We start from the raw sequence: 57,671 nt of genomic DNA, 5'->3' as shown, positions 1-57,671 counted from the left end.
TTATCCTCAAAAAACACAAGCCGAAGGTTGGGCACAAGTAATTGCTGATTTTAAACAAGCTGCAGATTTACTACCTGTAACATATAATAATGTTACTGGCCTAGATGCAGGTGAAAAAGGACGTGCTACCAAAGGTGCTGCACTTGGTTATTTAGGAAAAGCATATCTATTTACTAAAGATTTTAACAATGCTAAAACCGCTTTCAAACAAGTAATCGATTTGGGAGTTTATGCATTAGTTAGCAACTATCGTGATAACTTTACAACTACCAATGAAAACAATTCTGAGTCGCTTTTTGAAGTACAATTTAGCAGAGAAGCTGGTGGTGTAGATTTAGGTTGGGGTGGTGCTCCTGCATCTGGATGGGGAAAAACATCGGCCAGAGCTATTACTTATGGACCAAGAGCTTTCGGATGGACAGACGTACAACCTACTTGGGCTTTGTATAATGATTATCAAATAGAGAAAACAACATCTGGAGCTGTAGATCCACGTTTAGACGCAACGATGTTTTACAACAAACCAGGAGGTATGCAATTATACGGTCAAGATTTTGCTACTTTTTACAGCAAAAGTTCAGCTGATTTGAACGACTTATTTTGCAGAAAATACCAAAATTCTGATGGACAATTTGCCAACGAATATGACTGGAGATCTGGAATCAACGAGCGTCTTTTGCGCTATGCCGATGTATTGTTGATGTACGCCGAGTGTTTGAACGAAACAGGCGATACACCTGGGGCTTACACTTACATTCAAATGGTTAGATCACGCGTTGGACTTCCTAATTTAGCAACTACAAAACCAGGCATGACCCAAGCACAAATGAGAGATCAAATTGCTCATGAACGCTTCTTAGAATTCCCTCTTGAAGGTCACCGATTTGATGACATTCGTAGATGGGGTTGGTTACAAGACCCAGCAAAACTTGCTTGGTTAAAATCTAGAGATGCTGAGTTTAACACTTATACTTCTGGTAGAGAATACTTCCCAATTCCACAATTAGAAATGGACAACAATCCTGGAACCCTACAAAATGATGGTTACTAGTATATACGTATAATTTTGAGTTAGTTGAGTTTTGAAAATCATATGGTAACAATGACCGTTACCATATGATTTTATACCTTTAAATAAATTCCAAACAAACTGTTACAAACAAAATAAGGAGCTATATGAAAAAAGTAAACAAAATTGCATTCATTATCCTATTTGGATTTTTAGTAACCAATTGCCAAAACGAAGAAATAAATTCACCAACATCCCAAAGTGAAGCCATTGTACCAAATCCAAAAGCACCAACTCAAAACCTAACAGCCAAAACAGTTAGCGGAACGGTGCCCTCACACGACCCAAGTACCATCGTAAAAAGCGGGGTAAATTATTATGTGTTTACTACAGGAGACAACATTCCTATGACCTACTCTACCAATTTAACCAATTGGACATGGGGAACTTCTGTTTTTACGAGTACTCCAAGTTGGATTACAAGCTATGTTCCAGGATTTACCAAAACTTTTTGGGCTCCCGATGTCGCTTGGTTTAATAATCGTTGGAACATGTACTATTCCTGCTCTACATTTGGTTCAGCCACTTCAGCAATCGGATTGGTAACAGCGCCTTCTATTTCACAAAGTGCTGGAACAAAATGGACCGACAGAGGTATGGTGGTTGCTTCTTCCTCATCATCGGATGTCAATGCAATAGATCCATCGATTTTAGTAGATGGTTCAAATGTGTATATGGCTTATGGTTCATGGCATGCGGGTATTGGAGTGATTCAAATTAATCCTTCTACAGGTAAAACAACTGGTAGCAGAACAATTGTTGCAGGAGGAAACGGTGCCAGCTGGGAAGCTCCTTGCTTAATCAAAGAAGGAAGTTATTATTATTTATTTGTAAATAGAGGTTCATGCTGTAACGGAGTAAACAGTACTTACTATATTGTTGTAGGCCGTTCTACGAGTCCGTTTGGCCCATTTGTTGACAAAAATGGAGTCTCTTTAAAAAGCGGAGGCGGCACTACTGTTTTAGCCACTCAAGGCAATTATATTGGCCCAGGTCATTTGTCTAGAATTGTTGGAACTCAAAAAGGCTCAGTTCATTATTACGATGGTGCAGACAGCGGAAATCCAAAACTTGAAATTGTTTATTTTACTTGGTCAGGAGGTTGGCCAACACTTTCTTATTAAATTCAGAAGAAACCCAAAGCCTCCATTCTTCATAAAGCCTATTACCATGAAAAAATCATTAGTACTACTTTTTGCCCTTACCCTATCTAGTTCCTTTGTTTTGGCACAAAATAAAGTGACTGTAGTTACATTACAAAACACCAAAGAATCACCTACAATTAGCAAACACATTTATGGTCATTTTGCAGAGCACCTAGGACGATCCATTTATGGTGGTTTTTTTGTTGGCGACACGTCCAAAATACCAAATACTAACGGAGTTAGAAATGATATTATAAAAGCCTTAAAAGAACTTCAAATTCCAAATTTAAGATGGCCTGGCGGTTGTTTTGCTGATACCTACCACTGGAAAGATGGTATTGGTCCAAAAGAACAAAGACCTACCATTGTCAATAAATGGTGGGGAGGTACTACCGAAGACAATAGCTTTGGAACTCACGATTTCCTCAACCTATGTGAAGCACTTGGAGCAGAACCCTATCTTTCTGGCAATGTAGGAAGTGGTACTGTCCAAGAATTAGCAGATTGGGTACAATACACCAACTTTAGCGGAAAAAGTCCGATGAGTGATTTGCGTCAAAAAAATGGTAGAACAGCCCCTTGGAAAGTTAAATTTTGGGGAATAGGTAATGAAGCGTGGGGATGTGGTGGTAACATGACTGCTGAATATTATGCAGGTGAATATAGAAAGTATGCCACCTTTATGTCTGATTGGGAAAATACTGGAGGCATTACACGTATTGCCTCTGGCTCCAATAGCGCCGATTATAATTGGACAGAAGTTTTAATGAAAAACATCCCATTGAATATGCTTGGCGGAGTGGGTGTTCATCACTATGCGGTAATCGATTGGAATAAAAAAGGAGACGGTGTTGATTTTACAGAAAATCAATATTTCCAAACCATGAAATCGGCACTAAAAATGGAAGAATTAGTGACCAAACATGGCGCTATCATGGACAAATACGATCCTGAGAAAAAAGTAGCCATTATGGTTGATGAGTGGGGAGCTTGGTATGAAGTAGAAAAAGGAACCAATCCTGGATTCTTGTACCAACAAAACACTATGCGTGATGCTGTTTTAGCTGGAGCTACCCTTAATATTTTTAACAATCACGCAGATAGAGTACGCATGGCCAATTTAGCCCAATGTGTCAATGTATTACAAGCAGTGATTCTGACAGATAAGGCCAAAATGATTTTGACCCCTACCTATCACGTAATGAAAATGTATAGCGTACACCAAGAAGCTAAATTGATACCCGTAACATTTCAATCGCCAAACTATACTTTCAATGGAGAATCCCTTCCTGCAGTATCCGTATCGGCTTCAAAAAACAACAACGGTACTATTCATATTTCGCTAGTAAATCTAGACACTAAGAATAAAAATACCATTGAAATTGCAGTAAATGAACTGGGTGTAAAAAACTTCACAGGAACGATACTAAGCTCCGCTAAATTACAAGACCATAACAGTTTTGATACTCCAAATAAAATTACTACCAATACATTCAAAGGTTTCGAAAACAAAAATGGAAAACTTCAAATCACCATTCCTCCATTCGCTGTAGTGGTTTTAGAAGGAAAATAAAAGCTGAAAGTCATGAAGAAAGCAACTGCATTTGTAAAAAACACTATTCAACTAGGCCTGTTTATGCTAATCATAACTATGCTTAGTTGTTCTAAAGATGATCCCACAACTACGGATCCATCGACAACTCCTACACCTACACCAACTCCTACGCCATCTACATTTGCTGGGCCTACTTACCCAGATAATTATACGGCAAACGCTTCATGGGGCAACCGTATGCAGTGGAACTTGGCCAATTTACATGATCCATCAGTAGAGAAAAGTGGAGAATACTACTATATGTACCAAACCGATGCTTCCTATGGAAATGCACACGAAGGCAATGGTCACTTTTTTTACAGACGTTCCAAAGATTTGATCAATTGGGAATTTATGGGCGCAGCAATGACACAAGCTCCTGCTTGGGTAAAGGATTCCTTAAACAACAAAAGAGCTAGAATGAATCCCGCTTTACCAGCAATTACCAATCCAAGTTATGGCTTTTGGGCACCATGTGTAAGAAAGGTAGGCAATGTGTACAGAATGTATTATAGTATAGTCGTAACCAATCCAATTGTTGGTACTGACACCAATACCTCTTGGACAGAGCGTGCTTTTATTGGTCTTGCAGAAACGAGTGATTTGGCCTCTAATAATTGGACCGATAAAGGTATGGTCGTTTGTTCAGAACCCGATGGTGTAAAAAGTTATGTTAGAAATGGAGGAAATGATTGGGATGCCTATTTCAAATTTAATGCTATCGATCCAAGTTTTATTCAAACTCCCGAAGGCGAACAATACCTTGTTTATGGTTCTTGGCACTCAGGAATTGCTGCTGTAAAACTAAATCCAGCTACTGGAAAACCATATCAACTCAAAACAATTGATGATTATGGTGTTCGAATTGCAGGTCGTGGCAACGTAAACACCAATCGTTGGCAAGCACTAGAAGGTCCAGAAATTATCTATAATCCAGACACACAGTATTACTATTTATTTCTAGCCTACGATGAACTTTCGGTGGCCTACAATACTCGTGTAGCTCGTTCCAAAAATATTCTAGGCCCTTATGTTACCATTAGCGGACAAAGCGTTACTACTGGTGCCGAAACTTGGCCAATTGTGACTCATCCTTACTCATTCAACAATCATACGGGTTGGGTAGGATTTGGTCATTGTGCGGTATTCCAAGACCCAACATCAAAACAATGGTACTACGCCTCTCAGGCAAGACTACCAGAGGGTGTAGCAGGAATAGCGGTTTCGAATGCTGTAATGATGGGACACGTACGTGAAATAGAATGGACTCCAGATGGATGGCCTGTAGTAGCTCCCGAACGCTATGCTGGTGTTCCAAAAACAAGCATAACGGAAGCTAATATCATTGGAACATGGGAATTTATCACTATGAATTATCAATACAAAACCATGCAAAAGGCAGTAACTGTTTATATGACTGCTGACAAAAAAGTTAGCGGTGGAGTAACCGGTACTTGGGCATATGATAGTAGTACCAAAATATTAACTTTTAACGGAAACAAATGCATTGTAAAAGATGCATGGGATTGGGAGGCCTCCACCCGAAAAGTGACATTAACGTTTACTGGATTAAATTCTGGTGGGCAATCACTTTGGGGCAAAAAATCAAATTAATATAAGAACCAAACAAGAACATCAATGAAGAAAGTTCTTCTAATTGTAGCTTTTCTTATTGGCACTATTGCCATAATCTCGGCACAAAACAAGGTTACAAAAGCCACTGAGACCAAGAAAGTGAACAACCCAATAATCACCGAAAAATATACTGGGGATCCCGCCGCATTGGTATACAAAGACAAGGTATATCTTTATGCAGGTCATGATGAAGCACCAAACGATTTCAATTTTTATAAAATGAATGAATGGTTGGTTTATTCTTCTTCAGATATGAAACAATGGCAGGAACATCCTGTACCTCTCAAAGTAACCGATTTTGAATGGGCCTCTGGAGATGCTTGGGCCTCGCAAGTCATAGAGAGAAATGGGAAATTCTACTGGTATGTCACCGTTTCTCATAAAACCATTAACGGTAAAGCCATAGGCATTGCTGTTGCTGACACTCCTACGGGTCCGTTCAAAGATGCCTTAGGAAAAGCACTTATAACCAATGATATGACCACCCAAACTAAAATTGATTGGGACGATATCGACCCAACCGTATTTATTGACACAGATGGTCAAGCTTATTTGTTTTGGGGGAATTCCGTTTGCCATTACGTAAAACTGAAAGAGAACATGCTCGAAATGGACGGGCCTATTCAAACCATTTCCTTGCCTCATTTCACCGAAGCTCCTTGGATTCACAAACATAAACAATGGTATTATTTATCCTACGCTTATCAATTTCCTGAAAAAATAGCCTATGCCATGAGCAAATCTATCAACGGACCATGGGAATTCAAAGGCATTCTAAATGAACTTGCTGGTAACTCAAACACAAATCATCAAGCGATTATTTCATTTAAAGGGAAAGATTATTTCATTTATCACAATGGAGCGATTCAACCCAACGGAGGTAGTTTTAGAAGATCAGTTTGTGTAGATCAATTGTTCTACAACAAAGATGGAACTATGAAACGGGTAATGATGACCACCGAAGGCATTCAATAGAAACCCAATTTTAGTTTAGAAAATATAAAGCAATGAAATTTTACAAAAAAATAGCGACTCTACTTATACTACTCATGACTACTGTATCATTGGCACAAAATAATATGGTTCATGATCCTGTGGTAATCAAACAAAAAGACACCTACTATCTGTACTGTACGGGTAAAGGCATAAGTGTTTTAAGTTCCAAAGATTTAAAAAACTGGCAACCAGAGCCTTCTATCTTTAAAGAAAAACCGCAATGGGTAGATGCCGTGGTTCCCAATTTTGACAACCATATTTGGGCACCTGATATCTCTTTTCATAACAATACATATTACTTGTATTACTCTGTCTCGGCTTTCGCCAAAAACACATCTGCTATTGGTATAGCGACTAATACAACCTTGAACCCCAAAGACCCAGCCTATAAATGGATTGATCACGGTATTGTAATTCAGTCACAACCCAATCGCGACATGTGGAATGCCATTGATCCCAATTTGGTATTTGACGATAGTAACACTCCTTGGTTAACTTTTGGCTCTTTTTGGGAAGGACTAAAAATGGTAAAACTTACTACAGATTTAAAATCTATTGCTAACCCGCAAGAATGGCACACCATTGCTAAACGCAAACGCTCTTTTGATTTACCCGACACCGATCCCGGAGATGCTGCACTCGAAGCGCCATTTATCTTTAAGAAAAAAGGATATTACTATCTATTTCTTTCATGGGATTTGTGCTGTAGAGGCGACAAAAGCACGTACAAAGTCGTAGTAGGAAGATCCAAAAACCCAACTGGTCCTTATGTAGACAAAACTGGAAAATCGCTCAATGAAGGAGGTGGTAGTTTAGTGGTAGAAGGAGACGAAAACTATTTTGGCGTAGGCCACAACAGCGTCTATACTTTTGACAACAAAGACTATATTTTTTACCATGGCTATGAAAAAAAATCCAACGGCGCTCCAAAACTAATTATAAAAGAACTACTCTGGGACACTGAAAATTGGCCTTCTTTAAAATAAAAAGAAATGAAAAAATTGATATCATCTGTGAGTTTTCTATTGGTATTGCCAATAGTTTTCGCTTCATGGAAAGCAATTCCACCAAAAAAAAACAAAGCACTTCCTACTAAAGGATATGCAATAACTCCTGTCAACATTCAGCAGGTACAACTAACAGATGCTTTTTGGTTACCCATCATTAAAAGAGTGCAAGAAGTAACCATTGAATATGCCATTCAAAAGTGCAAAGAAGAAGGACGCTTGGACAACTTTTTGATTGCTGGCGGACAAATGAAAGGCGAAGTAAAAGGACAAATGCCTTTTGATGATACGGATGTGTACAAAATTATTGAAGGCGCCTCAAACACATTGATTAGCGAACCCAATCCAAAATTAGAAAAACAACTAGATGCTTTGATTGCTATCATCAAAGTAGGTCAAGAAAAAGATGGCTATCTCACAACTTGGAGAACCATAAACCCAGCCAAACCCCCTTGTACATGGGTACCTGTTATAGAAGGTAAACGTTGGGAATCATTACAAATTAGTCATGAATTATACAATTCTGGACATATGATTGAGGCTGCAGTTGTCCATTATAAAGCCACGGGCAAAAGAAACTTTTTGGATATTGCGATTAAAAACGCAAACCTATTAGTACAAACTTTTGGAGACCAACCCAATCAAGTCCATGGTGTACCTGGTCATCAAATTGTAGAAACTGGATTAGTGAATCTATATCAAATTACCAAAAACAAAGCCTATCTGAAACTAGCGAAATACTATCTTGACAATAGAGGGAATCCAAAAAACCACAAACTATATGGGGCTTATTCTCAAGATGACATTCCAGTAATTCAACAAAAAGAAGCTGTAGGCCATGCCGTAAGAGCCGTTTATATGTATGCAGGAATGACTGATATTGCGGCAATATACAACGACAAAAACTACTTGAGTGCGGTAAATAATCTATGGACAAACATGGTTAACAAAAAAATGTACCTCACTGGCGGTATAGGAGCCAAACATGATGGAGAAGCTTTTGGTGAAAACTACGAATTGCCCAATCTTAGTGCTTACAACGAAACTTGTGCCGCTATTGGTGATGTATATTGGAATCACAGATTGCACAACTTGACTGGAAAATCGGATTACTTCGATGTAATTGAACGCTCTTTATACAATGGATTAATCTCTGGAATATCCCTAGATGGAAAACAATTTTTCTATCCCAATGCTTTAGAGTCTGATGGAATACACAAAAATAACAGAGGGTCCTGCACTCGTCAATCATGGTTTGATTGTTCATGCTGTCCTACGAACTTGATTCGTTTTATTCCCTCGATTCCTGGATTGATTTATTCCCAAAACAAAAATACCCTTTATGTAAATTTATACGCTTCGAATACCGCCAAAGTAACACTAGAAAATACTGAATTAGCGATTACACAACAAACCAATTACCCTTGGAATGGAAAAATTGCACTGACTGTTGCTCCAAAAAACAAAGCGACATTTACCCTAAAATTACGAATTCCGGGATGGGCAAGGAATCAAGTACTGCCCGGATATTTGTACCATTATAGCTCCGCTTCTACTGCAAAAACTAAGGTAACTATAAATGGAATTCCTTTTGAAGGCAAAGAAAATAATGGATACATAAGCATCCATCGAAAATGGAAAAAAGGCGATGCTATTGCAATAGATTTTCCAATGGAAGTTCAAAAAGTTATCACCAATGACAAAGTAGTGACCAACAAAGATAAAGTAGCACTAGAATATGGTCCAATTGTATACGCATTGGAAGAAATGGACAACAAAGACAACTTCGATGCTATAAAAATCAATCCATCAGAAACTTTTAAAGTAGAATACAACCCTAGTTTGCTCAACGGAATTAATGTAATTGAAAACTCCAACCTGAAAGCCATTCCTTACTACTCATGGTCCAATAGAGGCGTTGGAAAAATGAAAGTTTGGATAGATAATAAATAAAAAGAGTACCTGAGAATCCTAGATTATTTATAAAAAATAGAAATAAAGTAACAAAATATGAAATCAAAGCTAATCACAAAAATAACCCTATGCGGTCTTTTACTAAGTGGTGTATATGGCATGGCACAAACCAATACATTTGAGGTAGAAGTAGGAAAATCGGTAACCAAAATTCAGCCCACCATGTACGGCGTATTTTTTGAAGACATCAACTTCGCCGCCGATGGTGGTTTGTATGCCGAAATGATTAAAAACCGCTCCTTCGAATTCGAACTGCCTTTTATGGGCTGGCAAGAACCTAACAGCGACCGACACAAGTTAAACACAAACTCGGGAATTGCGAAAATCGTAAAATACGCTACCGAAGGCACCAATCATAGCTATTGTCGTGTGACCATCAACGAGCCCAAAGGATACGAACTCATCAATGAGGGATTTAGAGGAATGGGAATTAAAAAAGACGCCCGATACAATATATCGCTCAATGCAGCCAAAGAATCAGGGAATATTTCCAAAATAAAAATCCAATTCATTGACAAAAACAATACTGTTCTCGGAGAAACCTCTATCACTCCTACTGCATCCAATTGGACCAATTATACCACCCAACTAATTGCTACAAAAACAGAAGCCAAAGCCCGACTCAAAATCACTTTTGAAGGAACTGGCGTATTAGATTTAGACATGATTTCTCTTTTCCCTGAAGATACTTGGAAGGGAAGAAAAAACGGAATGCGTAAAGATTTAGTACAACTTTTATACGATCTAAAACCTGGTTTTCTTCGTTTTCCTGGCGGTTGTATTGTAGAGGGAAGAACACTAGCGCAACGCTATCAATGGAAAAAAACCGTAGGCGAAGTTGCAAAAAGAGAAACTTTAATCAACAGATGGAATACCGAGTTTGCTCACAAACCAACACCAGACTATTTTCAAAGTTTTGGTCTTGGATTTTATGAATACTTTCTCCTTTCAGAAGATATTGGAGCCGCACCACTACCTATCTTAAGTTGTGGTATGGCCTGTCAGTTCAATACTGGTGAATTAGTTCCAATGGAAAAATTAGACCCTTATGTACAAGACGCCTTAGACCTCATCGAGTTTGCCAACGGCGATGTGACTACTCCTTGGGGAAAAATCCGTTCAGAAATGGGGCACCCCAAACCCTTTAATCTAAAACATATTGGAGTTGGTAACGAGCAATGGGGTCCTGATTATATCGAACGTTTTAAAGTTTTCGAAAAGGCTATCAAAGCTAAATACCCTAATATCATTATTGTTTCTGGCTCTGGTCCTTTTCCAGAAGGAGATTATTTTGATTACGCTCATTCTGAACTCAAAAAACTTAATGCCGAAATTGTCGATGAGCACTATTACAAAAGTCCAGAATGGTTCCGAAAAAATGCTACTCGTTATGACAGCTATGACCGCAAAGGACCCAAAATATTCGCTGGAGAATATGCTGCCCAAAGTGTAGAAATTGCTAGTCCTGACAATAAAAACAATTGGGAATGTGCTTTCTCTGAAGCTGCTTTTATCACCGGAATGGAGCGCAATGCCGAAGTAGTTCACCTTACCTCCTATGCACCGCTATTGGCTCACGAAGAAGGATGGCAATGGACACCCGATATGATTTGGTTCAACAACTTAGAATCTTTTGGAACACCAAATTATTATGTACAACAATTGTTCTCGAATAATAAAGGAACAGACTTAATTACCATTACCGAAAAAGGAAAAGCCATTACAGGGCAAAACGACCTCTTTGCATCAGCAGTGAAAGATGTCAATACCAAAGAGGTAATCGTAAAAATTGTCAATACCAAAGGAGCCCCTCAAAAAGTGAACTTGAACTTTAAAAACACCAAATTGGAATCAAAAGGAGAACTAATCACCTTAAAAGGAGATCAATTAAATGATGAAAACTCATTTGCAGCACCTAAGAAAATTAGCCCCATTACAAGCACACTTAGCCTTAAAGGAACTAATGCCAATTTAAATCTAGCGGCTTACTCGGTAACCGTAGTAAAAATAAAGATGAAATAATCTTAGTAAATCAAAGAGTAGGTTATAAAAAGCATACGCTTTACCTCCAAAAACGTTGATTTACTTAGCATTTAATAAAAAGATAATCGTCACAAATTATTAAGTGTTTATTGTACACTTATAAAATAAAAAAGAGTATATTTGTTATCAGATTTAAAGAATATGACAATGAAAAACTATGTAATAGGTCTTGATTATGGAACAGATTCTGTTCGTGCAGTATTGATTGATACTGATAACGGGCAAGAAATAGCGTCTAATGTTCATTATTATCAAAGATGGAAAAACAAACAATATTGTAACGCTGCAATCAACCAATTTCGCCAACATCCTTTGGATCATATCGAAGGATTAGAAAACACTATAAAACAAGTAGTTGCTTCAGGAAATGTATCGCCTTCACAAATCAAAAGTATTTGCATTGACACCACAGGTTCTTCACCAATTCCAGTAGCTCAAGACGGGACTCCTCTTGCGCTTACCAAAGGTTTTGAGGAAAATCCTAATGCGATGATGATTCTCTGGAAAGACCACACTGCCATAAACGAAGCCAACGAAATCAATGAACTAGCAGCCAACTGGGGAGGAGAAAATTTCACCAAATACGAAGGGGGAATTTATTCTTCGGAATGGTTTTGGGCCAAAATTTTACACATTGCTCGTCAAGATGAAGCCGTAAAAAATGCCACCTATACTTGGATGGAACATTGTGATTTGATGACTTATTTACTAATTGATTCCAAAGATTTAAAAACATTCAAACGCTCTCGTTGTGCCGCCGGACATAAAGCCATGTGGCACGAAGACTGGAACGGCCTTCCTCCAGAAGACTTCTTGGCAAAATTAGATCCCTATTTGGCGTCATTGAGAGGGAAACTCTACGACGAAACCTATACTTCGGATATAGTAGCTGGAAATCTAAGTCAAGAATGGGCAACTCGATTGGGACTTACCACTGATACGCTCATTGCGGTAGGAACTTTTGATGCGCATTCGGGAGCAGTAGGTGCAAAAATCGAAGAACATACTTTGGTACGCGTTATGGGAACCTCAACTTGTGATATCATTGTAGATACCAAGGCATCAATAGGAACCAAAACAGTTCGTGGCATTTGCGGACAAGTAGATGGCTCTGTAATCCCAGGATTTATTGGGCTAGAAGCAGGACAATCTGCCTTTGGTGACTTATTGGCTTGGTACAAAGAATTACTAATGTGGCCTACAGAAAAAGTGTTGGCCTCTTCTACCCTTTTGACAGCAGCTCAAAAAGATGCACTAAGAACAGAAATCAGTGACAAACTTATTATAGAACTAACTACCGAAGCAGAAAAAATTCCATTATCAGAAAGTGTGCCCATTGCTTTAGATTGGATTAACGGAAGAAGAACTCCCGATGCCAATCAAGAATTGAAAAGTGCGCTATCCAATTTATCATTGGGTACCAAAGCCCCACATTTATTTAAATCATTAGTGAATGCCATCTGTTTTGGTTCTAAAAAAATTGTAGATCGCTTTGAAGAAGAAGGTGTGAAAATCAATAGCGTTATCGGTATTGGTGGTGTAGCAAGAAAATCGCCTTTTATCATGCAAACTTTGGCAAATGTGCTGAACAAACCCATCAAAGTGGCTGCTTCAGATCAAACTCCAGCTTTGGGTGCCGCCATTTATGCCGCTGTTGCCGCAGGTATTTACCCCAACGTAATCGAAGCCAGTCAAAAAATGGGAAGCGATTTCGAAAGCGAATATTTACCACAGCTAGACAAAGTGGCCGCTTACAATAAACTGCTATTAGCCTACGAACAATTAAGTCAATTTGCCGATCCATCTCTAAAAAATCAACACTATGAGCACGCTATATAAAGACCTAAAACAAGAATGCTATGAAGCAAATATGCAGCTGAATGCTTTGAACTTGGTCGTTTACACTTTTGGCAATGTAAGTGCGGTAGATCGAGAAAAAGGGGTTTTTGCCATCAAACCAAGCGGTGTGCCTTACGAAGACTTAAAACCCGAAGATATGGTGATACTTGACTTTGACAACAATATCATCGAAGGAACTATGCGTCCGTCATCGGACACCAAAACGCATGCTTATTTATATAAAAACTGGCCTAACATTGGCGGAGTAGCGCATACCCACGCAACTTACTCTGTAGCCTGGGCTCAATCGCAACTCGATATTCCGATTTTTGGAACCACTCACGCGGATCATTTAACGGCTGACATTCCTTGTGCGCCACCAATGGCCGATTCACTTATTGAAGGAAATTACGAACACAATACAGGAATCCAAATTTTGGATTGTTTCAAAGAAAAAAACCTTTCTTATGAAGAAGTGGAAATGGTATTGATAGGCAACCACGGACCTTTTGCTTGGGGAAAAAACGCTGCCAAAGCGGTTTACAACAGCAAAGTACTTGAAGTAGTTGCCGAAATGGCGTATCTGACTTTACAAATCAACCCAAACGCCCCTAGATTGAAGGATTCTTTAATCAAAAAACATTACGAGCGCAAGCACGGAAAAGATTCGTATTACGGTCAGTAATTTTAGTGTAAGGTTTCTTTGGTTTACAGTTGTTTAAACTAAAACAAACCTTTAAACAATTTTAAACTTTAAACAATTTTAAAAAAATATTATAATGATAGATATCTCTCAAAAAGAAATTTGGTTTGTAGTAGGAAGCCAAGAATTATATGGTGAAGAAACCCTGAGAAAAGTAGCCGAACATTCACAAATTATTGCAAAAGGACTAGATGCTTCTGCAAAATTACCTGTTAAATTAATTTATAAAGATGTTGTAAAATCTCCTGCACAAATTACGAATGTGTGCTTAGAAGCGAATACCAACAAAAACTGTATTGGAATCATCGCTTGGATGCATACCTTCTCTCCAGCCAAAATGTGGATTGGTGGTTTGAGTATTTTGAACAAACCTTTATGCCATTTACACACTCAATTCAATGCTGAAATCCCTTGGGCTAGTATTGATATGGATTTCATGAACTTGAACCAATCCGCTCATGGAGACCGAGAGTTTGGATTTATCATGTCTAGAATGCGTAAAAAACGTAAAGTTGTGGTAGGTCATTGGGAAGACGAAAGAGTACAAACCAAATTAGGCAATTGGACAAGAGTAGCCTTAGGCTGGAATGAATTACAAAACCTAAAAGTGGCTCGTATTGGCGACAATATGCGAGAAGTTGCCGTTACGGAAGGAGATAAAGTAGAAGCTCAAATACGTTTTGGCGTATCTGTAAATGGTTTTGATTCATCGGATGTAACCAAACATATCGAGAAAGTAACCGACAAACAACTGAACGATTTATTGGCGGTTTATGAAGCTTCTTATATTTTGACTCCTTCTTTGAAAGAAGGTGGAGCACAAAGACAATCACTAGTAGATGCTGCAAAAATAGAATTAGGACTAAGAGCTTTCTTGGAAGAAGGTGGTTTTGGAGCCTTTACGGATACGTTTGAAAATTTAGGCGTTTGGAAACAATTACCTGGAATTGCAACCCAACGTTTGATGGCCGATGGTTACGGCTTTGGTGGCGAGGGTGATTGGAAAACAGCGGCAATGGTAAGAGCGTTGAAAGTTATGAATGTAGGCCTTGAAGGAGGAACCTCGTTTATGGAAGATTATACCTACCACTTTACTCCACAAAAATCGTATGTTTTAGGATCACATATGTTAGAAATTTGTCCGTCTATTGCAGATGGAAAACCTTCTTGTGAAGTACATCCGTTAGGAATTGGCGGGAAAGAAGATCCAGCGCGTTTGGTGTTCAATTCTCCAGCTGGCGATGCCATCAATGTATCTTTGGTAGATATGGGCACTCGTTTTAGATTGATTGTAAACGAAGTAACGGCTGTAAAACCAATGGCTGATTTACCAAAACTTCCTGTGGCGCGTGTCGTGTGGGATTGTAAACCAAACCTTGATATTGCAGCTACGGCTTGGATTCTTGCTGGTGGGGCGCATCATACGGTTTATAGCCAAGCGGTAACTACCGAGTTTATGGAAGATTTTGCAGATATTGCTGGCATCGAATTATTGGTAATTGATGAAAAAACAACAATAAGAGACTTTAAAGACAAGCTTAATGCTAATGAAGCATACTTTCATTTGTTTCAACATGGCTTGTAAAAAGAAAAAAGTGTAGGTTAGCACTGTATGCGTGAGTGATGGCAGTGGAGCTCTTTTTTTGATTCCGTTTTTTCGGAATCAAAAAAAAGCGGGAACGTACAGCACGACCCTCTGTCTCGTCTTTTCCGACGAGACTGAGGGGCACGCCCAACAAAAATTTTTGTTTATAGTTATTTCTAAAAACCAAAAAAACAAATATATGAATCTAGTAAAACGTTGTATTTATGGAATTTCCATTTTAAGTTTAGCGAGTATGAATGTGCAATGCAAAGGAGAAAAAAAAACAGATGCAGCGGAAACTGCACTTGAAACAAAAGCTACAGATGCTGTGTCTATAGCCAAAACAGTATATGGTACAACAGATAAAGGGGTACAAATAGACCGCTATACACTGAAAAACCAAAAAGGAATGGAAGTTGACATCATCACTTATGGTGGAATTATTTCTTCCCTAAAAGTGCCTAACAAAGCGGGGAAATCCGAGGAAGTGGTGCTTGGTTTTAATTCATTGGAACAATACATGAAGCCCAATCCGTATTTTGGAGCCCTTATCGGAAGATATGGCAACCGTATTGCAAAAGGTAAATTTACTTTGGATGGAAAACAATATTCCTTGGCAATCAACAACACCCCAAATGCCTTACACGGAGGTCCTGAAGGTTTTCACCGAGTGGTTTGGACTGCCGAAGAAGCCAAAGGTGGCGATACTGCTTCGCTAAAATTGAAGTATTTAGCCAAAGATATGGAAGAAGGTTATCCTGGCAACTTGACGGTTTTTGTAACCTATACTTTAAATAAAGACAATGCTTTGGATGTTTTGTATGAAGCCACTACCGATAAAAAAACGATTGTAAACCTAACACAACATTCGTATTTCAATCTGTCTGCTGATTTTTCTAAGCCTATTTTAGACCATGAAATCATGATTGATGCAGACAAATTGGTACCTGTAGCAGCAACTTTGATTCCAACTGGACAGTTGATGGATGTTACCAATACTCCATTTGACTTTAGAAAACCAAAATTGGTTGGTGCAGCAATAGAAGCCAAAAACGAACAATTGAAAAACGGATTGGGTTATGACCATTGCTGGGTCTTGAACAACCAAAACAAAGGAGAACGATTAGTAGCCTCAGCTTATCATGCTACAAGCGGAAGAGTAGTAGAAGTGTACACAGACCAACCTGGAATTCAATTCTACTCTGGTAACTTTTTGGATGGAACTTTGCCAATGAGAAACGGCGGTACCTATGCACATAGAACTGGTTTTTGCTTGGAAACACAACATTATCCAGATTCGCCGAATCAAAAAGATTTTCCAACAACAGTCTTAAATCCTGGGGAAAACTATAAAACAAAAACCACTTTTAAGTTTTCGGTTAAATAATAAAATAAATAATCTGGGTTCGATAAGTAAAGTTGATTTTTTGAATACATCTATTTAGTAAATACAATCATCGAAATCAGAACAACCTATCAAAAAAAACCCTAACTAATTATAGATTGAATTTTTCTACACATAAATAAGTCAACTGGTTATTGCTTGTAATTATGGTATTAGTTAGTACCCCGAGAGTTATACTTTCGGGGTTTTTTATTGAGTTAAAATCTATTTTCTATCAAAGAAGTTCGTTACTATTTTAAGCAAAAATTGGTTGGTTCCCATTCAAAACCAAAACATATTCATAGGAACATTTGCTAAGATAGTGAAGAAAACCAACCAAACTTATTCGTTATCACAAACTACAAAATCCTGATAGCCATTATATTTTTACCACAAATCCGCCGTTGGGCTGTATGGTTACCGAAAGTGGCTTTGCCTTAGCAACAGGAAGCTTTTCAAAACCATTCACACCATCAGTAATCAAAAAGCCGTTTGTTTGGGTTACAAATGACAAATCGATTGTTATTGTTTTGGCTACGTTTTCGGCATTGATGCCTACAATATGCCAGATGTTATTTTTCTTTCTTGCCATTACGATATACTTGCCAGGATAGCCCTCAATAAATTTGGAGTCCTCCCAATTCGTTGGTATATCTTTTAAATAATCCACAACATAACTAGGCATTTTGGCCATTCCTTCAGGAATTTCGGCTATGTGTTGAATTCCAGACAAGAACAAAACTGGAAGTGCGAGTTCAAAGGCAGGAGTTGTTTTACGCGTAATTCCGGGTATAGCATCGAGAACCATAGGAGTAAAATCCATAGGGTCAAAAACATTACGTGTAAAAGGAATGGTAGCACAATGTGTAGGCTGTTTGTCGGCATCGGGTTGTCCAAAAGTAATAAACTCCTCCCCTTTGATGGCCTCTGTAGTCAACAAGTGAGGATAGGTACGCTGCCAACCTCTAGGAAGTGTCGCACCGTGAAAATTAACCAACAATTGGTATTTGGCTGTAGCATTCAGTAGTTCGTGATAATAAGCAATCATCGATTGGCCGTCGCCTCCAAAGAAATCTATTTTGACTCCCGCAATGCCTATTTCTTTCAACCTTCCAAATTCTGCAGCCCTACTTTCTGGCGTCAAGAGTTTACTTTTAGGATGGTATTCTGTTCCGTTCCAACTCCCAGAAGAATTGTACCAAACCAGTAATTTTACTTTCTTGGTTTTTCCATATTCAACCAATTCTTTGAGTTTATCAACTCCAATTCGGGTATCCCAATCAGCATCTATCAAACAGTAAGGCCAATTCATACTCGCCGCATAATCTATAAACTGACGCGTAATAGCATAATTAACCGATTCGTCTTTCAACAGCACCCAACTCCATGAAGCTAGTCCTCCTTTTATGAAAGAAGTATCCATTTTGATAGCTGGTTCGGCCAAATCGGTTCCCAAAGTACTTTCAGTAATTGTGCTTAAAGTACCAATAGTTATGATACGCCAAGGAGTGCGCCAAGGCAAAACAGATTCAGGTTGTAGCGCACCATTAGGAAAAACTTCTTGTTTTTGAGGAAAAGTAACCTGCAATGCATGTGCATTGTCGTTATAAACCAATCTTGAACCACAGTATTTATCGTGTAGTCCAGTTTCTGAAAGCAATACCCATGCTGCATTGGTTTCAAAAAGTGCTGGATACACCCATCCTTCGCCTATCTCTGGTTGAGTAAGTATAGGAACTCCCATGGCATAATGTTCCTCGTAAGAGGGGTTGGTTTCTTTCCATCCCGTCTTGGCCTTGGCCATGGGTTGCAACCAAGCTTTGGTAGTAGAATCGAAATTGTAGGTCGTTTTTTCTTCAATTATTTTTTTAATATCCTTAGAATGGGAAGGAAAATAATAACGAAAAGCCACTCCATCTTTCGAAAGTTGAAAAATGATGTCCATCGGTTCGCCTTTAGAATTTACAAGACTTACAATGTATTGATTGGCAGAATAAGAAATATCTTTTCGCTTGCCCTGAAGCATGGTATAATGATCATTTACTTTTTTAGCCCTAGAAATTGCAACAACTTTTAAATCCGAGTAAAAATTGGCATCTTCACGGATAATGCCTAGTTGCGAGGTATTGATCACCAATTTATTTTTGTAGAAAACCCGATAAACAGCTGTTTTTTCAGGAGACAACTCAAACGCAACTTCGATAGTTTTATCAGCGTTGACCAAAATATGAGGACTGGATTTCACCGTAAACGAAGTGAAAAACAACAGTACTATTCCTAAAGTGAGAACTTGTTTCATTTTTTAAGTGTTTTTATTACACTTACAAGTTTACAACAAAAAAAGGAGTTAAAATAGCGATTGGCTCTAAAATTTAGAAGGTTGATTGTGTTTTATTTAGAAAAAAGTCTTAAAAACAAAAAAACCGCTTCTTTCGAAGCGGTTTTGTACCCGGAGCCGGAGTACAATACTTTTAAAATCAAATTAAATCAATTTTAACATACTATACAGTAAATAAAGTCATTATTTTATCAATTTAAAAAAGGTTAAATATATTTTATTCTATTTTTTGTCCCCTAAATAGTCCCCTATTTAATAAACTTTATTAGATTTGTATACTATGCAATCAAAATTTTATTTAAGAACGGACAAGATGACTAAAGAAGGTTTGTATCCAATTCGGATGGATATAACCTTTAATTCAATTAGATTAAGAAAACAAATACCAGATATCAAGGTAAGTGAGAAGCATTGGAAAGTAAAAGAACAAAGGATTAAACCAAATCTTAAAAATGAAGACTATAATAACCACATAGAATTCAACAAAAAGCTTGATGATCTTGACAACAAGGTAAAAGAGATCTTTAGATATATCTATACTAACGATCTCAAACCAACCAAAGAGCTAATTGAATCAAAAATGAATGGAGAGGTAATAAATCACACCTATTCCTTTTTTGACTCATTTGAAGAATATCTTGAAATTAGTAAAAGCTCAAAGGCTGCCAATACAATCAAGAACTACACTACTTGCAAAAACTTCTTGAAAAATTACGAAGAGTTCTCTGGAACAAAATTGCATTTCGAAATGATCAATTATCACTTCTATGAGGAATTTAGGGATTATTGTTTCGGCGAAAAAGACACATTGAATAACTATTTCGGGAAGCTTATATCTACTTTAAAAACATTTATGGATTGGGCATTCAATAGAAATTACACCACAAATATTCAGTATAAAAAATTTGAAGCAGTTCAAGATGATATTGATATTATATGCTTAACAGTTGAAGAACTTCTACACCTATACAATTATGATTTTGAATCAAACAGATTAAATCACGTCAGAGATGTCTTCTGTTTTGGGTGTTTTACTGGATACCGTTTTTCAGATATTTTTGATCTTAAACCTTCAAATATTTTCGAAAACCATATTAAAAAAACCTTAGTAAAAACCCAAACCATTGATCATATTACTCCCTTGACACCTTATTCAAAAAATATTTTATTTAAATATAAGGGTACTATACATGAACCATTACCTGTAATTTCCTCTCAAAAATTCAATGAGTATCTCAAAGAGTGTTGTGAAGTGGCAAAAATAAACACTCCAACCACAATCACTCGTTTTATAGGAAAAAGAAAAATTGAAAAAACAGTTCCAAAACATAAATTGATCACATCTCATACAGCTCGTAAAACATTTATTACTAGTTCTTTGGTATTAGGAATGTCTGAAGTCGCAGTCAAAAAAATCTCGAACCATAAAAAAGACGAACATTTCAGAAAATATGTAAACGTAGCTCAGTCCTATTTAAATGATGAAATGGATAAAGGGTGGGGAAAATTTGAATCAAAAAATAAAAATGTATGAATATAGTTCAGCATACTGACGAAGAATTTAATGTGTTTTATTACAGTTTAAAAAATAAATTTAAAACCACTTCAAAAGTAAAATCAATTAAAAGTGACCAATTTGAATACTATTCCAAATCTGTCAACTTAAAAATTGATTCTTGTTTTGAAACCATCTTTAGACAAAGATTTAATTCATCATTGTTTCATTATTACAAACAAGTTTTTTATGAAGTTAAAGATGAAAATGAAAGGAACTTCAAAATCATATCCCAAGTAATAGACAACTTTTATGATACTTTAAATTACTATTACACAGAAATTACCGAATCAAGATATTTCTATTTTCTAAAACCATTAACTATTGAGAAAAAATTAGGCTTTCAAAAGGGAGATAATAAATTTAAAAACTTCGTAATTAAACTTATACTACATGAAATGAGATTTGAAGATGGAAATTTCATTCTCTTAGACGAAACTTATGGAACAATAATTAATGTCTTAATAGCAGAATGTGTAAAAAATATTAGACACGAAATGATTCAAAATACGCTTGATTTAGATTGTAATGATTTAATAAACGACATCAATAAACTTGAAATAGAAAAAAATATAGGGCAATTTGATTTTCTTGACACGTCTTTAAATCTATTGAGAATACTTAAAGCTGATATTAAAGACAAATATGAAGAGTTAAAAAGAATTAATCAGCCACAACTTTACATTAAAAGTGAAAACAACGATTTCACAGACATCAACAACAACACCTTTCAACGTACAACCAACAATAACAACTATACCGATCCACAAAATAAAAATAGAAATCTTCCAAAAAATGCATTTGAAAAAAAAGAAACTAATCGCAAATTAAAAATTGAATTCAGCCCAATTAAATTTAGTAAATTGATGACTATTTTTTTCGAAAATGCGGGAATTCAGATCGATCCTGAAAAGAAAAATAGAATTAACCGTTTTATACTTAACACAATAGAATTTGATAAAAAAAAGTATACTAGATTCAATGGATCGCCGTCAATAGAAACAATCAACTTTTTCAACAAAGACAAAGCTACAATTTTAAAATTTTGTGCTTTACTAAAAGTCCTTATTGAAGAGGGGAAAATGAAAAAAATATCAGACTTAGCATTAGAAAAATTATTAATAATTGAACTTAAAGATCTTAATGAAGACGATATCGGTATAAGTACAAATTTACGAAATAAAATCAGAGATGTCCTTAAATTCTTAAAGAAGGAAGACCTTGCAAAGTATGCAGGTTTCAAAAACTGCATAGAAATAAAAACGATTATAATGTCCTGAAAACCATATTAATAAGAATGTTTTTGTTTGCAAAAATAAATGCATTGTAGCCTAGAATCTAAGTTTAACCAAACTTTGTCAAATCAAATTTAAACTGATTTAACTTAATTTAAACTTAGATTATTATGGCTAAAGTATTGTACGCTTACGACGAAAAAGACGTCGAACAAATTATTTTTTCAGCAATTAATAAAAGTCTGAAAAGAAACGGGAATGCATTACTATCTACATTTGAAGATAACGATGCAAAACTTACTCAATCCCAAGCAGCAAAATTTATAGGGGTATCGGTTCCTACCCTAATCGGCTATCGAGAAGAAAGAGGGCTCCCTTATGAAAGAATCGGCAAGCCGGTCTATTATTACAAAAAAGATTTGCTTGCATTTAGTCGTCGCCAGAACGAAATCAAGAAAAAATAAAGTCAACTATAGAACGGTACTTCTATAGTTGACTTTTTTTGTTTAACACAATTCTATATTTAGAACTGACCCCTTTTGATAGTTCAAATATACAGAAAAACCTAATTTGTATATGAAAGAAAAATATTTACGGATAGGCACCGCCTATTATAAAACATCACTATATCCTTTATCCTCGAATGACTCAGTCGAAATTTTAGTAAACTGGTCAGCAGAGTTTATTAGGCAAGACCACGGTAAAGATGCACTTTCTGAAATTGAAAAATTTGATGGCTTTATTTGCATTCCAGAGCATCGAAGAGAGCTTTATAATAGAAAAGTACTGAACTATTATAACACCTATCACCCAATCAGTAAATCCCCTTCTGAAGGTGACTTTACAAGTACATTAAGTTTTCTAAAACATATTTTTGGAGAACAACTTGAACTTGGATTTGATTATTTACAATTAATTTATTTAAAACCAACCCAAATTTTACCAATTCTATGCTTGGTTTCTAGAGAGCGTTCAACAGGTAAGTCCAGTTTTCTAAAGTGGCTAAAGGAAATTTTTGAATACAATTTAACTTTTTTAACCAACAGTGATTTTACTTCAAATTTTAATAGTGATTGGACATCAAAACTACTAATCTGCATTGATGAAGTACTGTTTAAAACCGATGAACTAACTGAACGTATTAAATACCTTTCAACGACAAATACCCACAAGACTGAAGCCAAGGGAAAAGACAAAAAAGAATCCGCCTTTTTTGGCAAATTCATCCTCTGTTCGAATAATGAAACTTCATTTGTAAAAATTGATGCTGATGAAATTAGATTTTGGGTGATTAAAGTGAATCGTTACCAGAAAGAGGATGTCCATCTGCTGGCAAAACTAATTGCTGAGATACCCGCATTTTTACAATTTCTAACAAATAGAAAACTTTCAACTGAGAACCAATCCAGAATGTGGTTTACACCAGAGCAAATCAAAACTAGTGCATTATTAAAATTAGTAAGGCATAATTCGAATCAAATAGAAAGAGAGGTAGCTAATGTTTTAATGAACACAATGGAAAGTTTAGACATTGAAACATTAGACTTTTGTTTTTCTGATTTATTAAACATTTTAAACAAGTTTAAAATTAAATATGATGCTGCGGAAGTAAAAAACGTAATCCGGAAAAATTGGAAATTAGAGCAAGCCAAAAACTCAAATCAATATCAAAAAGTGAGTATTAGCAGCGACCTCGATTTTTACCAAAATTTAACTAAGGGACGCTACTACACAATATCCCGTAAATTTTTATCTGATTTTAATGATGACTTGATGACAACATACGATTAAGTCAAACATCAATGGGCCTATCATTTTCATCACTTTGTCATCAAAAAATAAAGTGATGATATGATGAAAAAAGGATGACATACGAACCTTTACCATTACTAAGACATCTATACTTTTTCATCAATTCATCACTTTTTTTCTTTTTTAAACCTTTTAAATAAAAACATAATGAATAAAAACCAAGCACGGGAAATACCAATTGAAAAAATGCTTCTAAATTTTAACTACGAACCCATTTCATCTAATCAAAATGAATAAACCATATGTATTAAACTATACCAAAACTTGTTTTTTTTCCTTTAAGCTTAAAGGAAAGAAAAGTATATCTGGTAAATTCTACTTTGTTTATTCCTCATTTCTATAACTTTTACAATTAGATAATATTGAAATATAAAAATGTTGAAATGTTGAAATGTTGAAATATTGGAATGTTGAAATATTAAAATGTCGAAATATTGAAATATGGAAATGTGAAAATATATAAATGTGAAAATATATAAATGTGAAAATATATAAATGTGAGAATATTGAACCTACCTAATTAGTTTATTAATAATAAAATAGCTAATTATAAAATATATAAATCAATCTCTTAGTTGAAATCCTACCATTTCGGAATTTCAATTTAAACTAATCAATTGATAAATAAAAATAGATAGCAAGGTATGTTTTTTCGCACAAAAAAACCTTGTCAAAAACGAAACAAAAAAAAACTCTCGTAAACTCGAGTTTTATAACAAATTTAAATTATATGAAAAATAAAGGTGGAGCTCCAAAGAAAAGCGATAATAACAAATTAAAATATCGCAAAATTATTTCGTTTAATAAATCTGAATTAGATATGTTGACGGAGAAAGGAATAACAGATGCCAAGACATTAAAGACTATTGTCCTTAATTCATTATCCGGACGAAAAATTGAATTAAAGACCAACAAGGATCCCGAATTCATCTATATCCTCAATAAAACAGCCGTCAACATAAATCAGATCGCAAGAAAAATTAATAGCACTAATCAACTGTCTGGTAGCGATATGAAAAAATATTTTTCGTTGATTGATGAATTACAAACTCTGCTCACTTTATGATCGCCAATATTACACAATCGTCAACGCTTGCACCGTTGTTAAGATACAACAACAATAAAGTGCATGCGCAAGAAGCCATCGTACTTGATATCGCTAATATTTTTAAGTTTGATTTAAAATTAGCCCAGTGTATTATAGATGCTTATGGAAATAACCCAAAGAGTAACCGAAAAGATAAGTTCCTTCATGTATCATTAAACTTTCTGCCAATAGATAATGCGGTTTTGACAGATGCTATTTTGAAAAAGCTTGCTAGCGAGTATCTTATCGGGATCGGATTTGATGAAGATCATCCCTATGTGGTGTATAAACACGATGATACTCAGCATCCCCATATTCATATCGTTACTTCGAAACTAAACATGAATGGGAAATGTATAGCTAAGGCAAATGATTACAGACAATCCCAAAGAGTAACACGTTCATTAGAGGAAAAATACAATCTAACTCGAGTAAGCTCCGTGAAATCAGAAAAGCAAACTATTAAAGATCGAGAAATTTTATTTAAAGGTAATGTTTCTTTAAAAGAAAGAATTGATATCCATATAAAACATGCACTTGAAACACTTTATGTACAAAGTTTTAGTGAGTTAGTTTCGTATTTAAACAGCTATCATTTAGATGTTCAGACAATTACAATATCAGATAAGCTAGATGGCAAACCTATTGTTCATGAAGGATTAGTCTACAATTATTTAACACCTGATTTTAAACAAAATCAAAAGGGAATAAAAGCAAGCAAACTGAATCTAAATCCGACTATGAAAAACCTGGAACAGATATTTATAAAAAATGCTGAAATTCATTCAAATCAAAAAAAGCACACTAAAAAAGTACTTGATAGTATATTTTCAAAATATGATCAGGTTACTCTGAGCGATCTACAAGCAATCTTGTTGGCGAATAATATCAAGCTTAACTTTAAAAAGGACTACGTTGGAAAGCTAGTAGGTGTTTCATTTACTGACACAAAGATTGGTTTAAAAATTACAGGAGAGAGCATTAGTAAAAAATATACCGCAAGGAAAATAACATTACTGATTGGTGAAAAAACGATGTTCAAATCTGTTGATAGAAAATATGCCTCAAGCCCGGAAAAAGCGAATAAAGTATATGTTATCCCTACTAATGGTTCACCTAAGCAAACAACTAATGAGTTAAAATCCGAAATTAATCTCGATAAAAGCTTAGACGATTGTTCTTTTGAAGTATTCGAGACACAACAAAGCGAAGCCATACAAAATGATGATGCAATTTCTGATGTAGACAGAAAGAAAAAATTCAATCCTTTTATGAGGCGAAAACGCAGATTGTAAAAATAAACGGAGTTGGTATTAATCAACTCCGTTTTTTGCTATTCTTTCAATGTATAAATAAAATCTAGTAGGCCATTCTCATCATAAACCCATTCAACTTTTATTGTGATTTCTTTTTTTCCTGCTCTTACTCCTTCACAATAGGCAGCTATAAATGGAGTAACGCCGTCAATTACTGTAATAGAGTTGTTTGCTTTTTTTGAAGCTTTCGATTTTCTTTTTAATTCTAAGACGGCAGGATTGATTTTTTGCTCTCCATCTTCATGAATAAATAAATTAATTTGAGGTTCGTCTGGTGTAAAATGATTTTTAGTTTTAGTAGATTCAAAATTTTCCATAATAAATAAAATTAATAGTCCGTCCCAAAGATAAACAATATTAACCAATTTTAACTTACAAAAAAATTAGTGGCTTTTCTAAAAATTCACAATGACAATATTCAATCTAAATCCAAATCTAGCTTAATAATTTCAAATAAACAGCGTAAATTCAATACTAAGTAAATCACAAGGTCTAAATCGAATAACATTCAACTTTACAAATCGTTTTGTTAAGAAAAATAGAATAACATTTCATAAATTTACCCTAAATTACATTTTAGTAAATTGTAAATAAAATAAATCAAACTTTCTAGAGATTCCCGTTAGCTTCAGAAAAGTTGACCAATTCAAATAGTTGCTGAGAGGTCTTAACTATTTAAAAGAAAACTTGTCTCAAGTTTAAAATCTAAGAAGATCGTAAAATAAACTACAAAAAATGAACATCGCCCAAATAGAAGAAAACCTTCAAAAGCTGCTACAAAATTACACCCAAGATACTTTCATTTATGAATGGCTGTTAGCCTACGGTTTACCAAAATCTTCTATTGCGAGATTAAAAACGGGAAATTTAAACCTTTCTAAAATTGAGGGCGAAATCTCCTGGAAGAAAAAAGTGTTTTTTAAACCGGTGTTCCATCAGGATTTGCATCAGGCCATTAACGACATAAAAACAACACTCAAACAAGACCAACGTTTTGTTATCGTGACCGATTTCAAAACACTATTGGCTATTGATACCAAAACAGCAGACAGTCTGGATATTGAGTTTACTGCCTTACCCAAACATTTCGATTTCTTTTTACCGTGGGCAGGAATGGAAAAAGCGCAACATAAAAATGAAAACCCAGCCGATGTAAGAGCTGCCGATAAAATGGCAAAGCTTTTTGACGAAATCAAGAAAGACAATCCCGACAATTCCCCCGAATTCATTCACGGGCTAAATGTATTTCTTTCGCGCCTATTATTTTGCTATTTCGCTGAAGACACTGGAATTTTCGATAAAAATTTATTTACCCATTCCATACAAAACCACACCCAAACAGACGGAAGCGATTTAAGCAGCTATCTCGACAAGTTGTTTACCGTGATGAATACCCCAAGCACGGACAAGTCGCGACTTGTCCTCCCGGATTATCTTCAAAAATTTCCCTACGTAAACGGTGGCTTGTTTAAAGACAATCACAACGCCCCAATTTTTACCAGACGTTCACGTCAAGCAATAATCGATGCCGGCGAATTGTTTTGGCGCGATATCAACCCCGATATTTTTGGCTCCATGTTTCAAGCCGTTATTTCGGTAGACCAGCGCGGGAGTTTAGGACAACATTATACCTCTGTACCCAATATTATGAAGGTCATAGAACCTTTGTTCTTGAACGATTTATACCAAGAATTTGAAAACGCCAAAGGCAATCTCAAAAAATTAAACGCTTTGTTGCAGCGCCTATGGAAAATAAAAGTCTTTGATCCCGCTTGTGGGAGCGGCAACTTCCTGATTATTGCCTACAAAGAACTACGAAGACTAGAAATGTTTATTTTTAAGGAAATTGATACCGTAAACCAAACCTATACGACTCAATATTCTGGCATTTCCTTAAACAATTTTTACGGTATAGAGTTAGACGATTTTGCTCACGAAATCGCCATACTCTCGCTTTGGTTGGCAGAACACCAAATGAACCAAGAGTTTTTTGCAGCATTTGGTCGCACCAAACCCGCTTTACCCTTACAGCAAACAGGCTCAATTGTACACGGTAATGCCACTAGAGTAGATTGGGAAACCGTATGCCCTAAAAATGAAAATGACGAAATCTATATTTTAGGAAATCCTCCGTATTTAGGAAGCAGTATGCAAAATGCCGAACAAAAAGAAGATATGGCTCTTGTTTTTAAAGGATTTAAGAATTATAAAAATTTAGATTATATAGCGGCATGGTTTATAAAAGGAGCCAATTATATACAAAATCACAATGCACAATTTGCTTTTGTTTCGACCAATTCAATTTGCCAGGGTGAGCAAGTAGCCTTATTATGGCCTACTTTTTTTGACAAAAATTTAGAAATAGGTTTTGCCCATACTTCATTTAAATGGAATAATAATGCTAAAGCAAATGCTGGAGTGATTGTTATTATTGTTGGTTTAAGAAATGAAACAAAAAAAGAAAAACTGATTTTTTATGATGGTATTTCGAAAACGGTTACAAATATAAACCCATATCTCTCAATTGGTAAAAATATTGTTCTTCCACGACGAGCAAATCCTATCAGTCAAATTTCTCCCATGATATATGGAAATAAATCAACTGACGATGGGAATTTGTTTTTAAGCAAAGATCAAATGGCAGAATTGATTCAATTTTTTCCAGAATCACAAAAATTTATAAAAAAGTTGATTGGGTCTATTGAATTAATTAGGAGTTTAGAAAGATATTGTTTGTGGATAGAAGATAAGGATGTTGAGGATGCTAGGAAAATACCACCTATAAATGATAGGTTGAATAACATTACTTTATTTAGAAAGTCGAGTATTGCAGAATCTACTAGAGAATATGCAATTTTTCCGAACAGATTCAGACAAATAACACATTGCGATTCAAATTGTATTATAATACCACGGGTTTCGTCGGAAAGAAGAGAATATATTCCAATTGGATTTTATGATCATAATACAGTAGTACTTGATTCTGCACAAGTAATTTATAATCCTGAAAACTTTGTTTTTGGAATTATATCATCTAAAATGCATACTATATGGATAAAGGCTGTTTGTGGAAAACTAAAAAATGATTATCGTTATTCCTCATCACTAGGTTACAATAATTTTCCCTTCCCTTCAATTTCAGAATCCCAAAAAGAAGAACTTACGCAATGTGTTTTTAGGATATTAGAAGAACGGGAAAACCATTCCGAGAAAACCTTGGCGCAACTCTACGACCCAGATAAAATGCCCGAGGGTTTGCGTGAAGCCCACCGCCTCAACGATTTGGCAGTAGAACGTTGTTACCGCTCCAAACCTTTTGAAAGCGATGAAGAACGATTAGAATACCTTTTCAAACTCTATGAAAAAATGATTGCGGAGGAGAAAGAAAAAGATACATTGTTTGCAAAGGAGAAGAAAACAAAGAAAAGTAAAGCCTAATGGAAGTAGCCACTCAAAATATTAAAATAGAAACAAACGAACTTTTAAATAAGTTTAAGCATCATTTAGGCATTGAAAACAATAAAAGAATTCTTTTTTCGGGACCATTTGGCACCGGAAAATCTACTTTTTTAAATGAGTTTTCTGAAATCGAAAAGGAAAATTTTTTCTATCTTAAAATATTTCCGGTTAATTATTCCGTATCCAAAAATGAAGATGTTTTCGAGTTGATAAAATTCGATTTATTAATGCAGTTGATGGGAAATTATTATGAAGAAATTAAATTAGAAAAGGAAGATTTTACATTATTGCTAAAAAGTCAGTTGTTTATAATGGAGCGTATGAAATTTATGCCACTCTTATATGCGATACTTGGATTTAGTGAAAAAATAGGTGCACCAATTGTTAATTTTATTAAAGCACTAGGACAAACGGTTGGAGATTTCAATAAATTCAGTAGTGACTTAAAAATTGACGAGGAAAATGGCATTACAGCTTTTCTGGAATCTATCCAACAAAAGTCAGGAAGCCACCATGAAATGGATGCGGTTTCGGAATTGATTTTTGATTTAATAGGACGAATCAAAACGAAGTATCCTAAAAAAAAATCCGTATTAATCATTGATGATTTAGACAGACTGGATCCAGAGCATATTTTTAGACTCTTTAATATTTTTAGTGCACATTCTCATGAAAAAGATGGAGAAAACAAATTTGGTTTTGACATGGTTATTTTTGTTTGTGATATCGAAAATATTCGAAAAATATTTCATCATAAATACGGTCAAGGCGTTGACTTTTCAGGGTATATAGACAAGTTTTATTCTATAGTCCCTTTTGATTTTAACAATAGAATGTACATCAAAGCCAAAACAGGAGAATTACTAAGAGAGATTCGATTTTCTAGTGATTATTTACAACAAACTTATAATTTTTACAGAAATACTCGTTTTTTTACAACGTTTAAAGCGCTGACTCTATCCCTTATTGAAGCGCGATTGTTAAATTTAAGGATGCTGATTCAGTACCCAGTTCTTAATGTCCCTGAATTTTACATTGGCAATGGTAAAAACTCAGTTGATAGCCCATTAATCGTATTATTTTATTTACTCAAAAACTTTTATTGCTCTTTTGATATTTTACAAATGAAAATAATTGAAATGAAAGAAAAATTTGACACAGAAACATTCCTATCAAATCACGAAAATCAATATATGGTCAATAATGAAGGTGAAATAAAAAACTTAATTTCTTATTGTCTTTCATATCTATTACCTGATGAAAAAGCAAATGAGGATAATACAAAAGAACCTAAAACTTTTTTTTTAGAAAAATACAATTGTACATTTCATTACAATGGATTTGGAAACAATTATGACCTATTTTATAATTACATTAAATCAACTAGAGGGAACAGCCCCAATACTGAACCCATCAAATTAAATCCTTATCAAATTTTATCGGACACCTTTGAAATTTGCAATAAACGGGGATTGTTAAGGTAGGATTCAATTGAAAACTATTAGTTAGTTAATATTTAGTAATTTAAAAATAGGAAAAGACTATGATAAAAAGAAATTATTATTCTGTTCGTACTGGAAAGCTTACTCCTGATAGCACAATTAATTTTGACGTTTTAAAGCAACTTTTTTTAATGTCATATAAAATCCTTGAAAAAGCTGGGTATTTTCAAAAATATTTCGGCGTTGATTGTTCTGATGGATTTATTGAAGGGCAAATAGGTGAAAACATAGACGCCTATGTATTTATAAATCTTAGAAAAGAAAATTTATTTCCAATAGAGACGAAACTTAAAGATTATAATGAAGATGATTTTTTTGACGTTTTAGAATTCTTGTATGATCATTGTTCAAAAGGCTTGAACGGATATTATCACAATTGGAACAATTGTGGTTACCATTATGATGAATTTAATGATTTGGAGGGGCAAAAATATTTTAGAGAAACTATGAATCCTATTTTGAGAGATTATAAAAATGGATTTGAAATTTCAGAAAAAGGAGAAATTTTAATTTTATCAGATAATGGGCTCTCTAATTTATTTGAAGCAGATATTCCAACAAATGATGCTGATAATATTTCTAATAAGATAAATGCTGCAATAGTAAAATTTAGGCGCCATAAATCAACATTAGATGATAGAAAAGATGCGATTAGAGAATTAGCGGATGTACTAGAATTCTTGCGACCAGAAATAAAAAAGCATTTGGATAAAAAAGATGAAAACGACATTTTCAATATTGCCAATGGTTTTGGAATAAGACATCATAATCTTAGTCAAAAAACTAATTATGATAAAGCAATATGGTATAGCTGGATATTCTATTATTATTTGGCAACATTACACGCGGTATTGAGGATTAGCAAGATAAAACCATAAAGGCCACAAAAAAATAAATCCATTAAATATGACCAATCTAGATTTAATCATATTAATTGACGAGTTAAGAGCTTTACCTAAAGAAAACGAATGGGTAGAGTTTAAAACCGGCAATGTAACTACGAACGATAAACTGGGTCAATATATCTCGGGTTTGTCCAATGCAGCTTGTATTGCCAATCAAGCGTTTGCTTATTTAGTGTTTGGCGTAAATGATGAAACACATCAGGTAGTAGGAACCAATTACAAATTCAAAAACCGTAAAGAAGGAAACGAGGAATTAGAATTGTGGGTAAGACGGTTTTTAAACCCTTCAATTAAGTTTGATCATTTCTCTTGCGATTACGATACTAATTATTTGGAAATATTCAGAATTCCTGCTGCTATTGGTGAGCCCACCACTTTCAAAAATCAACCTTATATCCGTTTTGACAGTAGCTTAACCGATTTAAAAAAATATCCACATTATTTAAGAGCCATTTACAACTCCCAAACGGATTGGTCCGCACAAATTGTCGAAAAGGCAACCATCGATGATTTGGATCCAAAAGCCATCCAGTTGGCCAAAGAAAAATATAAGGAAAAAAACACCAATGCGGCTTTCTATAATGAAATAGACAATTGGACCGATAAAACGTTTCTGGATAAACTAAAAATTACCATTGATGGTAAAATTACCAATACGGCAATTATTCTGTTAGGAAAACCGGAAACGGCTCATTTTATTTCACCTGCGGTAGCACAAATCACCTGGAAACTCGATACTGAAGAGAAAGCGTATGAACACTTTAGTATGCCTTTGTTTTCGGAAATAAATGCAATTCTATCCAAGATAAGGAACGTAAAATACAAATTCTTTCCCGACAATCAATTAGTGGCTACCGAGGTTATGAAATATGATTCCGAAGTAATATTAGAAGCCTTAAACAATTGTATTGCTCACCAAGATTACAGCAGACATTCCCGAATTTTGTTAACCGAACAAATCAATAAATTAATTTTCAGCAACGAAGGAAGTTTCTTTGAAGGCACTGCGGAAGAATATTCTGCTGGAGAGAAAACACCAAAAAAATACCGTAACAAATGGTTAGCCGAAGCAATGGTAAACCTTAATATGATTGATAGTTTGGGATACGGTATTCATAAAATGTACAAAAGCCAACGCAAAAGATATTTCCCATTACCCGATTATACTAAATCAACCAGAGACAATGTGGTATTAGAGATTTACGGACATACAATTGACGAAAACTATTCTAAATTATTAATAGAGAAGAAAGATGATTTAAATTTAACAGAAGTTATTCTTTTGGACAAAGTGCAGAAAAAACAAGAGATTACAGACGATGGAGCTAAATTATTAAAGAAAAAAGAATTTATAGAAGGCCGAAAACCTAATTATTATATATCTGCCGAATTAGCCGAGATTACAGGAGAAAAAGCAGGCTATATACGCAATCGTGGATTTAAAGACGAACATTATAAAAAAATGGTTTTGGACTATTTAGATAAATATGGATATGCGTCTAAAGAAGATATTGATAAACTTATTTTAGACATACTCCCCAATATTTTAGACAAACATCAGAAAGAAAATAAGGTCAAGAATCTACTTTATACCATGCATAAAAAAGACAAAACCATTGTAAACAAAGGAACTCCAAGGAAATCTCGTTGGGAAAAGTTTGTCTAAAAAGGGTGTAAATTAGATGAACTTTAGATGAACTTTAGACGAACTTTAGATGAACTTTAGATGAACTTTAGATGAACTTTAGACGAACTTTAGACAGTAACCTCTTCAAAATAATTCAATAAACCATGCCAGATATAGTAAAGGTTAACTACCAAAAAACAGGAAATAGCACGAAAATCAACACCATGGGAATGCGAGAAATGCAAACCCGTGCCTTTGAATCGCGTGATGCACAGTATCTTTTATTAAAAGCGCCTCCAGCATCAGGAAAATCCCGTGCCTTGATGTTTTTGGCATTGGATAAAATAATCAATCAAGGAATTAAAAAAGTCATTGTGGCTGTTCCGGAGCGTTCCATAGGGAGCTCGTTTTCAAAAACAGATTTAAGAAAAGATGGTTTTTTTGCCAACTGGGAACCCAACGACAATTACAATTTATGTACCCCTGGTGATGATGGAAGCAGCAGTAAAGTAAAAGCTTTCCATAAATTCATGGATAGCGAGGAGAAAATATTGATTTGTACACACGCTACATTACGCTTCGCTTGCGAAGAGTTAGACGAAACCAAATTCAACAATACGCTGTTAGCCATAGATGAATTTCATCACGTTTCTGCTGATGCCAACAATAGGTTAGGCGAATTGTTAAAATCGATTATGGACAAATCCTCTGCGCATATTGTAGCGATGACAGGTTCCTATTTTAGAGGGGATTCTGTGCCAATTCTTACGCCGGAGAACGAAGCCAAATTCACTAAAGTAACCTACAATTACTACGAACAATTAAACGGTTATAACTTCCTGAAATCATTAGGAATCGGATACCATTTCTATACAGGGAAATACACATCCGCAATATTGGATATTCTCGATACCGATAAAAAAACAATCCTCCATATTCCAAATGTAAACTCAGGTGAATCTACCAAAGACAAACACAATGAGGTCAATTTTATTTTGGATGCCATTGGTGATGTAATCAAGCAAGATTCTGATACAGGAGTAATTCATATCAAACGACACAGCGATGGCAAACTATTGAAAGTAGCCGACTTAGTGGAGGACAGTGCTAGAGAAAGAGACAAAATTGTAAACTACTTGCGAAACATCAAATCGGTTGATGATATGGATTTGATCATTGCATTGGGCATGGCCAAAGAAGGCTTCGACTGGCCCTTTTGTGAGCACGCTTTAACGGTGGGTTATCGAGGTTCATTAACGGAGATTATCCAAATTATTGGACGCTGCACCCGAGATAGCAACAATAAAACACACGCTCAATTCACTAATCTTATAGCCAGTCCAGAGGCCATTCAGGACGATGTAAAAGTAGCCACCAATAATATGCTGAAAGCCATTACAGCTTCTTTATTGATGGAACAAGTATTGGCACCCAACTTCAAATTCAAAACAAGGTTAGACAATGATGATGAGGAAGCAATGCCAGGCGAAATTAAAATAAGAGGATTTAAAGCTCCAAGCTCTAAGAGAGTAAAAGATATAGTCGAATCGGATTTGAATGATTTAAAAGCATCCATTTTACAAGATGATGCGATGCTGAAAGCGATGCCGGGAAATATTGACCCAGAGGTTATCAATAGGGTGATGATTCCAAAAATCATAAAAATTAAATACCCTGAATTAACAGAGGATGAAATTGAAGAAATCCGCCAATATGTAGTTGTAGATTCCGTAATCAAGTCGGGGGAGATAAAAGAAGTGGGCGACCAACGATTTATTCGAATGGCAGATAAATTTGTAAATATTGAGGAGTTACATATCGACCTTATCGATACGATTAACCCTTTCCAGAAAGCCTTTGAAATTCTTTCAAAATCAGTAACCACAAAGGTCTTAAAAGTTATTCAAGATACCATTGAAGCGACTAGAATAAAAATGGACTTTGAAGAAGCTAAAATTTTATGGCCAAAAATTGTGGAGTTCAAAAAAATGTATGACAAAGAACCGAGTCTAAATGCTAACGATCCCTTGGAAAGAAGAATGGCTGAATGTATTATTTACTTGAAAGAAGAAAAAAGAAAACGAATGGCAAATGGATAAGAATAAAGTACTAGACGATATTTTTAACAATGATGAGTTTGACATTCTGAATGTTAAACCCAAAATGGCTACTGCTCGGAATGCCGATGAACGACTAACAGCTTCATTTGGGGAAATAAATGATTTTTTTGCAAAACACAATAAAGAGCCACAACCCAATCCGGCTAACATTTCGGAATATCAATTGTATTCCCGACTAAAAAGCATTCGGTTAGATATTGAAAAAATGCAATCTTTGAAGAACCAAGACATTCACGGATTATTGAAGGTGCAAGCAAAAAAAATCGATTCAATCGATGATATTTTTAATGATGACACCTTTGATTTATTAGAGGATGATACGGATTTGTTTGATTTTAAACATACCCCAAAAACGGATGATAGAATTGCAACAGATTTTGTTGCAAAAAGAAAACCACTAAAGGATTTTCAAAAATATGAACCTTTATTCAAAGAAATCCAATCCGATTTAGCAACCGGTAAGAGAAAATTAGTGGATTTTAAAATGGATAATTTGCGGGTTGGCACCTATTATGTTCACAATGGAGTATTGTTTTTATTAGAAGAAATAAATATTACAAAAAAAGAACATTACCGTAAAGATGGAACAAGAGTTCGTGAAGATGGGCGAACCAAATGTATCTTTGAAAATGGTACGCAATCCAATATGCTCAAACGTTCTGTTGAAAAAATACTCTATGCCAATGGTAAAGTAGTTTCAGAAAACATCGAAAAAGTAAACGAAAACTTCATTGAAAGATTTAGTGATATTACTGATGAAGATGAAGCCTCAGGATTTATTTATGTGCTAGGTTCCAAAAGCAAAGACGAGAGAATAGCCCAAATTGAGAATTTATACAAAATTGGCTATTCTAAAGTTACCGTAGAGGAAAGAATCAAAAATGCGGAAAAAGACCCAACCTATTTGATGGCTCCCGTGAGAATAATTACTTCATGGAAATGCTACAATATGAACCCTCAAAAACTAGAACAATTGTTGCATAATTTCTTTGGTAAAGCCTGTCTTAATATTGACATCTTTGACGAGAATAAAAAGCGCTGTACTCCTAGAGAATGGTTTATAGCACCAATTGGAGTTATCGAACAAGCCATAGAATTAATTATTAGTGGAGAGGTAGTGAAGTATCGGTATGATGAGGAGAATATGGTTATAATTGGAATTTAAGAATTTATGTAAATCATTTTTTTCCCCCTATTAAAAAAAAGTGTTTTTCACAAAATTGCTGCCTTTATTAAAAAGTAGTTTAAAGGTGTTGAGGGTTATTACAAAATGAATCTGATATATCATAAATGCCCCATACCGAAATGTGTTGTTTCGCTTAATTGTTGAAGTATTGAGGTTTTAAAAATAAGGATTAAAAAAAATTATGGGTAAACAATATATTTATTTAAATGGCAAAAAATCAGTTGAAATAGAAAGTATAAAATCAGATCAAGAAGGAGTTGATGAAACGATTGATTACAATATTTATATTGATGACAATTTGCATAAGTTTGATGAAGGAACAACGCATGATGGTAAATTAAAGTTTGCCATTTCTAAAAAGAGAGAGAAATATGCGGAATTTTTGAATAATCAGTTCGAAAACTTAGTAGTACTAACTGGTGCAGGTTCTTCAGTTGGTATTGGAAAAGATATTCTATGTGGAGAAAAAACTATAGAACGAAAAGGAAGATTATTAGCTCAACTTTGGGATGATGTCAAAGAAATTATTTCAGAAGAAACACTTCATGAATTTTGTAAGCTAGTAAAGTATGAAGATAAGTCTAAAAATGAAGGCGAAGATGAACAATATGTAAAAAACCTAGAAAAGCTACTTTCCTTAGCGAATATCTCTAAAAATTATGTTGAACATATTCCAGATGAAGGTAAAGAAAAAGTTGTCATTGAGAATGTAATTAAAAAAATTGAAGAAGTTATAAAAACAAATTGTACTCTAAAATTACCTGAAAATGCTCCGCATACTCTTTTTATTGAAAAAATAACTAAGCGTAAAGTAACACTTCCTAGAGCTAAAATTTTCACTCTAAACTATGATACTTTATTTGAGCAAGCTGGTAGAAAAAAGAATTTCACTATTATTGATGGTTTTTCATTTTCACATCCAAGAACTTTCAGTGGTCGAAATTTTGAATTGGATATAGTTTCAAGAAATTCAAGTCGTGTAAAAGAAGAAGACAACTTCATTCAAAAAGTATTTCATTTATATAAACCACACGGTTCAGTTGATTGGACAAATGAAGAAAACCAAATTATTCAAAAAGATGAACCTGACAAATCATTAATGATTTATCCAAAAGATAGTAAATATGAAAGTTCTTATGAGCAACCATATTTTGAAATGATGTCACGTTTCCAACAAAATGTAAGAAATGAAAATACATTGTTGATTTGCATTGGTTTTAGTTTTAACGATAAACATATTGTAACGGCTATTGTTGAAGCTTTAGAACAAAACCCAGGATTTCAATTAATGGTGGTAAACAAAGGAATTGATAATTGGTCAAAGTCATTTAACCCAATTTTTGAAGCAGCTAAAATTCACAATAACATTGTATTAGTTGATGAAGTCTTTGATGACTTTGCTAAATATTATCCCGATTTAAAATCATACAATCAAGAAGATGCGAAAAAGATTATTCTCAATTTAAACAATTCAAAGCATGAGTAATAATCCGTTTAATCATAGTCATTTTATTGGCTATATCAATCAAGTTACTCCTCAATATGTAAAGGTTCATTTTCCGTCATCAGTATTGATGAAGTCATTTACGTTTTACGGTGAAGAATTGAAAGGTGGATTGGTCGGTAATTATGTCGTCATTGAAGGCGAGAAATATGGTTTTCTTGGAAAAATATTAGAATTAAGTTTACCAGAAAAAGAAAGACTTGAACTAAGTGAAAAATCATTTAACACAAAAGAATTTCATCCAACTGGAAAAATAGAAATTTTATTGTCTTTTGAGCTTTTTGAACCATCAAACATAGATAAAGGATTAAATTCCTTACCAATGATTGGTGCAAAAGTATTTATTTGTTCTTCTAAATTTATAAAAGGATATTTCAAAGGTTTTGGAGTAAAAAAAGTACATAAAGATACAGCTCCAGTAATTGAGTTAGGAAGATTAACTTATGATAAATCAACAATTGTTGAACTATCTCAACAAGCAATTTTTGGAAGACATTGCGCAGTAGTAGGAACAACGGGTGGTGGTAAAAGCTATACGGTTAGTAAATTAGCTGAAGGGATTATAAATAATAACAACAAAGCAATTCTAATTGATCCAACAGGAGAATATTCTAATTTCGATAACATAGCTGGGAAAACAACAGCACCTTTAGTACTTTCTAATGATGCTTTTTTACACTATTCCAATTTAACGATTTCAGATTTATTTGTTCTGTTGAGGCCCTCAGGTCAGGTACAAGCTCCAAAACTTTTAGAAGCCATCAAATCGCTTAAAATTTTAAGAATATTAGAAAATAATATTGATGGGGAGTTTATTACTAAGCCAAATGACAATACTTTCTCGATTAAAATTTCAAATGAAATAAGAGAAAATATTTATGTAAAAGATAATAATATTTTTAAGTCAGGTCAACTTATGAGACCTTTTAATAGGGTTTACAATAAATTCATTGAGCAAATTGAAGGTATAAATTCAGATTTTGATATAAGAAATTTAAGCTTACAAATCACAAAAGAATGTGTTTATGATGTTGATAGAAATGACAGTAAAAAATGGGGAGGAAATAATGATACACACTTAAATAATTGCGTGAGTTTGATTTTGAGAATAAACAATCTAATTAATAATCCTGATTTCAAAAAATTATTTGGTTTTGACAAACAAAAAAATGATGCATCCGAACTAATAAATGGGATAAATAGTTTTCTTGATGATGATAAAAATATTTTGAGAATTGGTTTTGAAGAAGTAAGTTTTGATTTTCAAGCAAGGGAAATATTAGCAAATGCAATCGGAAAATTTTTACTTGAATTAGCAAGAAAAGAAAGGTTCAAAGAAAAGCCTTTAGTATTATTTATTGATGAAGCTCATCAATATTTGAACAAGAAAGTTAAGGATGAATATTTTGATGTTACTGAATTAAGTTCATTTGATAACATAGCAAAAGAGTGTAGAAAATATGGATTATTTCTTTGTATTGCTACACAAATGCCTAGAGATATTCCAAATGGGACATTAAGTCAAATAGGAACTTTCATTACTCATAGATTAATAAATCATCAAGACAAAGAAGCAATTGCAAATGCTTGTTCGTCAGCTAATCGTGACACATTATCATTTTTACCAGTTTTAGGCTCTGGAGAAGCAATATTAATGGGTGTTGATTTTCCTATGCCAGTTATGTTAAAAGTTGAAATGCCGTTGATTAAACCAAAATCTGATACACCTTTGTTTTAGTTTAAAAATGTATCTTATTTAATTACTTACCCGATAGCGGATTTGCAATCCGTGCCCTCAGTGATATAACAACTGAAATAAAATCCTAAAAAAAACCCCTAAATTTGATAAGCAAATAGCATATAATTAGGCTGTACGGACAGCTCGCGAGCTGTCTACTGCTATCTGGCTATAGAGCAGCTATATTGTTTTTTTAGAAACAAAGGCATTCACGCAACACCCAACACCCGAAAACAGTTTCCCCCCGTTAATAACTATTTCCCCGCAATTCTAAACAAGCAATAGGTATGTTCTCTAATTTTGTAAAATGAAATTAAGAAGTCTACATCATTCAACAACATTAGAATTTTACTTCCCAGATTATTCTACTGATTTACAATTGCCATATATAGACGCAGGTATTAGCGCGGGTTTCCCATCGCCCGCTGATGATTTTATAGAGCTTTCCATCGACCTAAATAAAACATTAATCAAGAATAAAGACACTACTTTTTTTGCAAAGGTTAAAGGTCATTCTATGAAAAATGCTGGAATTAATGATGGTGATTTATTAGTGATTGATAGAAGCTTAGAACCTCAAAATAATAAAATTGCAGTATGTCAAATCGATGGAGAGTTTACTGTAAAAAGAATAAAAATAGAAGAGGGTGCGATTTGGCTTATTGCCGAAAATGAAGAATATAGACCCATAAAAGTAACTGCCGAAAATGATTTTATCATTTGGGGTATAGTAATAAATTGCATAAAATATTTTTAGTGTTTGCGTTAGTTGATTGTAATAATTTCTATGCTTCTTGTCAAAGAGCATTTGAACCTCATTTAAGAAATAAACCAGTGGTTATACTTTCGAATAATGATGGTTGTGTTATTGCACGTTCCAACGAAGCCAAAGCACTAGGTATTCCTATGGGTGCTCCAGCATTTGAATATAAAAATATCTTTGAAGCCAATAATGTATTTGTCTATTCTTCAAATTATGCGTTATATGGTGATATGAGTTCAAGAGTGATGAATATCCTAACAAGGTATTCACCAGATATCGAAATTTATAGTATCGATGAAGCTTTTCTAAAATTCAAAGGTTTTGAATTATTTGATTTGCAACAAATAGGTTTGGATATGCAACGAACGGTTACCAAAGGCACAGGTATTCCTGTAAGTATTGGTTTTGCACCAACCAAAGCATTGGCCAAAGTAGCTAATAAAATAGCAAAAAAGTACCCTGAAAGAACCCAAAGTGTTTATGTGATAGATGATGATCAAAAAAGAATTAAAGCACTTAAATGGACTAAAATAGAAGATGTTTGGGGGATAGGCAGAAAACACGCAAAACGATTACAAGCTAAAAAGGTTTTCAATGCTTATGAGTTTACTTTACTACCTGATGAGTGGGTTCGCAAAGAAATGGCAGTAGTGGGATTAAGGTTAAAGCACGAATTACAAGGCAAACCCACTTTAGATTTAGAGCGGCCAAAAAGTAAAAAGATGATTGCCACAACACGATCCTTCGAAAAGCCAATGTCCAAATTGGAAGACATCGCTGAAAGGGTAGCAACATTTACTGCATCTTGTTCAGAGAAATTGCGCAAGCAAAATAGCCATTGCAATATGATTATGGTTTTTGTGCACACTAATTATTTTCGAAAAGACCAGCCACAATATTCAAGAAACATTATAATAAATACTGACTTTCCAACCAATTCAACTATAGAATTAAACCATTACGCTCAAATTGGATTGAAAGCCATTTTCAAAGAAGGTTACCACTACAAAAAAGCAGGTGTGATCGTTTTGGGATTAACGCCTAACAACGAAACACAATTATCATTATTCAATATGTCTAACCCAAAGCATCAACCATTAATGAGTGTGATTGATAAAATGAATAAAAGTTTTGGTACAAATAAAGTAAAGTTTGCCTCCCAATCTCTGGGAAGACAATGGAAAATGAAACAAGAAAAACTTTCTCCTTGTTACACCACTAGAATCAAAGAAATAATCACGATCAAAGCTGAATAGTGTACTAAAAGTTGTATATATTTGGAAGACCAAAAGTTTGCTAAACATTCGTAAAGCAACATTATTTTAGGTGTATAAGTGAATGTTTGTAACGACTATATTCTAATTAGCTACAAATTAAACGAAAAGTTAAGGAATTTAATGAAATTTTAATCATAAAAATTGAAAAAAAAGATATGCAAATTGAAAAATTAGTAATAACAAACCTTCACGGATATATTAATAAGGAAATTGATTTTAACGATGATTTGACTTTATTAGTTGGGATTAATGGCTCTGGTAAAACAAGTATTCTGAATGTAATTAATTGGGTCATCAGTCCATCTTTACCAAACTTATGCGTAACAGAATTTGAAAAAATCGTACTTAATTTTACTTTTAAAAAAACAGCTTACGAAGTTACTTGCGAACATCACAAAACAACTTTTAGTTATAAAATTAAAACTAACAAAATTCAATACCATCCATTAACAATTCGTATTCATCAGTCACCAAGCACTATAAAAAACGATACCATTCTTAGAGATAGTTTAATCCAAAATTATACTGGATTAGCACCTGATGAAAAAGAAAAAGAAACTTGGGAACTAATTTCAAACTTTCCAAATCCTACAATTATTGGTCTTGATAGAAATTTATATACAGAAGAATCATCAGAACAAATTTATTATGAAGAAGGCATAAAAGGTAGGTTGATTAGAAAACACGCAGGAAATGTTACAAGTCCATTAGACAGAGTTAAAGAAATAATTAATAAAGAGTATCGAAAAAGAAAAAATGCTATTCTAAATCTTACTAACGGTTTAAAAAATCATTTAATGCTATCAACTTTTGATGGGAGTATAACTCAAGAATCATTACACGCTGGAATCAGATACAAACTTAACTTAAGTCAAATAACCAATGCGGAAAAACGAGTAAACGATTATTTTGTAAAATTTGAAGAGAATTCAATAACTCTAGATGAACAAAAAACAATAGCCAAATATTTTTCACAATTAAAAGAAATTACAGTACAATATCAGTCTGAACCAACTAGTGAAATTGTAAAACTTCTTTATGGGCTGAATGCTAATCAATTTATAAAAGTAAGGAAACTACTAAAAGAGTTTGAAAATTTTGAAGCAGAGTCAATTAGAGAAATGAGTCAAATACAAGATTACATAGATGTTCTAAATCACTTTTTAAAAGATAGTGCAAAAAAAATATTATTTAAAGAAGACACTTCTGAATTAACATTCAGTACTTTAGACAAAAACGGCAAAGTTATAACCGAATATAAAGACATTAACTATTTATCTTCTGGAGAACAACAAATATTAATTCTCTTTTCATATATTGCTTTTAACAGTAAAGACGGTCGCATATTTATTATAGATGAGCCTGAATTATCATTACATATAAAGTGGCAAGAAGATTTTTTAGAAAAACTTAATAAAATCACACCCAAATTTACACAATTAATATTAGCTACTCATTCACCAATTCTCGCAGGAAAAAGAAAAGACAAAACTGTAGTATTATTACCATATAATGTATAGCGCTATGAATGATGGATTTCCTGAATTAACCGATTCATTTTTATTGGGACAAGATATTATGTATACCCAATTTAATAATATTAACTTTTATGTTGAAGATACAGATCAAGAACATTTTTATTTCAACATTTTGAAAAAATTATTTCCAAATATTTTATTTGAGAAAATATTTCCTTTAAATGGTAAAGGCAACGTTGTAACGGCAGCAAAAGAAACAAATGGAAACAAATCAAAGGTTTACATTGTTGACCTTGATTTTGATGAAATACTAAATATTAAGGAAAATGAAGAAAATCTATTTTATTTAAGAAGATATTCTATCGAAAACTATTTATGTCATAAAACTGCAATTTTTGAAATAATAAGAGAAAAAACACCAAAAATTAAAGATTCTGAAATTGAAGCTCTTTTCGATTTGGAGGAATTAAAAAAACAATGGAAAATTTTACTCACCGACCTAAGTTCAACTTTTATAATTATTCAAAAATATTCTTTAGGCAAAGAATACTTTGGATTAAATTGTCCAAGAGATTTTGATATTCGAACAGTCCCTCCAATTATTAAAAATCAACATTTACCAAATTATCTAAATGATGTTGAAATTCTACTAAAAAATATTGATAATCGTTTTAGCTTAAATGCGCAAATTAAAAAATTGAAGTCTAATTATAATAATATTGCAAACGCAGTTATAAACATTCCAGGTAAGTATATATTACTTTTATTAAAACATCAGCTTGAATCGATGAAATTAATAAACCAAATGAATTTAGAAAGTTTTACTTACAAACTATCAAAAGACTCCTGCGTAAATGATCTGTTATATTTGAAGAATGAAATAAACGATTTTATAAGATAATCTGCTGCTAACACACGCACAAGCAATTTGGGTATTAGGCTTAATTTAGCCCCAAACCCGCTGAAATGAAAGAAAATTTTAAAAATCCCCTAACTATAACAATATACAATGGATATTTTTCAAAAGCATCCTTCAGGGATATTAACCAGTTTATATGATAAAAAAAATTATCAAGGCTCCAATCCTTTCGAAGCCAGAGTTTTATTAGTTGGTCGTGATCCCAATTGGGCAATGAATATTGAGGAATTAACCATTTTTGATATGGTAAAAGAATACTTATCTGATGGAGTATCATTTTGGAAAAAGTATAAAATTCATCATCCATTTTTACACCAATCTTATAATGGGGAAGGAAAAAAATATCATAAAGCAATTTCAAGATTAAACTTGGGTAGTAGTTTTGCTGATAAAATATCTTTTGTTGAAATCATTGGTTTTCCAACTACTGGAATGTCATCTACGAATTACAAATTGTTTAATGAGTACCTTTTGTCTTCTGAGAACAAAAATCATTTGAAAGAGCTTGATGAACTTTTTAATAATCCAGAGAAGTTAATTTTTCTATCCTGGGGATTAATAGACTATTTAAAATATGTAAATAAAAAAACAGGATTGTTCCAAAAATTTACAAGCATAGATAAAAATTCTATGGTTAGAACAGATTTAAATAAAGTCGGTAATATATATTTTCACAAACATTTTTCTATGGGGATTAGTACTGCTACATTAGATAAAATATCAACAGAAATAAAGCAAAATCTATTATAAAGCCACAATCGATTAATTTCAAAATCATTTCTTAAATTTGATAGGTACATTGAATATGATTCAACATCTTTTGCAACTAGCGTGCATTCCTTTTATTACTAAGGCTAATCTTCAAATCTAATAATAATGTGCTTCCATACCAAACAATCCAAAGCAGCTATTGAAGTAGAGAAACGATTCAAAGCCAAAATCGATAAGATAGCGCTATTCCAACCTAAGGAAAATATAAATGGGTTTGATTTCGCATTAAATCCTATAATTATTGATGAACAACCGGAAGTAATTACACATTATAACTGGGGCTTAATTCCCTCTTGGTCCAAAGACGAGGAAATAAAAAAGCTAACCCTCAACTCTAGAATTGAAACTATTACAGAAAAGCCCTCATTTAGAAATGTAGTTAACCAACGTTGCTTGGTAATCGCAAATGGGTTTTATGAATGGCAATGGCACGATACCAAAGGCAAAAATAAATCAAAGTTTGAAATTGGTATTGAAAACGAAGAACTATTTGCCTTTGCAGGTTTGTATTCAAAATGGCAAAACCCAACAACAGGACAAGAAAAAAACACCTACACCATTGTGACTACTGAGGCTAACCCTTTAATGGCAGAAATTCATAACATCAAAAAAAGAATGCCAATTATACTTCGTCCAGAAGATGAACAAAAATGGTTGCAACACGAGCCTATTCAAAAATTCGCATATCCCTATGAAGTGAAATTGGTAGCCAAAAATCTTAATTTCAATACCCTATTTTAAATACTGCTCTATTAAGTTATAAATTAAAGTTCGGAGATGTCAATCCTTTCGTGTGAATTAAGAAATATACTTCAGCTTTAAAAATAATGAAGTTCCTACATTTTACTTTTGTAGGTGCTTTTACATTTCATTACACATTCCTACTGTACACTTTCAATCTCGGCACAAACAAAAACCAAAAAAACCAACAAGATGCAGGTCTTTTATTTGTAAGACAAGCAGAAAAAAAGACACAAAAAATAAAATGTCCCCTATTTCGTCCCCAAATAAAATAAAAAAACCTCATAATCAATCGATTACGAGGTTTTAAAGTACCCGGAGCCGGAGTCGAACCGGCACGGTTTCCCACAGGTGTTTGAGACCAGCGCGTCTACCAATTCCGCCATCCGGGCTTAGCAGACTGAAATAACAACAGTTATTTCTCGCAATAAAGAGATATTTAGTGGTAGCTAAACGTCTTTTTCTTTAACACGGTGCAAATGTAAAAAATAAAATTAAATGTTCAACTAAAAATACTTAAATTTTTCCTTTCAGTCTTGAATAAATTTTCTAAATTTGCACCTCGTTAAAACGACACACACTAACTAACTACACCCGAGGCAAATACAATAACCTTTTAAATATTTTTTTTAAGATCAATTGTAGTACCCATCGGAATTAAACAACAAATTAAATGTCACACCTAGAACCTGAAGCTAAAATTTTTGCTTGTTCACAAAGTGTATATCTTGCAGAGCAAATTGCAAAAAATTACGGAATTCCTTTGGGAAAAGTTACCCTAGCTAAGTACAGCGACGGAGAATTTCAACCTTCTTATGAAGAGTCAATTAGAGGATTACGTGTGTTTATCGTATGCTCTACATTCCCAACGGCAGACAATTTGATGGAATTATTAATGATGATTGATGCAGCCAAAAGAGCTTCAGCAAGACACATTACCGCTGTAATTCCTTATTTTGGTTGGGCTAGACAAGACCGAAAAGACAAACCAAGAGTTCCAATTGGAGCTAAATTAGTAGCTAATTTATTAGATGCTGCAGGGGCAACCCGAATCATGACTATGGATTTGCACGCGGATCAAATTCAAGGATTCTTTGAAAAACCGGTAGATCATTTATTCGCTTCCACGATCTTTTTACCTTATGTAAAAAGTTTAGGATTAGAAAACTTGACCATCGCCTCTCCAGACATGGGAGGTTCAAAAAGAGCTTATGCTTATTCTAAATTCCTAGAATCAGACGTTGTTATTTGTTACAAACAAAGAAAAGTAGCCAACGTTATCGACACTATGGAATTGATTGGTGAAGTAAAAGGAAGAAATGTAATTCTAGTAGACGACATGATTGACACTGGAGGAACACTAGCAAAAGCAGCCGATTTGATGATCGAAAAAGGCGCTTTGAGTGTTAGAGCCATTTGTACACATGCTATTTTGTCTGGTAGTGCTTACGAAAAAATAGAAAATTCAAAACTAAGCGAGTTAATCGTTTCGGATTCTATTCCATTAAGAAAAGAGTCTAGCAAAATAAAAGTGTTAAGTTGTGCACCACTTTTTGCAGAAGTAATGCATATGGTACACCACAACAATTCCATTAGTGGAAAATTTATAATGTAGCATTAGTGAATAGTACTTAGTCATTAGTAATTAGCAAAAAACAAGGCTAATCACTAATAACCAATTACTAATCACTCCAAAAGAAGAGTTTAATTAATAACTATTTAAATATTTAAAATGAAATCGATTACAATTAAAGGATCAGAAAGAGAAAGCGTGGGCAAAGTGTCAACTAAAGCCTTACGTAATGCTGGATTGGTTCCTTGCGTATTATACGGAGGAAATCAGGCAGTTCATTTTTCAGCGGAAGTTATAGCTTTCAAGAACTTGGTTTACACTCCAAACGCGCACACAGTTGTGATTGAGCTTGGAAATGGTAAAACCTACAATGCAGTTTTACAAGACATTCAAGTACACCCAGTGTCTGACAAAATCTTACACATCGATTTTTTCCAAATCCACGAGGATAAAGAAATCACAATCGAAGTTCCTGTAAAAATCATTGGTAACTCTAAAGGAGTTATGGCAGGTGGTGATTTGCGTATGAACAACCGTAAATTAAAAGTAAAAGCTTTACCAAAAAATCTTCCTGATTATGTTGAAGCTGACATTACTCCATTAGATATGGGTAACAAATTGTATGTAACTAAAGTACCTACACCAAACTTCAAAATCATGCACCCAGAAAACACTGTTATCTGTCAAGTGAAGATTTCTCGTGCGGCTATGAAAGCAGCTCAAGAAGCAGCAAAAGCAGCAAAAGCTCCTGCAAAAGGAAAGAAAAAATAATTTTTTTCAATCATTATATCAAAGCGCCAGTTACACAACTGGCGCTTTTTTTATTCTGAACTTGTTTTAATCTTAACTTGTTTCAGATTCTATAATTCATAATTTTAATTAGAAGCACACCTCCCTTCTATTAATCACTAATCCTCCTGCTGTACGCTGTATCTTTACTGCCGAACCCCGTCAGCAAAGGATGCCGCTCCCATCAGGGCTAAACTACACGACTCCTTTCCATAACAATTACAGACTTTCAATTTAACTTCTGCACTAAATACACTATTTTTGCAGCTTCATAAAATAGATTCAAATTTTGTTTCTATCACGAAAAAAGTAGTGATACAAAGCAAAATAAAACCAGTGGTTCACGAACACCAAAATAATATAGAGAAAGTGAGTAAAAAGTTTTTAATAGTAGGATTAGGCAACATCGGCGCCGAATATGTCAATACCCGTCACAATATTGGTTTTAAAGTACTCGACTTTTTGGCTAAAAAAGAAAGTCTAGATTTTCAAACCGTAAAACTTGGGGCTTTGGCAGAATACAAGTTCAAAGGGCGAACTTTCTTGCTTTTGAAACCCAATACCTATATGAATTTGAGTGGCAAAGCCGTAAAATACTGGATGGACCAAGAAAACATTCCACTAGAAAACATAATGGTCATTACAGATGACCTTAACCTTTCTTTTGGCACCATCCGCATCAAAGGCAAAGGAAGCGACGGTGGCCACAACGGATTAAAAAACATCAATCTTATCTTAAATACCCAAAATTACACTCGCTTCCGTTTTGGCATAAGCGACCAATTCAAAAAAGGACAACAAGTAGATTATGTTTTAGGAGAATGGGACGAACAAGAAAAAGCAGCGCTTCCTGAACGATTAGAAATAAGCACAGAAATTATCAAATCGTTTGGCACCGCTGGACTTAACAATACGATGAATAGCTTCAATGGAAAATAAAAAAAGGGAAACATTATTTTGTTTCCCTTTTCTGTTTTTATAAAGACCTAAATAACAGTTATTGAATGACTATTTTTTTCACTTCTTTTCTGTCACCATCTTCAACGGTGACTACATAAACTCCAGCCATTATCTTTTTCAAATCAATCGACTCACTAAAATTAGCTGTGGTCTCGTATTGCTTTTGATACACTTTTCGTCCTAACACATCTACTACCGAAACTACAATAGGCAAACTAGACACACTAGAAAACTCAATTTTGAAATTACCATCTGAAGGATTTGGGAATAATTTAAAATCGGCGATACCCAATTGCTCCGTTCCCAAAGTCGCCTTTTGCGTACAAATCGTCACTGAAGCCGAACTAATAGTACCACTATCGTTGGAATAAGCATCTCTAACTCGCAAAACCCAAGTTCCTGCTGGATTTTGGGCATTAAAACCACTCAACAAATCAGTAGGCGTAATGATTTGAAAGGCACTATTAGCACAATCAATAAGAGTACCGCTGTCATCAATTTTTAAAGTCAATGGAATTGTTGAACTACCGCAAACCCTTTGCAGCAATCGCACCGTAGTATTCTGTGGACTAACAATTTCTAACTCTACATCAGACATATAAGTATGCGACAAAGCAACTTCAACATCAACATTAGTAATATTACCCAAATCAGCAGGCACCACAATTTGTCTTGTTGTATAACTACTTTCTCCATCAGGAATAGTTATGGGGGCTGAAAAAGTATACGTATTACAAGCAGAAACAGTAGTATATCCAATAGCAAATGGAGTAGGATTCATTGAATAAAAAATAGAATTGGTAGGCTCCACCAAAACCCTACAATTCAATGCAGTCACATCAGGCACCACAATAGACTGTGAGCCATCGTTAGGTGTATTGGCAATTAAAGTAATTGGAAACGTAAGACCCCCATCAGTAGACAATTTAATATTCACATTGGCTGCACCAGATAATACATTAGTACCATTTACATTCCAAGTAATGGTTTGCGTAGACCCTTGAGTCCAACTTAAGTCGGTACTCGCTTGAGAAGTTACTTCAAAAGGACCTGCTGTACCACTCACAGTTACCAACATCTCATCAGAAGCGGTTTGACCAGACCCCAAAGCCGCGTTATCTCTTGCAGTAAAAACAAAGGTCAACGTTCTACCTATGCTACTCAATGATTCCCACGGACTGTTAAGTTTATTGCTTAAAACATTACCATAAGATGGAAAATAGCGAGTCAACGAAGCTGTTGGCAAAAATGATCGAAACAAAGGCCCATCAGCCTTATCAGCTATAGCTAAACTATTACCTCCTGAAGTAGTAACTGCTGTATCATTTTGCTCCCAAACATAAGTAAAAGAACCAGTAACAGTTCCGCTTGTAGTCCCTTTCAAAACAAATGGAGTGCTTTTGGGAATAGTGTAATCAGGTCCAGCATTTACCCCAAATACTGCAGTGGTTATAGCTGTCTGAACTGGACATGTTTTCGGAGCTAAATTTTGTTGAATTTGATTAATACTAACAAAAGCAAAATAATCATCCGAATTGGATTGAACATCATAATCTGTAATTCCAGCATAACCCATAACAGTAGAACCGCTTCCTGGCTCGACATTAGTACCAGTATCTTCGATATCATATGAGAAAGTATGTGTAGCACCTAATTGATGCCCAAATTCATGTGCAACAAAGTCAATATCAAAAGTATCTCCCTCAGGCTTACTATTAGAAGGAGAAGTATAAGCACTTCCCTTACCCGAATCACACACACAACCTATACAACCAGCATTTCCTCCCCCACCAGAAGCGCCAAACAAATGGCCTATATCATAATTAGCTTCGCCAATGGTATTTGTCAAAGTAGTTTGAAGTTCTTGATTCCATGCCGTTGGCGCTTTACCTCCAGTTACCGCTGTATAAGGATCTGTCGATGGATTTATATAAATAACCTTACTATTATCTGCAATAATGACCAACTTTAAAGCTAAATCTCTATTAAAAACCCCATTAACTCTAGTCATTGTAGCATTCATAGCCGCCAAAGCACCTTGGACAGTTCCTCCGTGATAAGTAGCATACTCACCAGTGCAAGATAAAGCCAAACGCATCGTACGAAAAACACGATCACTAATTTTTGTCTTTGCTGTTTTAGATAATAAACTTGAGGTTAAATTTTTTTCATCGGTAGTACAATTCAAAGGCAATTCACCTTTGGCTTTTTTATCCGATCGGTATAAAACATACTTTTGAGTCTCACCTTTTATCGGCTCCATAAACTCAGCTGGTTGACCATTGCTGCGTAAAACCATAGTTTGTATTCCTTTTTCTGAAGTGCTGAAATAAACTGTGGCATTAGGATCTGTAATCCCCTTTCCACTAAACGACTGAATCGTGGGAAATTGTGCCTGTAGTGCTGGATCAAAATTGGAAGTTTCCCAAATTAAAAAACGCTCCATTGTACCATGTGCATTAGGGAAACTAATTATTTCTTTGGCGGCATCTACTCTCTTTTCTCTGGTTACTGCCAAAGTTGTCTTCAAATTTTCAACATTCAATTCATACATGCCTTGATTGTCTCTTTGATCTGTAGCTTGACTTCTACCAGAAATTGAAGCCGTCGAAACACGTTTCCAAAAAACTTTATCTTGAGCTTGAACAAGAGTTGAAACACAAAATAAAACCAAAAAAAGTATCTTTTTTTTCATTAATTTATGGTTTTGAGACATTAAAGTTACTATTTTTATTTTTATGACTCCTAATATTTGAATAGAAACATTACAAATTTTTGTGTTATTTATTATGAAAAATAAAAAAATTTAACAAAAGACCATTGATAAAACTTAAAGTAAAAATACTATTAACATAAATAATTAAAGATTCGTTTCGTACTCAAAACCATTCTATTCATCAAACAAAATTACTACTGAATCAAAATTCGAACCGGTAATCCTTTCGTCTTACTTCAAAATCATACTTTAATATTGCCGCTTTTCAAAATAGATAGTATAAATTTGCAGCTTTATAAATTAGTCATTTTGAAGATTTTTCACTCGATAAACGAATTTGTTGCTACCAAAAAAACGATTCTAACTTTAGGCACTTTTGACGGTGTTCATTTTGGACACAAAACCATTTTGAAAAAAGTAACACAAGGCACGATGAATGGCAACTACGAAAGTGTAGTACTTACTTTTTTTCCTCATCCTAGAATGGTGCTCCAAGAAAAATCGGAAATAAAGCTATTAAATACCATTGCTGAAAAAATAGAATTATTAGAACAATTAGGTATCGAAAACTTAATTATTCATCCTTTTGATACTACTTTTTCTCAGTTAACTGCCGAAGAATTTGTTAGAGACATTTTGGTCAATCGTTTCAATATTCAAAAAATTATTATTGGATACGATCATCGTTTTGGAAGAAATAGAACAGCAGATATCAATGATCTGATTACCTATGGCAAAACCTATCACTTCGAAGTTGAACAAATCACAGCTCAAGAAATCAATGCCATCTCTGTTAGTTCAACCAAGATAAGAACTGCCATTTTAGAAGGCGAAATAGACTTGGCTAACGCTTATTTAGAATATCCTTACCCTATTTCTGGACAGGTAATACAAGGTAAACAATTAGGCAGAACCATTGGCTTCCCCACAGCAAATATTGCCATAGCAGAGGATTTTAAATTAATTCCAAAAAATGGAGTATATATTGTAAACAGCATCATTAACGATCAGCTGGTTTATGGAATGATGAATATTGGCACCAATCCGACAGTTGGAGGCGAGAAACAAAGTATAGAGGTTCATTTCTTAGACTTCAGTAAAGATTTATACAATCAATCCGTTAAAATTTCGATTTTGCATCGTTTACGCTCAGAACAGAAATTTCAAAATATTGATTTTCTAAAAGCACAATTGGCACTTGACGAAAGCACTACAAGAGAATATATCACTACCAATCAACTACTTAACAAAAGTTAATCTTTCTTAAAATAAGTTTACAGTCGTTTTTTTGAGTAACTTTATTGCTATTGAATTCATTTTCAACATACTAAAGTATAACTTAAAAAACTACATTATGAAAATTTCAAAAGAATTTCAGAACGGCTTTCTTATTTTTTTGGGTATTGCCATTTATTTTTTGTTCATGAACTTAGTTGGCCTATCAGATGTTTTCTACCTGCGTTTATTCAACACGCTTTTTGTATTGTATGGCGTGAATCGAACCATTATGATGAACATTCACGATGGAGAGGTTCTCTTGGCTAACAATGCAAAATCCGCTATGAAGACTTCCCTAATTGGTGTTTTCCTTAGCATTATAGGATTGATTATTTTTAGCTATTTGCAAGGAGGAGATCAATATGTGCAATCGCTTTCTAAAACATTTCTTTTTGGCGGAAATCCATCTGTGATGACCTATAGTATTTGTTTGCTATTTGAAGGAATTGCCTCAACCGTTGTAGTAACAATGCTACTTCTCTTATATTGGAACAATCGATTGGTAACGGACTAACTTCTCGCCAAATAATACCGCTTTTAGCCTGCCTAGATTGTTACTTCAAAACAAATTGATTACTTTTGTGGCACTAAAAATGCACCTATGAGCAGTACAAAACACAATTGGACAAGAGAAGAAATCATTGCCATATATAATAAACCATTAATGGATTTGCTTTATGAAGCAGCATCTATTCACAGAAAAAATCATGACCCGAATGTAGTACAAGTTTCTACTTTGCTATCAATAAAAACTGGCGGATGTCCTGAAGATTGCGGATACTGTCCACAAGCAGCAAGATACCATACAGAAATTGAAGGAAATGATTTGATGTCTGTAAGTCAAGTAAAAGCACAAGCTTTAAGAGCAAAATCTGGAGGATCTTCAAGAGTTTGTATGGGAGCCGCTTGGCGAAATGTAAAAGACGGACCTGAATTTGATCAAGTACTAGAAATGGTTCGTACCATCAACAAACTGGATATGGAAGTATGCTGTACTTTGGGTATGCTTACAGAAAATCAAGCCAAACGATTAGCTGAAGCAGGATTGTATGCTTACAACCATAATTTAGACACTTCTGAAGAATACTATAAAGAAGTTATCTCTACAAGAGGTTTTGAAGATCGTTTACAAACTATAGAAAATGTTCGAAAAACGAATGTTACCGTTTGTAGTGGAGGAATTATTGGAATGGGAGAAAGTATCGAGGATCGTGCAGGAATGTTGGTATCACTTTCTACTTTAAATCCACAACCAGAATCTGTGCCAATCAATGCTTTAGTTGCCGTTGAAGGAACTCCAATGGAGGAAGAAAAACCAGTTGAAATTTGGGAAATGATTAGAATGGTAGCAACAACAAGAATTGTAATGCCAGAAACCCAAGTTCGTTTATCTGCTGGAAGAATGAACATGAGCAGAGAAGGACAAGCTTTGTGCTTTTTTGCCGGAGCGAATTCTATTTTTGCAGGAGATAAATTGCTAACTACACCAAATCCCGATGTGAACGAAGACATGAAAATGTTTGAAATGTTAGGATTACAACCGCAAAAACCATTTATAAAAATCATGCAACCTGAAACGGTAGAAGCAGAAGACTCTCAGTATAACGCACTTGGAGAAAAACCAAAATGGTCTAGACCAGGTCATACTATCGAAAGAAATGTAGAAGCTAGTAGTAAGAATAAGTAGAAAATATTTTACCATAAATTAAAGCTTTATTAACTTTGCTCTTAGTCCAAAAAACTAAGAGCTTTTTTTTTAATTTTTAATTTCCTTCTATGAAACTGAATCTTACTGAAATTGAACGTGTTGAAACCATTTCAAAAGAGGATTTTTATAACCACTACATTAAAAAACAAAAACCCTTAGTAATCCAAAAATTAACCAAAGACTGGCCCGCTTACGAAAAGTGGAACCTCAATTACATCAAAACTATTGCTGGCGACAAAATTGTTCCATTGTATGATGATCGCCCAGTTTCTCATAAAGATGGCTTCAACGCAGCGCACGCCACTATGAAAATGGCCGATTACATCGACCTTTTACAATCAAAACCCACAAATTATCGCATTTTTCTATACGACTTAATGAAAGAAGTACCTGTACTTCAAAATGACTTTAAATGGCCTAAAATAGGGCTACGTTTAGTAAAACAATTACCCATGTTGTTTTTTGGAGGAGAAAATTCTAAGGTGTTTATGCATTACGATATTGATTATTCCAATATTTTACATTTTCATTTTCATGGAAAAAAACAATGCATGCTTTTTGCTCCAGACCAAACTCCCTTTCTATACAAAGTCCCTCATGCACTTATAGCTAGAGAAGACATCGATTTTGACAATCCTGATTTTGAAAAATTTCCAGCCTTAAAAAAAGCGCAAGGACTCATCACTACATTAAATCATGGAGAAATGCTTTATATGCCTGAAGGGTATTGGCACTATATGAAATACCTCACTCCAGGATTTTCAATGAGTTTAAGAGCGTTTCCAAGAAGAATCCCTAATTTGTCCAAAGCAGTTTATAATGTTTTCTTTATGCGCTATTTTGATAGCATTATGAGAAAAGTCAAAGGACAAGCATGGATTGATTACAAAAACGAAAAAGCCATAAAAGACACCGAAAAAATTTAACATCAAGAAGTTTATAAGAAAAAACATTTAAGTCAAAGAAGTTTTTTTTGAGAATAAGCTCCGTGTTTTAAACCGTATAAGACAAATAAGGACATAGAAGTTTTTAGCTGATTCCTATAAAAAAAACACTTTTACTTTGTGTGTCTTCGTGCCTTCTTTGTGTTGCTTTGTGGTAAAAAAATTTAACCGCAAGGACGCAATGACGCAAAGTTCAATAACATTCCTTTGTGTAGCTTAGTGCCTTCTTAGTGTTGCTTTGTGGTAAAAATTAAATCGAATACAGTTTAAACAGTTAACCAATTAAACGATTTACCAATCTATCTGTAAAAGAAAAACCCTTTCAAAGCACTTGACCCTGAAAGGGTTTTAGTTGAAAAGCTATTTCTTTAGTAAATAATCTTATTGTTACTGATGGCGCCGTTGGCCAAAGTAGTTTTCACTATCAAGGTTTGTTCACTCGAAGACAAATTCGAAATTGACCATTCCTGTGCATTGATTTTTGATTTATCGTATACTTTTCTACCCAACAAATCAAATATTTGTACTTGTGTTATCGCCTCTGCTGAAGAAGTAAGGGTGATTTTTTTGTTTTTCACACTTACAATTAGCGATTTGACTGCCACTTCATTATCATCGGTGCCCAAAGTTTTGCCAGTGTATTTCAACACAAAACGGTCGTTCTCTACTCCATTAATTGCGGTAAAAGTATATTTCCCTTTGCTCAACTCGTGAAGGGTGTTGGTCTTTTTGTCTTCCAACCAAATTTCTTGATTGGACAAAGCGCCGTCTCTATTGTCAATGCTAATATCGAATGGGCCAGCTATTGTACTTCTGTAACCTAAAGGCACTACATCAGTTTCTATGAATGGTAAAGCGCGTCCTTGAATGGTTAAGTTTTTTCCTTGATTGACACTGTAGAAATCCACAAACTCTTGCCCATCAAAAGTTGGTCCATCATACATATTGTCCCAATCGTTGGTAGCTCCTGTAATGTAACCCACTAACAATTGTTTGAAAGCACCACCGCTATTGGTCAAGTTCAGCCAAACACGATTTTTCTCTATAGTCGCTGTCTTTTTAGTATTCGCTTGTTTGAAAAACTGTGAATTGTTACCGGCTGCACGCATCGCATTGGTAAATTGAAAACTTCCTGCTGCTGCATTCTCTACAAAAAACGATTGACCTGCGGCAATAAATCCATTGGGAACACTAGTATTTAATCCTGGGCTTGGAGCAGGTCCTGTTACAGGTATCGGCAATGGACCTCCAGCTGTTCCTCCAGTAATATTGTATGTCGCATAATCATTGGCCGTGTAAACATAATCCGAACCACTTGGAGCAATCGCTGTATTATGTGTCCAAAAATACAAGGCACCGTAAATAATACTAGTATTGGCTGTTATAAAATCATCTG

At 34.4% G+C, this 57,671-nt stretch carries 43 protein-coding genes and 1 tRNA gene (2 of these 44 cut by a window edge); 39 read left to right on the top strand and 5 right to left on the bottom strand.

Features of this window, described 5'->3' with window-relative positions; all coding sequences use genetic code 11:
- From ACSVH9_RS05010 to ACSVH9_RS04955, 12 genes are all read left to right on the top strand, one after another.
- On the top strand, positions 1-1,051 hold the 3' portion of the coding sequence (locus ACSVH9_RS05010; RefSeq protein WP_438062752.1) for a RagB/SusD family nutrient uptake outer membrane protein. The gene continues 512 nt to the left of window position 1, outside the view; only the last 1,051 of its 1,563 coding nucleotides appear in the window; its start codon lies beyond the left edge, outside the window; it ends in the stop codon at positions 1,049-1,051.
- A 125-nt stretch (positions 1,052-1,176) separates the two neighbouring features.
- Positions 1,177-2,193 carry an arabinan endo-1,5-alpha-L-arabinosidase gene (locus ACSVH9_RS05005; protein WP_438062751.1) on the top strand — a complete coding sequence of 339 codons (1,017 nt, stop codon included), beginning with the start codon at positions 1,177-1,179 and terminating at the stop codon, positions 2,191-2,193.
- 46 nt (positions 2,194-2,239) lie between these two features.
- Positions 2,240-3,787 (top strand): alpha-N-arabinofuranosidase, encoded by a 1,548-nt coding sequence (locus ACSVH9_RS05000; RefSeq protein ID WP_438062750.1) that lies wholly within the window; start codon positions 2,240-2,242, stop codon positions 3,785-3,787.
- Positions 3,788-3,799: 12 nt separating this feature from the next.
- Positions 3,800-5,422: an arabinan endo-1,5-alpha-L-arabinosidase gene (locus tag ACSVH9_RS04995; protein WP_438062749.1), complete on the top strand. Its 1,623-nt coding sequence runs from the start codon at positions 3,800-3,802 to the stop codon at positions 5,420-5,422.
- Between the two features lie 24 nt (positions 5,423-5,446).
- The gene (locus tag ACSVH9_RS04990; protein WP_438062748.1) at positions 5,447-6,418 is read left to right on the top strand and encodes a glycoside hydrolase family 43 protein; all 972 of its coding nucleotides are present in this window, start codon (positions 5,447-5,449) and stop codon (positions 6,416-6,418) included.
- Between the two features lie 32 nt (positions 6,419-6,450).
- Positions 6,451-7,425, top strand: coding sequence for an arabinan endo-1,5-alpha-L-arabinosidase (locus ACSVH9_RS04985; RefSeq protein WP_438062747.1), 975 nt, complete (start codon positions 6,451-6,453; stop codon positions 7,423-7,425).
- Between the two features lie 6 nt (positions 7,426-7,431).
- Positions 7,432-9,399, top strand: a complete 1,968-nt coding sequence (locus tag ACSVH9_RS04980) for a glycoside hydrolase family 127 protein (RefSeq protein ID WP_438062746.1) — start codon at positions 7,432-7,434, stop codon at positions 9,397-9,399.
- A gap of 57 nt (positions 9,400-9,456) precedes the next feature.
- Positions 9,457-11,442, top strand: a complete 1,986-nt coding sequence (locus ACSVH9_RS04975) for an alpha-L-arabinofuranosidase C-terminal domain-containing protein (protein ID WP_438062745.1) — start codon at positions 9,457-9,459, stop codon at positions 11,440-11,442.
- Between the two features lie 168 nt (positions 11,443-11,610).
- Positions 11,611-13,302: a ribulokinase gene (locus ACSVH9_RS04970; protein ID WP_438062744.1), complete on the top strand. Its 1,692-nt coding sequence runs from the start codon at positions 11,611-11,613 to the stop codon at positions 13,300-13,302.
- Positions 13,286-13,987 (top strand): L-ribulose-5-phosphate 4-epimerase, encoded by a 702-nt coding sequence (locus ACSVH9_RS04965; RefSeq protein ID WP_342691594.1) that lies wholly within the window; start codon positions 13,286-13,288, stop codon positions 13,985-13,987. The genes ACSVH9_RS04970 and ACSVH9_RS04965 overlap by 17 nt, the downstream gene beginning before the upstream one ends.
- Positions 13,988-14,081: 94 nt before the next feature.
- The gene (gene araA, locus ACSVH9_RS04960) at positions 14,082-15,590 is read left to right on the top strand and encodes an L-arabinose isomerase (RefSeq protein ID WP_438062743.1); all 1,509 of its coding nucleotides are present in this window, start codon (positions 14,082-14,084) and stop codon (positions 15,588-15,590) included.
- Between the two features lie 199 nt (positions 15,591-15,789).
- Entirely contained in the window at positions 15,790-16,977 is a 1,188-nt protein-coding gene (locus ACSVH9_RS04955) for an aldose epimerase family protein (protein WP_438062742.1), read from the top strand.
- 376 nt (positions 16,978-17,353) lie between these two features.
- Here the strand turns inward: ACSVH9_RS04955 and ACSVH9_RS04950 are convergent, their stop codons facing one another.
- A complete protein-coding gene (locus ACSVH9_RS04950; protein WP_438062741.1) occupies positions 17,354-19,273 on the bottom strand; it encodes a glycoside hydrolase family 97 catalytic domain-containing protein in 1,920 nt (639 codons plus the stop codon).
- Between the two features lie 319 nt (positions 19,274-19,592).
- Here ACSVH9_RS04950 and ACSVH9_RS04945 point away from each other — a divergent pair, with 319 nt between their 5' ends.
- The 6 genes from ACSVH9_RS04945 (at position 19,593) to ACSVH9_RS04920 (ending at position 26,296) form a co-directional block, all read left to right on the top strand.
- A complete protein-coding gene (locus ACSVH9_RS04945) occupies positions 19,593-20,846 on the top strand; it encodes a phage integrase SAM-like domain-containing protein (protein ID WP_438062740.1) in 1,254 nt (417 codons plus the stop codon).
- Entirely contained in the window at positions 20,843-22,147 is a 1,305-nt protein-coding gene (locus ACSVH9_RS04940; RefSeq protein WP_438062739.1) for a hypothetical protein, read from the top strand. The genes ACSVH9_RS04945 and ACSVH9_RS04940 overlap by 4 nt, the downstream gene beginning before the upstream one ends.
- A gap of 125 nt (positions 22,148-22,272) precedes the next feature.
- Complete coding sequence (locus ACSVH9_RS04935; protein ID WP_438062738.1) at positions 22,273-22,566, top strand: helix-turn-helix domain-containing protein; 294 nt, start codon at positions 22,273-22,275, stop codon at positions 22,564-22,566.
- A gap of 112 nt (positions 22,567-22,678) precedes the next feature.
- Entirely contained in the window at positions 22,679-23,893 is a 1,215-nt protein-coding gene (locus tag ACSVH9_RS04930; protein WP_438062737.1) for a primase-helicase family protein, read from the top strand.
- A 751-nt stretch (positions 23,894-24,644) separates the two neighbouring features.
- Positions 24,645-24,980, top strand: coding sequence for a plasmid mobilization relaxosome protein MobC (mobC, locus tag ACSVH9_RS04925; protein WP_438062736.1), 336 nt, complete (start codon positions 24,645-24,647; stop codon positions 24,978-24,980).
- On the top strand, positions 24,977-26,296 hold the full coding sequence (locus ACSVH9_RS04920; RefSeq protein WP_438062735.1) for a relaxase/mobilization nuclease domain-containing protein: 1,320 nt from the start codon (positions 24,977-24,979) through the stop codon (positions 26,294-26,296). Before mobC ends, ACSVH9_RS04920 begins: the two co-directional genes overlap by 4 nt.
- 38 nt (positions 26,297-26,334) lie before the next feature.
- Here the strand turns inward: ACSVH9_RS04920 and ACSVH9_RS04915 are convergent, their stop codons facing one another.
- Positions 26,335-26,634, bottom strand: a complete 300-nt coding sequence (locus ACSVH9_RS04915; protein ID WP_438062734.1) for a hypothetical protein — start codon at positions 26,632-26,634, stop codon at positions 26,335-26,337.
- A gap of 418 nt (positions 26,635-27,052) precedes the next feature.
- On the opposite strand from ACSVH9_RS04915, the gene ACSVH9_RS04910 reads away from it, so the two are divergent.
- From ACSVH9_RS04910 to ACSVH9_RS04845, 14 genes are all read left to right on the top strand, one after another.
- Complete coding sequence (locus ACSVH9_RS04910; protein WP_438062733.1) at positions 27,053-29,755, top strand: class I SAM-dependent DNA methyltransferase; 2,703 nt, start codon at positions 27,053-27,055, stop codon at positions 29,753-29,755.
- Positions 29,755-31,260 (top strand): P-loop NTPase fold protein, encoded by a 1,506-nt coding sequence (locus tag ACSVH9_RS04905; protein ID WP_438062732.1) that lies wholly within the window; start codon positions 29,755-29,757, stop codon positions 31,258-31,260. The genes ACSVH9_RS04910 and ACSVH9_RS04905 overlap by 1 nt, the downstream gene beginning before the upstream one ends.
- 59 nt (positions 31,261-31,319) lie before the next feature.
- On the top strand, positions 31,320-32,156 hold the full coding sequence (locus ACSVH9_RS04900) for a hypothetical protein (protein WP_438062731.1): 837 nt from the start codon (positions 31,320-31,322) through the stop codon (positions 32,154-32,156).
- Between the two features lie 28 nt (positions 32,157-32,184).
- A complete protein-coding gene (locus ACSVH9_RS04895) occupies positions 32,185-33,849 on the top strand; it encodes an RNA-binding domain-containing protein (RefSeq protein ID WP_438062730.1) in 1,665 nt (554 codons plus the stop codon).
- A gap of 125 nt (positions 33,850-33,974) precedes the next feature.
- A complete protein-coding gene (locus ACSVH9_RS04890; RefSeq protein ID WP_438062729.1) occupies positions 33,975-35,909 on the top strand; it encodes a DEAD/DEAH box helicase in 1,935 nt (644 codons plus the stop codon).
- Positions 35,902-37,095: a GIY-YIG nuclease family protein gene (locus ACSVH9_RS04885; protein WP_438062728.1), complete on the top strand. Its 1,194-nt coding sequence runs from the start codon at positions 35,902-35,904 to the stop codon at positions 37,093-37,095. Before ACSVH9_RS04890 ends, ACSVH9_RS04885 begins: the two co-directional genes overlap by 8 nt.
- A gap of 202 nt (positions 37,096-37,297) precedes the next feature.
- Entirely contained in the window at positions 37,298-38,602 is a 1,305-nt protein-coding gene (locus tag ACSVH9_RS04880) for an SIR2 family protein (protein ID WP_438062727.1), read from the top strand.
- Entirely contained in the window at positions 38,595-40,358 is a 1,764-nt protein-coding gene (locus tag ACSVH9_RS04875; protein WP_438062726.1) for an ATP-binding protein, read from the top strand. Before ACSVH9_RS04880 ends, ACSVH9_RS04875 begins: the two co-directional genes overlap by 8 nt.
- Positions 40,359-40,665: 307 nt before the next feature.
- Positions 40,666-41,115 (top strand): LexA family protein, encoded by a 450-nt coding sequence (locus tag ACSVH9_RS04870; RefSeq protein WP_438062725.1) that lies wholly within the window; start codon positions 40,666-40,668, stop codon positions 41,113-41,115.
- Positions 41,115-42,377, top strand: coding sequence for a Y-family DNA polymerase (locus ACSVH9_RS04865; protein WP_438062724.1), 1,263 nt, complete (start codon positions 41,115-41,117; stop codon positions 42,375-42,377). Before ACSVH9_RS04870 ends, ACSVH9_RS04865 begins: the two co-directional genes overlap by 1 nt.
- A gap of 176 nt (positions 42,378-42,553) precedes the next feature.
- Entirely contained in the window at positions 42,554-43,918 is a 1,365-nt protein-coding gene (locus ACSVH9_RS04860; protein WP_438062723.1) for an AAA family ATPase, read from the top strand.
- 4 nt (positions 43,919-43,922) lie between these two features.
- Positions 43,923-44,777 carry a DUF4435 domain-containing protein gene (locus ACSVH9_RS04855; protein WP_438062722.1) on the top strand — a complete coding sequence of 285 codons (855 nt, stop codon included), beginning with the start codon at positions 43,923-43,925 and terminating at the stop codon, positions 44,775-44,777.
- A gap of 108 nt (positions 44,778-44,885) precedes the next feature.
- Positions 44,886-45,545: a hypothetical protein gene (locus ACSVH9_RS04850; RefSeq protein WP_438062721.1), complete on the top strand. Its 660-nt coding sequence runs from the start codon at positions 44,886-44,888 to the stop codon at positions 45,543-45,545.
- Between the two features lie 126 nt (positions 45,546-45,671).
- Complete coding sequence (locus tag ACSVH9_RS04845) at positions 45,672-46,307, top strand: SOS response-associated peptidase (RefSeq protein WP_438062720.1); 636 nt, start codon at positions 45,672-45,674, stop codon at positions 46,305-46,307.
- A gap of 312 nt (positions 46,308-46,619) precedes the next feature.
- Here the strand turns inward: ACSVH9_RS04845 and ACSVH9_RS04840 are convergent.
- Positions 46,620-46,699: transfer RNA gene (locus tag ACSVH9_RS04840), tRNA-Leu, on the bottom strand.
- Between the two features lie 281 nt (positions 46,700-46,980).
- Here ACSVH9_RS04840 and ACSVH9_RS04835 point away from each other — a divergent pair.
- The 3 genes from ACSVH9_RS04835 to pth all read left to right on the top strand — a co-directional run bounded on the left by ACSVH9_RS04835 (position 46,981) and on the right by pth (position 49,608).
- Positions 46,981-47,922: a ribose-phosphate pyrophosphokinase gene (locus ACSVH9_RS04835; RefSeq protein WP_438062719.1), complete on the top strand. Its 942-nt coding sequence runs from the start codon at positions 46,981-46,983 to the stop codon at positions 47,920-47,922.
- Positions 47,923-48,039: 117 nt separating this feature from the next.
- Positions 48,040-48,651 carry a 50S ribosomal protein L25/general stress protein Ctc gene (locus ACSVH9_RS04830; RefSeq protein ID WP_438062718.1) on the top strand — a complete coding sequence of 204 codons (612 nt, stop codon included), beginning with the start codon at positions 48,040-48,042 and terminating at the stop codon, positions 48,649-48,651.
- 345 nt (positions 48,652-48,996) lie between these two features.
- Complete coding sequence (pth, locus tag ACSVH9_RS04825) at positions 48,997-49,608, top strand: aminoacyl-tRNA hydrolase (protein WP_438063032.1); 612 nt, start codon at positions 48,997-48,999, stop codon at positions 49,606-49,608.
- Positions 49,609-49,666: 58 nt separating this feature from the next.
- Here the strand turns inward: pth and ACSVH9_RS04820 are convergent, their stop codons facing one another.
- Positions 49,667-52,324 carry a zinc-dependent metalloprotease gene (locus ACSVH9_RS04820; RefSeq protein ID WP_438062717.1) on the bottom strand — a complete coding sequence of 886 codons (2,658 nt, stop codon included), beginning with the start codon at positions 52,322-52,324 and terminating at the stop codon, positions 49,667-49,669.
- Between the two features lie 330 nt (positions 52,325-52,654).
- Between ACSVH9_RS04820 and ACSVH9_RS04815 the strand changes: the two genes are divergently transcribed.
- From ACSVH9_RS04815 to ACSVH9_RS04800, 4 genes are all read left to right on the top strand, one after another.
- The gene (locus ACSVH9_RS04815; RefSeq protein WP_438062716.1) at positions 52,655-53,602 is read left to right on the top strand and encodes a bifunctional riboflavin kinase/FAD synthetase; all 948 of its coding nucleotides are present in this window, start codon (positions 52,655-52,657) and stop codon (positions 53,600-53,602) included.
- A 97-nt stretch (positions 53,603-53,699) separates the two neighbouring features.
- Positions 53,700-54,137: a hypothetical protein gene (locus ACSVH9_RS04810; RefSeq protein ID WP_438062715.1), complete on the top strand. Its 438-nt coding sequence runs from the start codon at positions 53,700-53,702 to the stop codon at positions 54,135-54,137.
- Positions 54,138-54,224: 87 nt separating this feature from the next.
- Positions 54,225-55,310, top strand: coding sequence for a biotin synthase BioB (gene bioB / locus ACSVH9_RS04805; RefSeq protein ID WP_438062714.1), 1,086 nt, complete (start codon positions 54,225-54,227; stop codon positions 55,308-55,310).
- An 89-nt stretch (positions 55,311-55,399) separates the two neighbouring features.
- A complete protein-coding gene (locus ACSVH9_RS04800; protein ID WP_438062713.1) occupies positions 55,400-56,257 on the top strand; it encodes a cupin-like domain-containing protein in 858 nt (285 codons plus the stop codon).
- Between the two features lie 386 nt (positions 56,258-56,643).
- Here ACSVH9_RS04800 and ACSVH9_RS04795 read toward each other — a convergent pair whose 3' ends face one another.
- A protein-coding gene (locus ACSVH9_RS04795; RefSeq protein WP_438062712.1) for a T9SS sorting signal type C domain-containing protein crosses the window boundary here: on the bottom strand, positions 56,644-57,671 show its final stretch. 3,286 nt of this gene lie beyond the right edge of the window; 1,028 of the gene's 4,314 nt are visible here — the last part of the coding sequence; its start codon lies off the right edge, out of view; its stop codon occupies positions 56,644-56,646.

The organism is Flavobacterium sp. RSSB_23 (genome assembly GCF_051547145.1).
Classification (GTDB): Bacteria; Bacteroidota; Bacteroidia; order Flavobacteriales; family Flavobacteriaceae; genus Flavobacterium.
Note: the sequence above shows the minus strand (reverse complement) of the source record. Positions and strands in the feature narration are given on the sequence as shown.

Excerpts from the sequence above, each read along its gene's own strand:
- ACSVH9_RS05005 (WP_438062751.1), top strand. The coding sequence starts at position 1,177 with ATGAAAAAAGTAAACAAAATTGCATTCATTATCCTATTTGGATTTTTA.
- ACSVH9_RS05000 (WP_438062750.1), top strand. The coding sequence starts at position 2,240 with ATGAAAAAATCATTAGTACTACTTTTTGCCCTTACCCTATCTAGTTCC.
- ACSVH9_RS04995 (WP_438062749.1), top strand. The coding sequence starts at position 3,800 with ATGAAGAAAGCAACTGCATTTGTAAAAAACACTATTCAACTAGGCCTG.
- ACSVH9_RS04990 (WP_438062748.1), top strand. The coding sequence starts at position 5,447 with ATGAAGAAAGTTCTTCTAATTGTAGCTTTTCTTATTGGCACTATTGCC.
- ACSVH9_RS04985 (WP_438062747.1), top strand. The coding sequence starts at position 6,451 with ATGAAATTTTACAAAAAAATAGCGACTCTACTTATACTACTCATGACT.
- ACSVH9_RS04980 (WP_438062746.1), top strand. The coding sequence starts at position 7,432 with ATGAAAAAATTGATATCATCTGTGAGTTTTCTATTGGTATTGCCAATA.
- ACSVH9_RS04975 (WP_438062745.1), top strand. The coding sequence starts at position 9,457 with ATGAAATCAAAGCTAATCACAAAAATAACCCTATGCGGTCTTTTACTA.
- ACSVH9_RS04970 (WP_438062744.1), top strand. The coding sequence starts at position 11,611 with ATGAAAAACTATGTAATAGGTCTTGATTATGGAACAGATTCTGTTCGT.
- ACSVH9_RS04965 (WP_342691594.1), top strand. The coding sequence starts at position 13,286 with ATGAGCACGCTATATAAAGACCTAAAACAAGAATGCTATGAAGCAAAT.
- araA (WP_438062743.1), top strand. The coding sequence starts at position 14,082 with ATGATAGATATCTCTCAAAAAGAAATTTGGTTTGTAGTAGGAAGCCAA.
- ACSVH9_RS04955 (WP_438062742.1), top strand. The coding sequence starts at position 15,790 with ATGAATCTAGTAAAACGTTGTATTTATGGAATTTCCATTTTAAGTTTA.
- ACSVH9_RS04950 (WP_438062741.1), bottom strand. The coding sequence starts at position 19,273 with ATGAAACAAGTTCTCACTTTAGGAATAGTACTGTTGTTTTTCACTTCG.
- ACSVH9_RS04945 (WP_438062740.1), top strand. The coding sequence starts at position 19,593 with ATGCAATCAAAATTTTATTTAAGAACGGACAAGATGACTAAAGAAGGT.
- ACSVH9_RS04940 (WP_438062739.1), top strand. The coding sequence starts at position 20,843 with ATGAATATAGTTCAGCATACTGACGAAGAATTTAATGTGTTTTATTAC.
- ACSVH9_RS04935 (WP_438062738.1), top strand. The coding sequence starts at position 22,273 with ATGGCTAAAGTATTGTACGCTTACGACGAAAAAGACGTCGAACAAATT.
- ACSVH9_RS04930 (WP_438062737.1), top strand. The coding sequence starts at position 22,679 with ATGAAAGAAAAATATTTACGGATAGGCACCGCCTATTATAAAACATCA.
- mobC (WP_438062736.1), top strand. The coding sequence starts at position 24,645 with ATGAAAAATAAAGGTGGAGCTCCAAAGAAAAGCGATAATAACAAATTA.
- ACSVH9_RS04920 (WP_438062735.1), top strand. The coding sequence starts at position 24,977 with ATGATCGCCAATATTACACAATCGTCAACGCTTGCACCGTTGTTAAGA.
- ACSVH9_RS04915 (WP_438062734.1), bottom strand. The coding sequence starts at position 26,634 with ATGGAAAATTTTGAATCTACTAAAACTAAAAATCATTTTACACCAGAC.
- ACSVH9_RS04910 (WP_438062733.1), top strand. The coding sequence starts at position 27,053 with ATGAACATCGCCCAAATAGAAGAAAACCTTCAAAAGCTGCTACAAAAT.
- ACSVH9_RS04905 (WP_438062732.1), top strand. The coding sequence starts at position 29,755 with ATGGAAGTAGCCACTCAAAATATTAAAATAGAAACAAACGAACTTTTA.
- ACSVH9_RS04900 (WP_438062731.1), top strand. The coding sequence starts at position 31,320 with ATGATAAAAAGAAATTATTATTCTGTTCGTACTGGAAAGCTTACTCCT.
- ACSVH9_RS04895 (WP_438062730.1), top strand. The coding sequence starts at position 32,185 with ATGACCAATCTAGATTTAATCATATTAATTGACGAGTTAAGAGCTTTA.
- ACSVH9_RS04890 (WP_438062729.1), top strand. The coding sequence starts at position 33,975 with ATGCCAGATATAGTAAAGGTTAACTACCAAAAAACAGGAAATAGCACG.
- ACSVH9_RS04885 (WP_438062728.1), top strand. The coding sequence starts at position 35,902 with ATGGATAAGAATAAAGTACTAGACGATATTTTTAACAATGATGAGTTT.
- ACSVH9_RS04880 (WP_438062727.1), top strand. The coding sequence starts at position 37,298 with ATGGGTAAACAATATATTTATTTAAATGGCAAAAAATCAGTTGAAATA.
- ACSVH9_RS04875 (WP_438062726.1), top strand. The coding sequence starts at position 38,595 with ATGAGTAATAATCCGTTTAATCATAGTCATTTTATTGGCTATATCAAT.
- ACSVH9_RS04870 (WP_438062725.1), top strand. The coding sequence starts at position 40,666 with ATGAAATTAAGAAGTCTACATCATTCAACAACATTAGAATTTTACTTC.
- ACSVH9_RS04860 (WP_438062723.1), top strand. The coding sequence starts at position 42,554 with ATGCAAATTGAAAAATTAGTAATAACAAACCTTCACGGATATATTAAT.
- ACSVH9_RS04855 (WP_438062722.1), top strand. The coding sequence starts at position 43,923 with ATGAATGATGGATTTCCTGAATTAACCGATTCATTTTTATTGGGACAA.
- ACSVH9_RS04850 (WP_438062721.1), top strand. The coding sequence starts at position 44,886 with ATGGATATTTTTCAAAAGCATCCTTCAGGGATATTAACCAGTTTATAT.
- ACSVH9_RS04845 (WP_438062720.1), top strand. The coding sequence starts at position 45,672 with ATGTGCTTCCATACCAAACAATCCAAAGCAGCTATTGAAGTAGAGAAA.
- ACSVH9_RS04835 (WP_438062719.1), top strand. The coding sequence starts at position 46,981 with ATGTCACACCTAGAACCTGAAGCTAAAATTTTTGCTTGTTCACAAAGT.
- ACSVH9_RS04830 (WP_438062718.1), top strand. The coding sequence starts at position 48,040 with ATGAAATCGATTACAATTAAAGGATCAGAAAGAGAAAGCGTGGGCAAA.
- ACSVH9_RS04820 (WP_438062717.1), bottom strand. The coding sequence starts at position 52,324 with ATGAAAAAAAAGATACTTTTTTTGGTTTTATTTTGTGTTTCAACTCTT.
- ACSVH9_RS04810 (WP_438062715.1), top strand. The coding sequence starts at position 53,700 with ATGAAAATTTCAAAAGAATTTCAGAACGGCTTTCTTATTTTTTTGGGT.
- bioB (WP_438062714.1), top strand. The coding sequence starts at position 54,225 with ATGAGCAGTACAAAACACAATTGGACAAGAGAAGAAATCATTGCCATA.
- ACSVH9_RS04800 (WP_438062713.1), top strand. The coding sequence starts at position 55,400 with ATGAAACTGAATCTTACTGAAATTGAACGTGTTGAAACCATTTCAAAA.